This window comes from Variovorax sp. LARHSF232 (assembly GCF_052871435.1).
On the sequence record NZ_JBIXJS010000003.1, the window covers coordinates 450,401 to 504,092 of the forward strand.

The 53,692-nt window shown below is 67.7% G+C and carries 59 protein-coding genes (2 of these 59 cut by a window edge); 31 read left to right on the top strand and 28 right to left on the bottom strand.

All coding sequences use genetic code 11. The annotated features are described in order from the left end of the window. The 5 genes from ACIPRI_RS10925 to ACIPRI_RS10945 form a co-directional block, all read right to left on the bottom strand. A protein-coding gene (locus tag ACIPRI_RS10925) for a hypothetical protein (RefSeq protein ID WP_446621454.1) crosses the window boundary here: on the bottom strand, window positions 1-671 show its 5' portion. It extends 58 nt beyond the left edge of the window; only the first 671 of its 729 coding nucleotides appear in the window; the start codon lies at window positions 669-671; its stop codon lies off the left edge, out of view. Window positions 672-917: 246 nt separating this feature from the next. After that, entirely contained in the window at window positions 918-1,844 is a 927-nt protein-coding gene (locus ACIPRI_RS10930; protein ID WP_446621455.1) for a class I SAM-dependent methyltransferase, read from the bottom strand. Between the two features lie 4 nt (window positions 1,845-1,848). Next, entirely contained in the window at window positions 1,849-2,952 is a 1,104-nt protein-coding gene (locus ACIPRI_RS10935; RefSeq protein WP_446621456.1) for a glycosyltransferase family 4 protein, read from the bottom strand. After that, on the bottom strand, window positions 2,949-3,347 hold the full coding sequence (locus ACIPRI_RS10940) for a 6-pyruvoyl trahydropterin synthase family protein (RefSeq protein WP_446621457.1): 399 nt from the start codon (window positions 3,345-3,347) through the stop codon (window positions 2,949-2,951). Before ACIPRI_RS10940 ends, ACIPRI_RS10935 begins: the two co-directional genes overlap by 4 nt. A gap of 22 nt (window positions 3,348-3,369) precedes the next feature. After that, window positions 3,370-4,383, bottom strand: a complete 1,014-nt coding sequence (locus ACIPRI_RS10945; RefSeq protein WP_446621458.1) for a zinc-dependent alcohol dehydrogenase — start codon at window positions 4,381-4,383, stop codon at window positions 3,370-3,372. A gap of 64 nt (window positions 4,384-4,447) precedes the next feature. Here ACIPRI_RS10945 and ACIPRI_RS10950 point away from each other — a divergent pair, with 64 nt between their 5' ends. The 9 genes from ACIPRI_RS10950 to ACIPRI_RS10990 all read left to right on the top strand — a co-directional run bounded on the left by ACIPRI_RS10950 (window position 4,448) and on the right by ACIPRI_RS10990 (window position 13,440). Next, on the top strand, window positions 4,448-5,203 hold the full coding sequence (locus tag ACIPRI_RS10950) for a CDP-alcohol phosphatidyltransferase family protein (protein ID WP_446621459.1): 756 nt from the start codon (window positions 4,448-4,450) through the stop codon (window positions 5,201-5,203). Next, entirely contained in the window at window positions 5,200-5,799 is a 600-nt protein-coding gene (locus ACIPRI_RS10955; protein WP_446621460.1) for a YceI family protein, read from the top strand. The genes ACIPRI_RS10950 and ACIPRI_RS10955 overlap by 4 nt, the downstream gene beginning before the upstream one ends. Next, window positions 5,796-7,421 (top strand): hypothetical protein, encoded by a 1,626-nt coding sequence (locus tag ACIPRI_RS10960; protein WP_446621461.1) that lies wholly within the window; start codon window positions 5,796-5,798, stop codon window positions 7,419-7,421. Before ACIPRI_RS10955 ends, ACIPRI_RS10960 begins: the two co-directional genes overlap by 4 nt. Before the next feature lie 22 nt (window positions 7,422-7,443). Then, entirely contained in the window at window positions 7,444-8,700 is a 1,257-nt protein-coding gene (locus tag ACIPRI_RS10965; protein WP_446621462.1) for an MFS transporter, read from the top strand. A gap of 173 nt (window positions 8,701-8,873) precedes the next feature. Then, a complete protein-coding gene (locus tag ACIPRI_RS10970; RefSeq protein WP_446621463.1) occupies window positions 8,874-9,614 on the top strand; it encodes an ABC transporter ATP-binding protein in 741 nt (246 codons plus the stop codon). Then, a complete protein-coding gene (locus ACIPRI_RS10975) occupies window positions 9,614-10,327 on the top strand; it encodes an ABC transporter ATP-binding protein (protein WP_446621464.1) in 714 nt (237 codons plus the stop codon). The genes ACIPRI_RS10970 and ACIPRI_RS10975 overlap by 1 nt, the downstream gene beginning before the upstream one ends. A gap of 7 nt (window positions 10,328-10,334) precedes the next feature. Then, window positions 10,335-11,204 (top strand): branched-chain amino acid ABC transporter permease, encoded by an 870-nt coding sequence (locus ACIPRI_RS10980; protein WP_446621465.1) that lies wholly within the window; start codon window positions 10,335-10,337, stop codon window positions 11,202-11,204. Further along, a complete protein-coding gene (locus ACIPRI_RS10985) occupies window positions 11,201-12,190 on the top strand; it encodes a branched-chain amino acid ABC transporter permease (protein WP_446621466.1) in 990 nt (329 codons plus the stop codon). Before ACIPRI_RS10980 ends, ACIPRI_RS10985 begins: the two co-directional genes overlap by 4 nt. A gap of 20 nt (window positions 12,191-12,210) precedes the next feature. Next, a complete protein-coding gene (locus ACIPRI_RS10990) occupies window positions 12,211-13,440 on the top strand; it encodes an ABC transporter substrate-binding protein (protein ID WP_446621467.1) in 1,230 nt (409 codons plus the stop codon). 4 nt (window positions 13,441-13,444) lie between these two features. Here ACIPRI_RS10990 and ACIPRI_RS10995 read toward each other — a convergent pair whose 3' ends face one another. Both ACIPRI_RS10995 and ACIPRI_RS11000 read right to left on the bottom strand, forming a co-directional pair. After that, on the bottom strand, window positions 13,445-14,455 hold the full coding sequence (locus ACIPRI_RS10995; protein ID WP_446621468.1) for a tripartite tricarboxylate transporter substrate binding protein: 1,011 nt from the start codon (window positions 14,453-14,455) through the stop codon (window positions 13,445-13,447). Then, window positions 14,452-15,369 (bottom strand): LysR family transcriptional regulator, encoded by a 918-nt coding sequence (locus ACIPRI_RS11000; RefSeq protein WP_446621469.1) that lies wholly within the window; start codon window positions 15,367-15,369, stop codon window positions 14,452-14,454. Before ACIPRI_RS11000 ends, ACIPRI_RS10995 begins: the two co-directional genes overlap by 4 nt. 186 nt (window positions 15,370-15,555) lie before the next feature. Between ACIPRI_RS11000 and ACIPRI_RS11005 the strand changes: the two genes are divergently transcribed. The 3 genes from ACIPRI_RS11005 to ACIPRI_RS11015 are packed head-to-tail and all read left to right on the top strand — an operon-like array spanning window position 15,556 to window position 20,631. Then, window positions 15,556-18,213 (top strand): tannase/feruloyl esterase family alpha/beta hydrolase, encoded by a 2,658-nt coding sequence (locus ACIPRI_RS11005; protein WP_446621470.1) that lies wholly within the window; start codon window positions 15,556-15,558, stop codon window positions 18,211-18,213. After that, on the top strand, window positions 18,213-19,619 hold the full coding sequence (locus ACIPRI_RS11010) for a hypothetical protein (RefSeq protein ID WP_446621471.1): 1,407 nt from the start codon (window positions 18,213-18,215) through the stop codon (window positions 19,617-19,619). The genes ACIPRI_RS11005 and ACIPRI_RS11010 overlap by 1 nt, the downstream gene beginning before the upstream one ends. A gap of 28 nt (window positions 19,620-19,647) precedes the next feature. Continuing rightward, a complete protein-coding gene (locus tag ACIPRI_RS11015) occupies window positions 19,648-20,631 on the top strand; it encodes a tripartite tricarboxylate transporter substrate-binding protein (RefSeq protein WP_446621472.1) in 984 nt (327 codons plus the stop codon). 19 nt (window positions 20,632-20,650) lie between these two features. On the opposite strand, the gene ACIPRI_RS11020 is transcribed toward ACIPRI_RS11015, so the two are convergent. Next, the gene (locus tag ACIPRI_RS11020; protein ID WP_446621473.1) at window positions 20,651-21,301 is read right to left on the bottom strand and encodes a LysE/ArgO family amino acid transporter; all 651 of its coding nucleotides are present in this window, start codon (window positions 21,299-21,301) and stop codon (window positions 20,651-20,653) included. A 74-nt stretch (window positions 21,302-21,375) separates the two neighbouring features. Here ACIPRI_RS11020 and ACIPRI_RS11025 point away from each other — a divergent pair, with 74 nt between their 5' ends. Next, window positions 21,376-22,272, top strand: a complete 897-nt coding sequence (locus ACIPRI_RS11025) for a LysR family transcriptional regulator ArgP (RefSeq protein WP_446621474.1) — start codon at window positions 21,376-21,378, stop codon at window positions 22,270-22,272. Window positions 22,273-22,289: 17 nt separating this feature from the next. Here the strand turns inward: ACIPRI_RS11025 and ACIPRI_RS11030 are convergent, their stop codons facing one another. The 3 genes from ACIPRI_RS11030 to ACIPRI_RS11040 form a co-directional block, all read right to left on the bottom strand. Then, window positions 22,290-22,736, bottom strand: a complete 447-nt coding sequence (locus ACIPRI_RS11030; protein ID WP_446621475.1) for a hypothetical protein — start codon at window positions 22,734-22,736, stop codon at window positions 22,290-22,292. A 76-nt stretch (window positions 22,737-22,812) separates the two neighbouring features. Beyond that, on the bottom strand, window positions 22,813-23,868 hold the full coding sequence (locus ACIPRI_RS11035) for an aldo/keto reductase (protein WP_446621476.1): 1,056 nt from the start codon (window positions 23,866-23,868) through the stop codon (window positions 22,813-22,815). 42 nt (window positions 23,869-23,910) lie between these two features. Then, entirely contained in the window at window positions 23,911-24,888 is a 978-nt protein-coding gene (locus ACIPRI_RS11040; RefSeq protein ID WP_446621477.1) for an AraC family transcriptional regulator N-terminal domain-containing protein, read from the bottom strand. 197 nt (window positions 24,889-25,085) lie between these two features. Between ACIPRI_RS11040 and ACIPRI_RS11045 the strand changes: the two genes are divergently transcribed. The 3 genes from ACIPRI_RS11045 to ACIPRI_RS11055 all read left to right on the top strand — a co-directional run bounded on the left by ACIPRI_RS11045 (window position 25,086) and on the right by ACIPRI_RS11055 (window position 26,885). Continuing rightward, complete coding sequence (locus ACIPRI_RS11045) at window positions 25,086-25,571, top strand: RidA family protein (protein WP_446621478.1); 486 nt, start codon at window positions 25,086-25,088, stop codon at window positions 25,569-25,571. A gap of 101 nt (window positions 25,572-25,672) precedes the next feature. Further along, the gene (locus ACIPRI_RS11050) at window positions 25,673-26,074 is read left to right on the top strand and encodes a PaaI family thioesterase (protein WP_446621479.1); all 402 of its coding nucleotides are present in this window, start codon (window positions 25,673-25,675) and stop codon (window positions 26,072-26,074) included. Window positions 26,075-26,201: 127 nt separating this feature from the next. Then, window positions 26,202-26,885 (top strand): histidine phosphatase family protein, encoded by a 684-nt coding sequence (locus ACIPRI_RS11055; protein WP_446621480.1) that lies wholly within the window; start codon window positions 26,202-26,204, stop codon window positions 26,883-26,885. On the opposite strand, the gene ACIPRI_RS11060 is transcribed toward ACIPRI_RS11055, so the two are convergent. Together ACIPRI_RS11060 and ACIPRI_RS11065 are read right to left on the bottom strand one after the other, a co-directional pair. Further along, entirely contained in the window at window positions 26,855-28,183 is a 1,329-nt protein-coding gene (locus tag ACIPRI_RS11060; protein ID WP_446621481.1) for a tetratricopeptide repeat protein, read from the bottom strand. The genes ACIPRI_RS11055 and ACIPRI_RS11060 overlap by 31 nt on opposite strands. A 30-nt stretch (window positions 28,184-28,213) precedes the next feature. Further along, window positions 28,214-28,612, bottom strand: a complete 399-nt coding sequence (locus ACIPRI_RS11065) for a tautomerase family protein (RefSeq protein WP_446621482.1) — start codon at window positions 28,610-28,612, stop codon at window positions 28,214-28,216. A gap of 116 nt (window positions 28,613-28,728) precedes the next feature. Here ACIPRI_RS11065 and ACIPRI_RS11070 point away from each other — a divergent pair, with 116 nt between their 5' ends. From ACIPRI_RS11070 to ACIPRI_RS11095, 6 genes are all read left to right on the top strand, one after another. Then, window positions 28,729-29,592 carry a LysR substrate-binding domain-containing protein gene (locus tag ACIPRI_RS11070; protein ID WP_446621483.1) on the top strand — a complete coding sequence of 288 codons (864 nt, stop codon included), beginning with the start codon at window positions 28,729-28,731 and terminating at the stop codon, window positions 29,590-29,592. 30 nt (window positions 29,593-29,622) lie between these two features. Then, a complete protein-coding gene (locus ACIPRI_RS11075) occupies window positions 29,623-30,228 on the top strand; it encodes a TetR/AcrR family transcriptional regulator (RefSeq protein WP_446621484.1) in 606 nt (201 codons plus the stop codon). A 68-nt stretch (window positions 30,229-30,296) separates the two neighbouring features. Further along, the gene (locus ACIPRI_RS11080) at window positions 30,297-31,298 is read left to right on the top strand and encodes an NADP-dependent oxidoreductase (RefSeq protein WP_446621485.1); all 1,002 of its coding nucleotides are present in this window, start codon (window positions 30,297-30,299) and stop codon (window positions 31,296-31,298) included. Window positions 31,299-31,328: 30 nt separating this feature from the next. Further along, window positions 31,329-32,033, top strand: coding sequence for an SDR family oxidoreductase (locus ACIPRI_RS11085; protein ID WP_446621486.1), 705 nt, complete (start codon window positions 31,329-31,331; stop codon window positions 32,031-32,033). A gap of 74 nt (window positions 32,034-32,107) precedes the next feature. Next, the gene (locus tag ACIPRI_RS11090) at window positions 32,108-33,184 is read left to right on the top strand and encodes an alkene reductase (RefSeq protein ID WP_446621487.1); all 1,077 of its coding nucleotides are present in this window, start codon (window positions 32,108-32,110) and stop codon (window positions 33,182-33,184) included. 87 nt (window positions 33,185-33,271) lie between these two features. Next, the gene (locus ACIPRI_RS11095; protein ID WP_446621488.1) at window positions 33,272-34,138 is read left to right on the top strand and encodes an alpha/beta fold hydrolase; all 867 of its coding nucleotides are present in this window, start codon (window positions 33,272-33,274) and stop codon (window positions 34,136-34,138) included. A gap of 28 nt (window positions 34,139-34,166) precedes the next feature. Here the strand turns inward: ACIPRI_RS11095 and ACIPRI_RS11100 are convergent, their stop codons facing one another. The 7 genes from ACIPRI_RS11100 to ACIPRI_RS11130 form a co-directional block, all read right to left on the bottom strand. Further along, on the bottom strand, window positions 34,167-34,874 hold the full coding sequence (locus ACIPRI_RS11100; RefSeq protein WP_446621489.1) for a hypothetical protein: 708 nt from the start codon (window positions 34,872-34,874) through the stop codon (window positions 34,167-34,169). After that, window positions 34,874-35,227, bottom strand: coding sequence for a hypothetical protein (locus ACIPRI_RS11105; protein ID WP_446621490.1), 354 nt, complete (start codon window positions 35,225-35,227; stop codon window positions 34,874-34,876). Before ACIPRI_RS11105 ends, ACIPRI_RS11100 begins: the two co-directional genes overlap by 1 nt. 73 nt (window positions 35,228-35,300) lie before the next feature. Next, entirely contained in the window at window positions 35,301-36,131 is an 831-nt protein-coding gene (locus ACIPRI_RS11110) for an alpha/beta hydrolase (RefSeq protein ID WP_446621491.1), read from the bottom strand. A gap of 38 nt (window positions 36,132-36,169) precedes the next feature. Beyond that, window positions 36,170-37,567 (bottom strand): amidase, encoded by a 1,398-nt coding sequence (locus ACIPRI_RS11115; RefSeq protein ID WP_446621704.1) that lies wholly within the window; start codon window positions 37,565-37,567, stop codon window positions 36,170-36,172. A gap of 14 nt (window positions 37,568-37,581) precedes the next feature. Beyond that, a complete protein-coding gene (locus ACIPRI_RS11120) occupies window positions 37,582-39,069 on the bottom strand; it encodes an ABC transporter substrate-binding protein (protein ID WP_446621492.1) in 1,488 nt (495 codons plus the stop codon). Window positions 39,070-39,117: 48 nt separating this feature from the next. Then, window positions 39,118-39,933 (bottom strand): ATP-binding cassette domain-containing protein, encoded by an 816-nt coding sequence (locus ACIPRI_RS11125; protein ID WP_446621493.1) that lies wholly within the window; start codon window positions 39,931-39,933, stop codon window positions 39,118-39,120. Between the two features lie 37 nt (window positions 39,934-39,970). After that, window positions 39,971-40,429: an Lrp/AsnC family transcriptional regulator gene (locus tag ACIPRI_RS11130; protein ID WP_446621494.1), complete on the bottom strand. Its 459-nt coding sequence runs from the start codon at window positions 40,427-40,429 to the stop codon at window positions 39,971-39,973. Between the two features lie 134 nt (window positions 40,430-40,563). On the opposite strand from ACIPRI_RS11130, the gene metC reads away from it, so the two are divergent. The 6 genes from metC to gcvH all read left to right on the top strand — a co-directional run bounded on the left by metC (window position 40,564) and on the right by gcvH (window position 45,864). Beyond that, the gene (gene metC / locus ACIPRI_RS11135; protein ID WP_446621495.1) at window positions 40,564-41,757 is read left to right on the top strand and encodes a cystathionine beta-lyase; all 1,194 of its coding nucleotides are present in this window, start codon (window positions 40,564-40,566) and stop codon (window positions 41,755-41,757) included. A 64-nt stretch (window positions 41,758-41,821) separates the two neighbouring features. Further along, the gene (locus ACIPRI_RS11140; RefSeq protein ID WP_446621496.1) at window positions 41,822-42,832 is read left to right on the top strand and encodes a Bug family tripartite tricarboxylate transporter substrate binding protein; all 1,011 of its coding nucleotides are present in this window, start codon (window positions 41,822-41,824) and stop codon (window positions 42,830-42,832) included. A gap of 22 nt (window positions 42,833-42,854) precedes the next feature. After that, complete coding sequence (locus tag ACIPRI_RS11145; RefSeq protein ID WP_446621497.1) at window positions 42,855-44,354, top strand: NAD(P)-binding domain-containing protein; 1,500 nt, start codon at window positions 42,855-42,857, stop codon at window positions 44,352-44,354. A gap of 24 nt (window positions 44,355-44,378) precedes the next feature. Beyond that, a complete protein-coding gene (locus ACIPRI_RS11150; protein ID WP_446621498.1) occupies window positions 44,379-44,900 on the top strand; it encodes a CMD domain-containing protein in 522 nt (173 codons plus the stop codon). Continuing rightward, a complete protein-coding gene (locus ACIPRI_RS11155) occupies window positions 44,897-45,502 on the top strand; it encodes a peroxidase-related enzyme (RefSeq protein WP_446621499.1) in 606 nt (201 codons plus the stop codon). Before ACIPRI_RS11150 ends, ACIPRI_RS11155 begins: the two co-directional genes overlap by 4 nt. Then, on the top strand, window positions 45,499-45,864 hold the full coding sequence (gcvH, locus tag ACIPRI_RS11160; protein ID WP_446621500.1) for a glycine cleavage system protein GcvH: 366 nt from the start codon (window positions 45,499-45,501) through the stop codon (window positions 45,862-45,864). The genes ACIPRI_RS11155 and gcvH overlap by 4 nt, the downstream gene beginning before the upstream one ends. An 18-nt stretch (window positions 45,865-45,882) precedes the next feature. On the opposite strand, the gene ACIPRI_RS11165 is transcribed toward gcvH, so the two are convergent. The 4 genes from ACIPRI_RS11165 to ACIPRI_RS11180 all read right to left on the bottom strand — a co-directional run bounded on the left by ACIPRI_RS11165 (window position 45,883) and on the right by ACIPRI_RS11180 (window position 49,813). After that, window positions 45,883-46,857 (bottom strand): Bug family tripartite tricarboxylate transporter substrate binding protein, encoded by a 975-nt coding sequence (locus ACIPRI_RS11165; RefSeq protein WP_446621501.1) that lies wholly within the window; start codon window positions 46,855-46,857, stop codon window positions 45,883-45,885. Window positions 46,858-46,966: 109 nt separating this feature from the next. Then, window positions 46,967-47,968 (bottom strand): ABC transporter ATP-binding protein, encoded by a 1,002-nt coding sequence (locus ACIPRI_RS11170; RefSeq protein ID WP_446621502.1) that lies wholly within the window; start codon window positions 47,966-47,968, stop codon window positions 46,967-46,969. Window positions 47,969-47,984: 16 nt separating this feature from the next. After that, window positions 47,985-48,866: an ABC transporter permease gene (locus ACIPRI_RS11175; protein ID WP_446621503.1), complete on the bottom strand. Its 882-nt coding sequence runs from the start codon at window positions 48,864-48,866 to the stop codon at window positions 47,985-47,987. Then, window positions 48,863-49,813 carry an ABC transporter permease gene (locus ACIPRI_RS11180; protein WP_446621504.1) on the bottom strand — a complete coding sequence of 317 codons (951 nt, stop codon included), beginning with the start codon at window positions 49,811-49,813 and terminating at the stop codon, window positions 48,863-48,865. The genes ACIPRI_RS11175 and ACIPRI_RS11180 overlap by 4 nt, the downstream gene beginning before the upstream one ends. 120 nt (window positions 49,814-49,933) lie before the next feature. Between ACIPRI_RS11180 and ACIPRI_RS11185 the strand changes: the two genes are divergently transcribed. Next, a complete protein-coding gene (locus tag ACIPRI_RS11185; RefSeq protein WP_446621505.1) occupies window positions 49,934-50,233 on the top strand; it encodes a YfhL family 4Fe-4S dicluster ferredoxin in 300 nt (99 codons plus the stop codon). Window positions 50,234-50,242: 9 nt separating this feature from the next. Here the strand turns inward: ACIPRI_RS11185 and ACIPRI_RS11190 are convergent, their stop codons facing one another. Together ACIPRI_RS11190 and pth are read right to left on the bottom strand one after the other, a co-directional pair. Further along, complete coding sequence (locus ACIPRI_RS11190) at window positions 50,243-50,719, bottom strand: hypothetical protein (RefSeq protein ID WP_446621506.1); 477 nt, start codon at window positions 50,717-50,719, stop codon at window positions 50,243-50,245. A gap of 30 nt (window positions 50,720-50,749) precedes the next feature. Continuing rightward, window positions 50,750-51,382, bottom strand: a complete 633-nt coding sequence (gene pth / locus ACIPRI_RS11195; protein ID WP_446621507.1) for an aminoacyl-tRNA hydrolase — start codon at window positions 51,380-51,382, stop codon at window positions 50,750-50,752. A 117-nt stretch (window positions 51,383-51,499) separates the two neighbouring features. On the opposite strand from pth, the gene ACIPRI_RS11200 reads away from it, so the two are divergent. Then, window positions 51,500-52,129, top strand: a complete 630-nt coding sequence (locus ACIPRI_RS11200) for a hypothetical protein (RefSeq protein WP_446621508.1) — start codon at window positions 51,500-51,502, stop codon at window positions 52,127-52,129. 9 nt (window positions 52,130-52,138) lie between these two features. After that, complete coding sequence (locus ACIPRI_RS11205) at window positions 52,139-52,726, top strand: hypothetical protein (RefSeq protein WP_446621509.1); 588 nt, start codon at window positions 52,139-52,141, stop codon at window positions 52,724-52,726. A 68-nt stretch (window positions 52,727-52,794) separates the two neighbouring features. Here the strand turns inward: ACIPRI_RS11205 and ACIPRI_RS11210 are convergent, their stop codons facing one another. Together ACIPRI_RS11210 and ACIPRI_RS11215 are read right to left on the bottom strand one after the other, a co-directional pair. Continuing rightward, complete coding sequence (locus ACIPRI_RS11210) at window positions 52,795-53,445, bottom strand: 50S ribosomal protein L25/general stress protein Ctc (protein ID WP_446621510.1); 651 nt, start codon at window positions 53,443-53,445, stop codon at window positions 52,795-52,797. Window positions 53,446-53,550: 105 nt separating this feature from the next. Beyond that, on the bottom strand, window positions 53,551-53,692 hold the end of the coding sequence (locus ACIPRI_RS11215) for a ribose-phosphate pyrophosphokinase (protein ID WP_446621511.1). The gene runs 830 nt beyond the window's last position; 142 of the gene's 972 nt are visible here — the last part of the coding sequence; the start codon falls outside the window, past its right edge; the stop codon is at window positions 53,551-53,553.

Sequence of the window (53,692 nt, forward strand, 5' to 3'; positions counted from 1 at the left end):
ATATACGGTGCGTTCCTGGCCCAAATGTGAACGCCTGCAAAGATCACTTTGTCGCCTCTCACCGCTCGTACTGCACCGCGGCACCGTGCATCTGGATTGCTCTTGCCAAACTCTGCCGGTAGCAGCGGATCGCTACTGGATGAGCCGTCCCGCTCGAAAGCACATACCGTGACGAATGGATGACCCGTTGTGGGGTCGAGGGTGCCTCGCACCGCCCAGATGTCCAATTCGTTGGGGCTTGTCGCGGCCCGGATGAGATCGAGCGGATACTTTCCGTGTGCCTTGAGTGAGGCTCCTGCTTCCGGCCAACGCAGTTCGTCGTTGCGGGGCTGGACGCCAAGGGGCTGAAAGGTCGGATAGACCTGAACAAACGTGTCGTAAGGCGGGGAAGCGAGGTGGTCAAGCAACCTATCGCTGCCATCCCAGAAATACGTGGCCGAGAAGGATCTCACCTCTGCGCAGTCTTGCGTATAGCGGATCGCAAAGCGACTCGGAAGTCGTAGCCGCATCGTTCCGCCTTCGGCAACCACTGTTCGGTAGCCGTCTACAGTCGGCACTTCAGTGCACGCGGCCTTGACTTTTCTTTCGCCGCAACCTGCGATGAGCAAGCAAAGGGTCAGCGCGACCAAGTGCAGTCCCCAAGCTACGGTTCCGAGACTGCGTTCTTTCATCTCATTGCCTCTGCCCAGGTTTTGCAAATCGTCAACTCTACCCTTGGACCCTGAACAGCCGCTTTGCGAAGCGTCAGAGTTCCGCTTTGGGCGCCGAAGCCGACAGTTGCCTCGAACATCCGCTTTCGCGAAGGCGCTACGTGCGCAACGGGCCCCTAAGCGGGTGTTCGAAAGGGCACCGGCGGCGCCTCGTTCTGCAACGGCGGCAGGCTCCGCCCCCACGCTTGAAGCTCAAGAGAACATCGCCTACTTCTCCGACGCCAACGGCAGCGCCAGCAACTCCGCATGCCCCACGCGCAGCTTGCTGTGCGCGGCCAATGCCAGGCGCCGCAGCCGCCATCCCAGCACCAGGTCGCGCGCCGCCGGGTCCTGCTCCAGCGCGGCATCGGCCAGGCCGTCGATCATCTGCTGCAGGAGACGAGCGCCGGAGTCGGGGGCCAGCTCCCAGTCGCTGCCCGCCTGCACGCAGCGGTAACCCAGCGCAACCAGGCGCTCGACCGCGCGCGGCACCGCGTTGACGCCCAAGGCCGGCCCGCCGAAGCCCTTGTCGCGCAGCTGATGCGCGGTGAACAGCTGCGTGACCTGCGTGTCGCCGGCGACCACCGGCTGCCAGTCGATGCGTCCATCCACCGTCAAGGCGAACAGCAGGGCGGCGCGAACTTCATGGGCTTTGGTGAGCAAGGCTGCCAGCCAGGACGCCGACACCAGGTCCAGCAGCGCCGCTGCGCTGACCAGGTCGCAGCCATCGAAGGGCAGGGTGTCGAGTTCGTGCACCAGGTCGGCCCGTTGCCAGCTCAGTTCGACGCGCCACTGCTGCTGCGGCCCTTCGATGCACAGGAGGCTGTCGGCGGAGGTCGGCGTTGGCATCTTCAGGCGATGCGTCGTGGCCCATTCGGTCATCACGCGTGGCAGCGCCGCCAGCAGCCGCGCGTCGTGGTCGACCAGGTGCCAGCGCTGCGTGCCGCCCAGGCGTGGGGCCAGCGCGCGCAGGTTGGCGCCGGTGCCGCAGCCCAGGTCCAGCACGCGATAGGGCGTCAACGCATCGCCGCCGTCGTTGTTGCTGCTGCTGCCGGGGCGGCCTTCCGTCAGTGGCAGCAGGTCCAGTGCCGAGCCTTCGCGCGCCGCGCGATCGAAGGGTTCGCGCAGGGCCAGCCATTCGGTGCTGAAGCTCATCGTGTCAAGTTCCTTCCTGATTCAGCGCGTTGCCTTGCAGCAGGACCTGCGCGAAGCGCTCGCTGCTGTGCCGCCAATCGGGCAGCCTGGCGCGCGCCGCCCGCGCGCCGCCGCGCAGTAGCGCACGCCATGGCGTGTCGTCCAGCAGGCGCCGCAAGGCGTCGCGCAGGGCCGGCACATCGCCAGGCGGCACCAGCACGCCGGCCTGTGCCGGCACGGTGTCGGCAATGGCACCGGCGCGCGTGCTGATCACCGGCAAGCCATGGGCGATGGCCTCGGCCAGCGCCATGCCGTAGCCCTCATGGAAAGAGGGCAGGACGAAGGCATCGGCGGCGGCATAGAGTCGGCGCAGCGCTGCTTCGTCCTGTTCGCCGTGCAGCAGCACGCGCTCTTGCAGGCCGTGTGCTTCGATGGCCCGCTTCAAGGATTCGGCGCAGGCCGGGTCCATCGTCAGGCTGCCAGCGCAATGCAGCGTCCAGCGTCGGTCCCGCAGCTCGGCCAGGGCCTCGACCAGCAGCGCATGCCCCTTGCGCGGCGTGACGGTGGCCACGCAAAGCAGGTTGAGCGGCTCGCCAGGCTGGCTGCCCGTGGCCACGGGCGCCGGATCGGTGCCCGGTTCGACCACGTCGATGCGCGCGGCCGGCACGCCGAAGTCGGCCGCCAGGTTGCGCGCGGTGAATGGGCTGGTGACGACCACGCGGCGTGCCGCCTGCAGCGCGTGCCGTTCGCTTTGCTGCAAGGCCTCGCGCTGCATTTCTGATGGGCCCGTTTCCAGCGCCAGTGGGTGATGCACCAGGGCGACCCAGCGCAGCCGTTGTGCATGGGCATGCGCCAGTTCGCCGAGCACGCCGAAGGCCAGTCCATCCACCACTGTCAGCGCGCCGTCGGGCAGGGCCTCGATCACCTGGTGGGCCTGTGCCAGTGCCGCCGCATCCGGCTTCGGAAAGCCCTCGCCCAGCGCATGCACATCCACCTGCCAGCCCAGCGCACGCAGGCCGTCGATGATCTTGCGGTCGTAGGTGTAGCCACCGGTGCGGGTGGCCAGATCGCCCGGCACCAGGACGCTGCAATGGCGATGTTGTTGTTGCGCGGCGCCGGACAAGGTCAAAGCTTTCCTTCGTAGGCCGCCCAGGCCACGTGCGATTCGTTGAGCCGTACACGCATCGAACGGAGGCCCTGCGCATGCGGCCCCAACTCGCCGACCGCGGCGCGGGTGGCGATGCGGTCGAAGATCACCTTGGCCAAAAATTCGGTGGTGGTGTTCTGGCCGGCAAAGGCCGGGTCCTCGTCCAGGTTGCGCAGGTTCAGTTCGGCCAGCACGGTATGCAGCACTTCGGTGGCGCGCGCGATGTCGACCACCATGCCGTCGGCATCCAGCGCCTCGCGCCGGAACTCCAGGTCGACCACGTAGGTGGCGCCGTGCATGCGCTGGGCCGGGCCGAAGGCTTCGCCGCGGAAGCTGTGGGCAATCATGAAATGGTCGCGGACGTTGACGCTGTACATGCGGGAGTTGCTCCTTCGGTAGTCAAGAAGAAAGGGGATAGTCGATGCGCTGGCACAGCGTATCCGGTGCGCCCTGGGCCAGGCGGGCCAGCACGGCGGGCAGTTCGTCAAAGGGCGCGCTGCCGGTGACGAGCGCGTCCAGTGCTTGTCCGTCGCGCAGCAGTCCCAGCGCCAGGGCCAGGCGGCGTGCGTGGCTCCAGCGCGCGCGCTGGGCACTGGCGACGTGGCCCACCTGCGAGCTCTTGAGCGTGAGCCGCCGCGCATGAAAGGCCTCGCCCAGCGGCACGTTCACCGGCTGCTGGCCGTACCAGCTGAGTTCCAGCACCGTGGCTTCGAAGGCGGCCAGCCGCAGCGCGCTGGCCAGGCCCTCGGCGTGGCCGCTGGCATGGATCACCAGGTCGGCTTCCGGCGTGGCGGCATCCGGCGTAGCGAAGGCCAGGCCCAGGCGGGCGGCGACGGCGGCGCGCGGCGCATGCGTGTCGATCAGTTCCACCTGGCAGCCGGGCAGGCGCGATGCCAGCCAGGCCACCAGCAGGCCGACCACGCCACCGCCCACCACCGCGATCCGATCGCCCAGTCGAGGCGCCGCGTCCCACAAGGCATTGACGGCGGTTTCCATGTTGGCGGCCAGCACCGCGCGCTCAGGCGGCAGGCCCTCGGGCAGCGGATGCACTGCATCGGCAGGCACGATGTAGCGCGTCTGGTGCGGGTAAAGGCAGAACACCGGCCTGTGCATCAGGTGCGCAGGCCCGTGCTCGACGATACCCACGCTGGCATAGCCGTATTTCACCGGCGCCGGAAACTCGCCGTCCTGGAAGGGCGCGCGCATGCGCTGGTGCTCGCTGGGTGGCACCAGGCCGCGAAACACCAGGAGCTCGGTGCCGCGGCTGATGCCGCTGTGCAGCGCGCGCACCTGCACCTCGGCCGGGCCGGGCGCCGACGGCAAGGGCGCGGGCCGGATCTCGGCCCGGCCGGACGCGGCGATCCAGCAAGCCCGGGCCTGCGCGCGAGAGTCGTCGGAAGGATATGCTGGCATGCGCCTTCTTCTTTCCAATTGGGTGACCTGAAGCGATCTTAGGCCGATGCGTGGACGACCTGCTTTGACGACCGATGGCGATGCCCTGGCGGCGCTGCGGCGCGACGCCGGGCGCGAGGCGCTGGCCTGCCTGCTGCTGCTGGGACTGGCGGCCGCCGGCCTGGTGCTGACGGGGGCGTTGGCGCACTGGTTCGTGCTCAAGGCGCTGGCCGTTTTCCTGCTCGGTTGCGCGGCGATCCTGCATGGCTTGAAGCGGCACGTGCCGCATGCACGTTTTGGCGCCGCGAACCGCGTGACGCTGGCGCGCCTGGCGCTGATCGCGCTGCTGGCCGGTGGCGTCGGCGAGCCGCTGCCCGACCCGGTCGGCATGGCCTGGGGCACCGTGGTGCTGGCGACCGTGGCCGCGCTGCTCGATGCGCTGGACGGCCCCTTGGCGCGTGCCCGGGGCCTGGCCAGCGACTTCGGCGCGCGCTTCGACATGGAAAGCGATGCGCTCCTCGTGCTGGTGCTGAGCCTCTTGGTGTGGCAGTTCGAGAAAGCTGGCGCCTGGGTGATCGGGGCCGGGCTGGCGCGCTATGCCTTCGTGCTGGCCGGCAAGGCCTGGCCCTGGCTCGCGCGCGGGTTGCCGCCAAGCACGCGGCGCAAGGCGGTGTGCGTGGTGCAAATCACTTGCCTGATCGTCTGCCTGGGCCCGATCATCACGCGACCCTGGAGCCAGGCCATCGCGGCGGCGAGCCTGGCGCTGCTCTTCTATTCCTTTGCCGCCGACCTGCTGTGGCTCGCCCGCCGGCGCGGCCTGCCGATGGAGACCATCAAATGAAAGCTCTTGCGCCAGCCCGCCTGCCGGGCGCTCTCGCTTTTTGCCTCACCATGCTCGCTGCATTGCCCGCGCGCGCCGAACCGCAGCCCTACGAGCTGGACCCGGAGCACATCAGCATGGGCTTCCTGGTCGAGCACCTGGGCTATGCCAAGGTGCTGGGCATGTTCCGCGCGGTGCGTGGCAGCTACAGCTTCGACGAAGGCAGCGGCGCCTTGAGCAACGTGCGCATCGAGGTCGATACGCAGAGCGTGTTCACCAGCCACGCCAAGCGCGACCAGCATCTGAAGAGCGCCGACTTTCTGAACGCCGCCGAGTTTCCGCGCATGGTGTTCACCGCCGCCAACGCCAAGCGCACCGGCGATCGCAGCTTCGAGATTCCCGGCCAGTTGGAGCTCTTGGGCCGCAGCCAGCCGCTGACCTTGACCGCCACCTGGAACAAGAGCGGCGTCTCGCCCCTGGACAAGACCTACGTGATGGGCGTGTCGGCGCGCGGCAGCTTCAAGCGCAGCAGCTATGGCATGAAATACGGCGTCGACAACGGCTGGGTCGGCGACGAGGTGCCGCTCATCATCGAGTTCGAGGCCAAGAGGAAATGAATTCGAATGGGGTGCTGCTGCGGCCGGCGCTTGCGCTGCTGCTGCTCAACGCCCTGCTGACGCTGGAGAACCTCTGGCCGACCTTGTGGCCGCGCCTGTCGCCGCGACTGTCCTTCGAGCTGGCGATGGCGTTGCTGGCGCTCACCGCCTTCATCGCCTGGCGCGGCTTACCCGGCGTGCGCTGGCTGCGCGGCCTGGCCGCGCTCACGGCCGTGTGGATCGTGGCGCGCTACCTGCAAGTGACGGTAGCCGCGGTGTTCGGCCGGCCGCTCAATTTGTACTGGGACAGCCGGCATCTCTTCGAGTTGCTGCGCATGGGCGAGTTCGCGGCCTGGCAGATCGCGCTGGTGGCGCTGTTGCTGCTGGCCGTTGCGCTTCTGCTCTATGCCTTGGCCTTGTGCTGCTGGCGCGCCATTGCCAAGGCCCTCTTGCAGATGCCGCGCGCGCGGCCCGCCGTCGGCCTGGCCGGCGTCGCGCTGCTGGCCGCCTTCTCGGTGCATGGCATCGACGGGCGCGACACGCGCTTCTTCTTTTCGCTGCCGGTCGCGCCCGCGTTGGTGCGCCAGGCCGAGCTGCTGGCAACACAGATGTGGCCCGGGGCGGCGGCGACGCAGCTGTCGGCCAGTCCGGATTTCGCAGCCCGCCGGCTGGACGGCCTGGGCGGGGCCGACGTGCTGCTGATCTTTGCCGAGTCCTATGGCGCCAGCACGCTGGACGATCCGCGCCAGGCGGCAGCCCTGGCGCCCGCCCGCGCGCAGCTGGCGCAGGCGCTGGCGGCCGGTGGGCGCCAGGTGGTGTCGGCCCGGGTGCGCTCGCCCACCTTCGGCGGTGCCTCCTGGCTGGCCCATGCGGCGCTGCTGGCCGGGGTCGACACGCAGGATCCTGGCGCCTACGAGCTGCTGCTGGCCACCGGGCGTCCCAGCCTGGTGAGCCATTTCAAGTCGGCCGGCTGGCGCACCGTGAGCTGGATGCCGGGCCTGCAGCGTCCCTGGCCGGAAGGCAATTTCTATGGCTTCGAGCGCTATGCCGACGCGGACAGCACCGGCTATGCGGGCGCCCCGCTGGGCTACTGGCGCATTCCCGACCAGGCCTCGATGGCGCTGCTGCATGCACAGGAACTGGCCGCGCCGCGCGCTGGGCGTGCGCCGCGCTTCATCGTCTTTCCCACCTTGAGCAGCCATGCGCCCTTCCGGCCGGTTGCGCCTTTCGTGGATGACTGGGCCAGGCTGCTGCGTGCCGACGCCTACAGCCCGGCGCAGATCGACCAGGCGCTGGCCAGGCCGGCGGAGTGGTCGCAGCCGGCCGCGGCCTATCTGCATTCGCTGAAATACACCTTCCGATGGCTGGGCAGCTACCTGGCCGGGCCGGCGCCGGCCCAGTTGCTCACCATCGTGATCGGCGACCACCAGCCGTTGGCCGCGGTGAGCGGCGCCGGCGCATCGTGGGACGTGCCGGTGCACGTGATCAGCGCCGACACCAGGCTGCTGCAGCGCTTCGAGGCGCTCGGTTTCGCGCCGGGGCTCATGCCGCCGGCGCAGGCGGCCGGCAGCATGCATGGCCTGACGCCGCTGATGCTGGCGGCTTTCGATGCGCGGGCGGTGGCCACGTCTGCAGGCGAATAGCGTCCTCGGCAAAATGCGCCGCATGCCGACAACAACACCTCACCACCCGCACCAGGCCGATTCCCGCTACGCCGCCTTCCGGCTGCTGCTGACCATGCTGCTCATGACCGTGGGCAGCAGCGGCATGTACGTGGTGGCGGTGATGTTGCCCGCGGTACAGGCGGACTTCGGCATCGAGCGCGCCGATGCCTCGCTGCCCTACACCCTGCTGATGATCGGCTTCGGCATCGGCGGCGTGCTGATGGGTCGGCTCGCCGATCGCTTCGGCGTGATGTGGCCGCTGCTGCTGGGCGCGCTCGGCATCGGCCTGGGCTATGCGGCCAGCGGCCTGGCCGGCAGCATCCTCAGCTTTGCCCTGGTGCAGGGCGTGCTGGTCGGCATGCTGGGCAGCGCTGCCTTCTTCGCGCCGCTGGTGGCCGACACCTCGCTGTGGTTCGTCAAGCGGCGCGGCATTGCGGTGGCGATGTGCGCCAGCGGCAACTACATTGCCGGCGCGGTGTGGCCGCCGATCGTCCAGCACTTCATCGAGACGGCCGGCTGGCGCTCTACCTACATCGGGCTGGGCATCTTCAGCGGCCTGGCGATCGCGTTGCTGGCGCTTGGCATGCGCGCGCGGCCGCCGGCCCTGGTGACCACCGCGGCGGCGGGCATGCCGGCGCTGCCGGGTGCCGATGCGCGGCCTTTTGGCCTGCGCATGGGTGCGGCGCAGGGCCTTCTGTGCGTGGCCGGCGTGGCCTGCTGCGTGGCCATGTCGATGCCGCAGGTGCACATCGTCGCCTACTGCGCCGACCTCGGCCTGGGCGCTGCGCGCGGGGCGCAGATGCTGTCGGTGATGCTGGGGTTCGGCATCCTGAGCCGCCTGATCTCGGGCGTCATCTGCGACCGCATCGGGGGCTTGCGCACCTTGCTGCTGGGCTCGGTGCTGCAGTGCATTGCGCTGTTGCTGTTCCTGCCTTTTGATGGGCTGGTGCCGCTGTTCGTGGTGTCGGCGCTGTTCGGCCTGTTCCAGGGCGGCATCGTGCCGTCCTACGCCATCATCGTGCGCGAGTACTTTCCGCCCAGGGAAGCGAGCACGCGCATCGGCGCCGTGATCACGGCCACGCTGCTGGGCATGGCGCTGGGCGGCTGGATGTCGGGCAAGGTGTTCGACCTGACGGGCAGCTACCACGCCGCCTTCATCAACGGCATTGCCTGGAATCTCCTGAACATGACGATTGCCGCCACCTTGCTGATGCGCGTCGGGCGCCGTCGCGTCGGCGCCGTCGCGTCGGTGACATAGGCAAGGGTATTGCCGAGTTCGGAACGAAGGCGGGCCTCGCTATCGTCCCGCCACAGGACAGCCCTGTCTCTGTGGCGACAGGGCCATCCGCATGTCCACCATGCAAGGAGTCGGCCATCGTCTCGCTCGATGCTGTTGCTGCGGTCCGTGCTGATCTGCTCCGCGTCGAGGGGGTGACGGTGCGCTTTGGCGGCATCACGGCGCTCGACGACGTGTCCTTCGCCGTGCCGCAGGGCCACATCGTCGGCCTGATCGGCCCCAACGGCGCCGGCAAGACCACCTTGTTCAACTGCCTCTCGCGCCTGTACAGCTTCAGCCAGGGGCGCATCGAGTTCGAAGGCCGTTCGCTGCTGGACACGCCGGCCCACCGCATCGCGGCGCTGGGCATCGGGCGCACCTTCCAGAACCTGGCCTTGTTCGGCACGATGAGCGTGCGCCAGAACATCATGGTGGGCGGCCATTGCCGCACCCGGAGCGGCTTTCTGGCCAATGCGCTGCACCTGCCATGGGTGCGCCGCGAGGAAGCGGCGCTGGCCGGCCGCGCCGAAGAACTGCTGCAGCTGCTCGAGCTCACCCGCGTGGCCGAGACCCGCGTGATGGATCTGCCCTTCGGCACCCAGAAGCGGGTGGAACTGGGCCGCGCCCTGGCCAGCCAGCCCAAGCTGCTGCTGCTCGACGAGCCGGCTGGCGGCCTCAACCACGAGGAGGTGGGCGGCCTGATGGCGCTCTTGCGCCAGGTGCGCGAGCGCCTGGCCCTCACCATGCTGCTGGTGGAGCACCACATGAACCTGGTGATGCGGGTGTCGGACAAGGTGGTGGCGCTGGATTTCGGCAAGATCATTGCCGACGGCACGCCTGCGCAGGTGCAGGCCGATCCGGACGTGATCCGCGCCTACCTGGGGGAGCCGGGCTGATGGCGCAGATCCTCACGGCCCGCAAGCTGCACGCGCAGTACGGCGCGGTGAAGGTGCTGCACGGCCTGGACTTCGACGTGGAGGAGGGCGGCATCACCACCATCCTGGGTGCCAACGGCGCCGGCAAGACCACCACCTTGCGCGCCGTCTGCGCCATGGTGAAGACCGAGGGCGAGATCCACTTTGGCGGCCAGCGCATCGACGGCCGCGGCACCGAGAACATCGTGCGCCTGGGCGTGGCGCACGTGCCGGACGGGCGTGGCACCTTCACCCACCTGAGCGTGGACGAGAACCTGCGCCTGGGCGCCTACGTGCGACGAGACAAGGCGCAGGTGGAAGAGGATTTCGAGCGCATCTACACCTACTTTCCGCGCCTGCGCGAGCGCCGCCGCCAGCAGGCCGGCACCTTGTCGGGCGGCGAGCAGCAGATGCTGGCGGTGTCGCGCGCCTTGATGCTGCGGCCGCGGCTGATGCTGCTGGACGAGCCCTCCTTCGGCCTGGCGCCGCGCATCGTGCAGGAGATCTTCGAGATCTTTCGCGAGATCAATCGCCGCGACCGCGTGAGCATGCTGCTGGTGGAGCAGAACGCGGCGCTGGCGCTGAAGCTGGCCGATCACGCCTACCTGCTGGAAACCGGCCGTGTCGTGATATCCGGGCCGGCCGATGTCATCCGCAACGACGAGTCGGTGCGGCGCTCCTACTTGGGCTACTGAGCAAGCCATGAACGTCCTCCTGCACCAAGTGCTCTCGGGCCTGGCGACCGGCGGCATCTACGCCAGCGTGGCGCTGGCGCTGGTGATGATCTACCAGGCCACGCACCTGGTGAACTTCGCCCAGGGCGAGCTGGCGATGTTCTCCACCTACATCGCCTGGAGCCTGATGCAGGCGGGCGTGCCCTACTGGGGCGCCTTCTTCCTCACGGTGGCTGCCTCCTTCGTGCTGGGTGCGCTGATCGAGCGGGTGATCGTGCAGCCGGTGGAGAACGCCTCGGTGCTGTCGGTGGTGATCGTCTTCATCGGCCTCCTGGTGATCCTCAACAGCCTGGCCGGCTGGATCTTCAGCTACACCATCAAACCCTTTCCGAGCCCGTTCCCCGCGGCGCCGCTGTTTGGCAACACCTACGTCACCTCGCACGAACTGGGCTCGATCGGCGTCACCCTGGTGGTGCTGCTGCTGGTGTTCGGCTTCTTCCGCTTCACCCCGCTCGGGCTGGCGATGCGGGCGGCGGCGCAGAACCCGGTGTCGAGCCGGCTGGTGGGCATCCGCGTGGGCTGGATGCTGGCGCTGGGCTGGGGCCTGGCGGCGGCCATCGGCGCCATCGCCGGGATCATGGTCGCGCCCATCGTCTTCCTGGAGCCCAACATGATGGCCGGCATCCTGCTCTATGCCTTTGCCGCGGCCCTGCTGGGCGGCATCGACAGCCCCGGCGGCGCGGTGGTCGGCGGCTTCATCGTCGGCGTGCTGGAGAACCTGGTGGGCGCGGTGCTGGGCACCGATCTCAAGCTCACGGTGGCGCTGGTGCTGATCGTCGGCGTGCTGGTGATCCGGCCCTCGGGCCTGTTCGGCAAGGTCCACGTGACCCGGGTATGAACACCGCCACGCCCGACAACGCCCACGACCGCCTGCGCTGGATGTTGCTGGCGCTGGCGCTGGTGCTGGTGGCCGCCTGCGCGCTGCCTTTCGTGGTGAGCAACTACCGGGTGTTCCAGTTCACCCTGGCGCTGGTCTATGCCATTGCGCTCCTGGGCCTGAACATGCTCACGGGCTACAACGGCCAGATCTCGCTGGGCCATGGCGCCTTCTATGCCATCGGCGCTTATGTTGCGGCCATCCTGATGGACAAGTTCGGCGTGCCCTACTGGGCCACCGTGCCGGCGGCCGGCGCGGTGTGCCTGCTGGCCGGCTTCCTGTTCGGCCTGCCGGCGCTGCGGCTGGAAGGGCTGTACCTGGCGCTGGCCACCTTCGCGCTGGGCGTGGCGATGCCGCAGATCCTGAAATACAAGCACCTGGAGCATTGGACCGGCGGCGCCATGGGCATCGTCATCGTCAAGCCCGAGGCGCCCGAATGGAGCGGCCTCACGCAGGACCAGTGGCTCTACTTCGTGGTGCTGGCCTGCCTGCTGCTGCTTTTTGCCGTGGCCTGGAACCTCTTGCGCGGGCGCATCGGCCGCGCCATGGTGGCGATCCGCGACCAGCCGATTGCGGCCCAGGCGATGGGGGTGAACACGGCGATGGTGAAGTCGTTGACTTTCGGCGTGTCGGCGATGTACACCGGCATCGCGGGTGCCTTGGGGGCCATCGTGATCCAGTTCGTCGCGCCGGACTCGTTCAGCGTCTTCCTGTCCATCAGCCTGGTGGTGGGGGTGGTGGTGGGCGGCCTGGCCTCGATCCAGGGCGCGATCTACGGCGCCTTGTTCATCCAGTTCATTCCCAACGTCGCCGACGAGATATCCAAGGCGGCGCCCTGGGCCATCTACGGCGTCTTCCTGATCGCCTTCATGTATCTCATGCCCGCCGGCGTGGCGGGGCTCTTGCGCGCGCTGGCCGCGCGCCTTTCTTCCCGTGAAGTTCGATGACATCGATGAAGGAGACAACCATGAAGTTCAGACCCGATCGTCGCGTCGCGCTGGTCGCCGGCGCCGTCATGCTCGTCCTGGCCGGTGTGCCGGGCCAGGCCCAGCAAAAAGGGAAATACGGGCCCGGGGCCTCGGACACCGAGATCAAGCTCGGCCAGACCATGCCCTACAGCGGCCCCGCCTCGGCCTACGGAACCATCGGCAAGCTCCACACGGCCTATTTCAAGATGCTCAACGAGCAAGGCGGCATCAACGGCCGCAAGATCAACCTGATCAGCCTGGACGACGGCTACAGCCCGCCCAAGGCCGTGGAGCAGGTGCGCAAGCTGGTCGAGCAGGACGAGGTGCTGGCGCTGTTCCAGACGCTGGGCACGCCCAGCAACTCGGCCATCCACAAGTACGTCAATGCGAAGAAGGTGCCGCACCTGTTCCTGGCCACCGGCGCCACCAAGTGGGCCGACCCGAAGAACTATCCGTGGACCATCGGCTTCAACCTCAGCTACCAGGCCGAGGGCGTGATCTACGCCAAGTACCTGATGAAGGAAAAGCCCAACGCGAAGATCGCGATCCTTTATCAGAACGACGACTACGGGAAGGACCTGCTCAAGGGCGTGAAGGACGGCCTGGGCGCCAAGGGCGCGAAGATGATCGTGGCCGAGGCCAGCTACGAAGTGACCGACCCGACGGTGGATTCGCAGATCGTCACCCTGCAGGGCTCGGGCGCCGACACCTTCATCGACATCACCACACCCAAGTTCGCGGCGCAGGCCATCCGCAAGGCCTACGACTCGGGCTGGAAGCCGCTGCACATCATGAACAACGTCGGCGCCTCGGTGGGTTCGGTGCTGGCGCCGGCGGGGCTGGAAAAGTCCGCCGGTCTTTTGACCATGCAGTACTACAAGGACCCGAACGATCCGCAGTGGAAAGATGATCCGGCCATGCTCGAGTGGCGTGCGTTCATGGGCCGCTACTACAAGGAGGGCGATCCCAAGGACACGTCCAACCTCTATGCCTACATCACGGTGCAGACCATGGTGCACGTGCTCAAGCAGTGCGGCAACGACCTGACGCGCGAGAACGTGATGAAGCAGGCGGCCAACATCAAGAACCTGAAGCTGCCGCTGCTGCTGCCGGGCATGTCGATGAACACATCGGCCAACGACTTCTCCCTGTTCAAGCAGGCGCAACTGGCACGGTTCACTGGGACGCAGTGGACGCTGTTTGGGGAGGTGTTGAGTACGGTGGATTGAGCCTTCAGTCGAAGGCGCGTGGATCCCTGGCCACCAGCGCCTCGTTGCGCTGTCGATCCAGCGCAATCTCGAGGGCGAAGTCGGCCGTGGAGCCGGCTGCCGCGAGGTTGTGCGACTCGGAAAGGCGCGTGCGCAGCGCCGGGCCGCGCAGCAGCCGGTTGACCTCGGCATTGAGGCGCGCCACGATGGCCGGCGGCGTGCCGGCCGGCGCGAAGACGCCGAACAGCGAATCGCGATTGGCTGGCGCAAAGCCCAGCTCGGCCAGGGTCGGCACGCGCGGCAGTGCGGCCAGGCGGCGCGGCGCGCCCACCGCCAGCGCGCGCAGGCGGCCGGCTTCAATGTAGCGCAGCTGCTGCGCTGCCACGTTGGTCGACAACAGCTCGAACTGGCCACCCAAGGCGTCGTTGAGCTGCGGCCCGCCGCCCTGGTAGGGGACGTGGGTGATGTCCACGCCGGCCAGCGCGCGCACCTGGGCTAGCACCAGGTGGCCGGTGGTGGCCACGCCCGAACTCGCCCAGCGCAACTGGCCCGGCTTGGCGCGCGCCTGGGAAAGTACATCGTCGAAGCTGCGGCCCTCGAAGGCGGGCGTGCCCACCACGAGCACCGGTGTGCGCATCACGCTGGCGACCGGGTCGACCGCACGCAGCCGGTCGCGTGCCAGCTTCGAGATCAGCGGATGCAAGGTCAGCGGGCTGATGGCCGAGAAGCACAGCGTGTGGCCGTCGGCCGCCGAGCGTGCCAGCGCGTCAATGCCCACGCTGCCGCCGGCGCCGGGGCGGTGCTCCACCAGCACCGGCACGCCCAGGGCTTGCGCCAGCGGCTCGGCCAGGCTGCGCGCCATCAGGTCCGAGACGCCGCCGGGCGGATAGACCACGATCAGGCGCAGAGGGCGGGATGGCCAGTGCGCCTCTTGCGACTGCGACTGCGTCTGCGCTTGCAGCGCAGGCCGTGCAAGGAGTGCCGCCGCACCCAGACCAACCCGCAGCAGTTGGCGTCTTCGCAAGAAGAAGCTCATGGGCCGGCCCGCTCCTGCAGCAGCGCCGTGAACAGCTGTGCCGGCAGGCTGTCTTCGCCCGCGCGCCAGACCAGGGTGAGCGGCGCGTCCAGCGCATCGCAGCCGGCCAGCGGCGCGTAGTGAATGGCGTGCGGGTGCACGCCGGCCATCGAGGCCGGCACCACCGAGGCGCCGACGCCGGCCGCCACCAGGTTGAGGTTGGTCATCATGCGTTCCACCTCGGCCACCACGCGCGGCACCAGCCCCTGCATATGGCACAGGGCCAGCAGGTCGGCATAGAGGCCGGGCGCGCCGGGACGGCGCACCAGGATCATCGGGTGCTCGCACAGCTTGGCCAGCGTCAGTGGGCGAGGTCCCGCGCGGCGTGAAGAAGAAGTGGAAGAGGGCGCTTGCCCGGCCGGCAAGGCCGCCATCATCGGCTCGCGCAACAGGGTCTGGAAGTTGAGGCCCTCGGGCTGCAGCACCGGCTTGCGCAACAGGGCCGCATGCAGCCGGCCGGCGCCGAGGGCCTCGGTCAGTTCGGCGGCGTTGGCCTCGCGCAATTGCAGCTCCACGCCGGGGTGCGCATCGCGAAAGGCGCGCAGCGCATCGGGCACAAAGCGGTGCGCCGCCGCCGAGCTGGTGAAGCCCACCCGCAGCACGCCGGCCTGGCCCTCGGCCACGCGTTTCATGCGCAGGCGCATGGCCTCCATGTCCTCCAGCAGGCGCTTCGCCTCGATCTGGAACAGGCGGCCCGCCTCGGTCAGCGCGACGCCGCGCGGATGGCGCTTGAAAAGCTGCATGCCCAGGCTGCGCTCCAGCGTCTTGATTTGCTGCGACAACGGCGGCTGCTGGATGCCCAGGCGCTCGGCGGCGCGGGTCATGTGGCCGGTCTCGGCCACGGCGGCGAAGTAGCGCAGGGCTCGGATGTCCATATGTTTTTCGTATGGGAAGTGCTCGATCATTTTATTTGACCCGAAGTCACTTGATTCCTATCTTCGCGGCGAGCCCATCAGAAATAGCAGTCGTCGGCCGCCCACGGCCGCGTTTTCGGAGACAAGCCCTTGCCCATATCGACGCCACGGCGCGGCGCAGCCGCCCTTAGCCTTTTCCTTCTTGCCTTGCTTTCTGCCTGCGGTGGCGGCGGTGGCCGAGACAGCGCCGCCGCGCCGACTGCCGCCACGCCGACAGCGCCCGTCGACCCCGACCCGGAGCCTCCCGCGCCACCCACCGAGCCCGCGGCCCCCCGCCTGGCCTGCGCCGACCTCGCCGGCCAACGCATCGCGGCCTCGAGCATCAGCCTGCCGACCGGCGGCGCCACCATCACCTCGGCCACCACGGTGGCGGCGGGCGAAGCCGGCAATCCGTATGGCGACTACTGCAAGCTGCGCGGCACCATCGCGCCGGTTAATTCGACGTCGCCCGAGATCCAGTTCGCGCTGAACCTGCCGCAGGCCTGGAACCGAAAGACCATCCACTACGGCGGCGGCGGTTTCAATGGCCGGCTGATCGACGGCACCGAGACGATCCGCTTCGGCCCGGCCGACAAGCCGGCACCGCTGGCCCTGGGCTATGCCACCTATGGCGACGATTCGGGCCACCAGTCCTCCAGCATCACCGACGGCCGCTTTGCCGCGGACGACGAGTCGCTGGCCAACTACGGCGGCCAATCGCTGAAGAAGACGCGCGACGTGGCGCAGCAGCTGGTGCAGGCCTTCTATGCGGCCAGGCCCGAGCACGCCTACTTCCTCGGCACCTCCACCGGCGGCCGCGATGCCCTGGCCTACATCCAGCGCTGGCCGGCCGACTACGACGGCGTGATCGCCAACGAGCCGGCGCTCAACTACGCCGGCACGCGCCTGTCGAACGTGGCGGTGGGCCGCGCCCTGTATGCCAACGGCGGCGCCGGCTGGCTCAACGTGGCCAAGACCCTGAAGGTGCAGCAGCGCGCGCTGCAGGCCTGCGACACGCTGGACGGCGCGGCGGACGGCATCGTCAGCAGCGTGGAGAGCTGCCGCCTGCTCAACACCCAGGTGCTGGCTTCGCTGCGCTGCGCGGGCGGCGCCGACACCGGCAACGACTGCCTGTCGGACGCGCAACTGGCCACCGTGCGCGCCATCGAGTCACCGCTGGAATTTGCCAACTACAGCCTGGCCAACGGTGTGCGCCGTGCCGGCGGCTACAACCTGCTGGAAGGCGCGCTGGTGGCCGGCCCCTTCACCTCGCGCGACCTCGGCACGCGCCCGGTGCCGGCCAATCCGGCGACCTCGGCCGATGCCAACATGTACGTCACCGGCGACCAGTGGGTGAAGTTCTTCGTCACCCGCAACGCGGCCTTCGATTCGCTCAGCTTCGATCCGCTGGACCCGGGCATGTACACCGCGCGCGTGGCCGAAGTCTCGGCCATCACCGATGCGCTGGACGCCAACCTCATGCCCTTCCTCTCGCGCGGCGGGCGGCTCATCCTGCTGCACGGCCTGGCCGACGAGGTGATCAGCCCCAACTCCACCATCGACTACTACCAGCGCGTCATCGCCACCGTGGGCCAGCCGGCGGTGGATGCGGGCGTGCGCTTCTACACCGTGCCCGGCATGGGCCATGGCACCGGCGTCTTCATTCCCAACTGGGATTCGCTGGCGGCGCTGGAAGGCTGGGTCGAGAAGGGGCTGGCACCGGCCACCGGCGTGGCGGTGGACGCCGTGGCCGGCACCTACGGCCGTACCCGGCCGCTGTGCCAATACCCGGCCTGGCCCAAGTACCGCGGCAGCGGCAGCATGGATGCGGCCGTCAACTTCAGCTGCGTGATCGAGACCGGCGACCCGCTGGCCTGTCCCAATCTGCCGGCCAGTGCCGCCCGCTACAAGGGCGGCAACACGCTGGGCGAAGAGCTAAGCGTGCAGCTCGACCCGGCCACCTTGGCCTACACCATCACGGTGGAGGCGAGCAGCCAGCGCACGGTCGGCACGCAGCGCAGCGGCACCCTGCTGCCGCTGGGGCGCTGCAGCTTCTCGAGCAACGAGGGCGGGGCGGTCTTCACCTTCGCCGCCGGCGGCGTGCTGCAAGGCGGCGTGACGGCGCCTTCGGGCAGCGCCTTCGCGCCGCTGCTGGCCTTCGAGAAGACCTTCAGCAACGAGGCCACGCCCACCGTGTTCAACCCGGTGGCCATGATCGCCAACGCCGTCGGCGTTCAGCGCAGCAGTGCCGGCGCCAGTGCCGCCCAGGCTGCAGCCGTGCGCCTGCGCAATGCCGGCACCTTCCAGTATTGCCGCGACCCGGTGACGGGCGGCGCGATGGTCTATGACGCGACCTGCACCAACACCGAGAAGGGTTACATCAGCTATGCCGCGGCGCGCAGTGCCTTCGACCTGTTCAGCACCTCGCCCACCGGCGGCGCCACCACCACCGGCGGCACCCTGGCGGGCTCGATGGTGATCGGCCTGGTCAATGGCGCGCCGCTGCCGCTGCACCTGGTGCGCGATGCCGCCACCGGCAACCACGGCATGCGCCTGCTGGCGCCGCAGCAAAGCCTGGCCGCAGGCAGCGCAGACGGCAGCTATGCCATGGCCAGCGTGCTGGGCGACAGCCGAGAGGCCACCGTGGCCGGCGCCGGCTTCAACCTGGGCGGCGCCGCGGCGGCGCTGGCCTACGACACGCCGGTGCCCGGCGCCGTGCAGGCCGACGCCGGCCGGCCGGGGCAGTTCATCTTCAACGGCGGCGTGCTGGGCTTTGTCTCCAGCGATGCCGCGCGGCCGGCCTTCGAATTGGGAGCAAGACATTGATGCTGTTGAACAAAAAGCACCTTCATCGCATCGCCCTGCTGGCAACGCTTTGCCTGGCCGTGCACGGCGCGCACGGCGTTCAGGGGCGCGACGATGCGTCGCCGCGTGCCGGCGCCGTCGACACCCGCCCCAAGCCGGCCACCTGCCCGGCGCCGGTGCCGGCCGATGCCCGCTGCTACAGCGGCGCGGACGGGCAGGGCGCCTTCTACTGGATCGCCATCCCGAAAGACTGGCAGCCGCGCGGCAAGGTGCTGGTGATGCATGCCCACGGCGGCCCCGAGACAGGGCCGCCGCAGGCCGGGCGCAGCGAGCAGGACCTCAAGCGCTGGGCCATCACCGTGAAGGCCGGCCATGCCTGGGCCGGCTCCACCTACAAGCGCGGCGGCTACGGCGTGAGCTTCGCGGCGGAGGACACCGAGCGCCTGCGCCAGCTTTTCGTTCGCCACTTCGGCGCGCCGCGCATCACCTTGCTGCATGGCCAGAGCTATGGCGGCGCGGTGGCTTCCAAGGCGGCCGAGCTGTATGCGCCGTTGCCGGGCCAGCGCGGACCTTATGACGGCGTGCTGCTCACCAACGGCGTGCTGGGCGGCGGCAACAGCGCCTACGAGTTCCGGCTCGACCTGCGGGTGGTCTACCAGGCCGTGTGCCGCAACCATCCGCTGCCCAGCGAAGCCCAGTATCCGCTGTGGATGGGCCTGCCGCGCGACGCGAAGCTCACGCGCAGCGAGCTGGCCGAGCGGGTCAAGGCCTGCACCGGCATCGGCCTCCCGCGGGAGCAGCGCACGGCCGAGCAGAACGCGCGGCTGGCCACCATCCTGGGCGCGGTGAAAATCCAGGAGCGTTCGCTGCAGGGGCACCTCAACTGGGCTACCTGGCTGTTCCAGGACCTGGTGCAAGAGCGGCTCGATGGCCGCAGCCCCTTCGGCAACATCGGCGTGCACTACCCCGGCAGCGTGAACGGTGCGCCACTCGACGCCCAGGTGGCACGCTATGCCGCCGACCCGCAGGCGATCGGCCAGCTGGCGGCCGACAGCCGGCCGACCGGCCGCACCCGGCTGCCCACCCTGAGCCTGCATGCCATCGACGACCCGACCGCCTTTGTCGAGCTGGAGAGCGTGTACCGCGCACAGCGCGAGGCGGCCGGCAGCGCCGACCAACTGGTGCAGGCTTTCAGCGCGGAGCGCGAGCACAGCTACCTGAGCGACACCGAGTACGCGGCGATGTTCGCGGCGCTGATCGACTGGGTCGACAGTGGCCGCAAGCCCAGCACCGCCGATCTGGCGCAGCGCTGCACCAGCCTGCTCACGCACTTCAACGCCGACGGCCAGAACGGCTGCCACCTGCGTCCCGACTGGCAGCCTGCGGCGCTGGAAAGCCGGGTGCCGCCGCGCCTCCAGGCGCACTGATCCTTTTATTCAACGGAGCATCTTTCTCATGAAGCATCTATTCGTCCTTGCCGCGCTGGCACTGGGTGTCAGCGTGGCCGCGCAGGCGCAACAGGACTATCCGGGCGGCAAGCCCGTCACCATCGTCGTGCCCTTCTCGGCTGGCGGCCCCACCGACCGCGTGGCGCGCGACCTGGCCGAGGCGCTGCGCAAGCCGCTCGGCGGCGCCAGCGTGGTGATCGACAACGTGCCAGGCGCCGGCAGTTCCATCGGCGCGGCCAAGGTGGCGCGGGCCAAGCCGGACGGCTACACGCTGCTGCTCAACCACATCGGCATGGCCACCATCCCGACCCTGGTGCGCAACGTGCCCTTCAAGGTGGAGACGGACTTCGAGTACCTGGGCATCGTCAACGACGTGCCCATGACCCTGATCGCGCGGCCCAGCATGGCGGCCAACAGCTATGCCGAGCTGGCCGGCTGGGTGGCGGCCAACAAGGGCAGGATCAACTTGGGCAATGCGGGCGTGGGCTCGGCGTCGCACCTGTGCGGCCTGCTCTATCAAAGCGCGATGAAGACCGACATGACGCCGGTTCCCTACAAGGGCACGGCCCCGGCCGTCACCGACCTGATCGGGGGCCAAATCGACCTCTTGTGCGACCAGACCACCAACACCTCGCCGCAGATCGAGGCGAAGAAGGTCAAGGCCTACGCCGTGACCACGTCCAAGCGCCTGGCGACGCCTCTGCTGAAAGACCTGCCCACCCTGCAGGAGGCGGGCTTGAGGGACTTCCAGGTCACCATCTGGCACGGCCTGTATGCGCCCAAGGGCACGCCGGCGCCGGTGCTCAAGCAGATCAACGATGCGCTCAAGGTGGCACTGAAGGACCCGGACTTCGTCAAGAAACAGGAGGGCCTGGGCGCGGTGGTGGCGAGCGACGGGCGCATCGAGCCCGAAGGCCACAAGAAGTTCGTCGCCGCCGAGATCGCCAAGTGGAGCCCGGTCATCAAGGCGGCAGGCGTGTACGCGGACTGAGATCCGTCTGCGACTGCCGTCAGGAACTCTTGAAGGCGTTGCCCACCAGCAGGGCAGCCAGCACCAGCATGGTCAGGCCGATGAGGGCGTCCAGCACCTGCCAGGCCCTGGGCCGCGCGAACCAGGGGGCCAGCCAGCGAGCGCCATAGCCCAGCAGGCCGAACCAGACGCAGCTGGCCGCGCTGGCGCCCGCGATGAACCAGGCGCGCAGCGACCCCGGTTGCTGGGCGCCAATGCTGCCCACCAGAAGCACGGTGTCCAGATAGACATGCGGGTTGAGCAGGGTGAAGGCCGCGGCCTGCGCCACCGCTGCACCCCGGCCGAGCGCCGCCTTCCCTTCCGCTGGCTGCAGCTGGTGCGCTCGCCGCGCGCGGCGCAACGCCCGTACGCCGTAGATCGCCAGGAACGCGGCGCCCATCAAGGCCAGTGTCCGGGCCAGCCCGGACCGCTCGCCCAGTGCCTGCGCCATGCCCAAGACGCCTGCAGCCATCAAGACGCCGTCTGCCACCGCGCAGAACAACACGATGCTGCCCACATGCTCGCGGCGCAGTCCCTGGCGCAAGACGAAAGCGTTCTGCGCGCCGATCGCAACGATGAGGCCCAAGCTCAGGGCCAGGCCTTGCACGAAGACCGGAAACGCGAGCGAGGAGATAGGCGAGTTCGACAACATGCGTGCAGCTTGCCCGCTGGTTGAAATGAAGACAAACTATCTTTGCTAAATCAACATTAGGAAAGTTAAGCAGAATGCTGGACTATTCGGCGTTGTCTGCGCTGGCTGCAGTCGTGCGGGAAGGAAGCTTTGAGCGTGCGGCCCGCGCCCTGCATGTGACGCCGTCGGCCATCTCGCAACGCGTCCGGCTGCTGGAGGAGCGGCTGGGCTGCGCGCTGGTCGTGCGTGAGCAGCCATGCCGCCCCACGGAAACCGGCCGCCGCCTGTGCCAGCACGTGGACCGCGTTCGCCTGCTGGAGCAAGAGCTTGAAGGCGCGGTGCCGATGCTGTCGCCAGAAGGGGCCGCGCGGGTGCCCCTGCCAGTCGCGGTCAATGCCGACAGTCTGGCGACGTGGTTTGCGCCGGCCATCGCCGCCTTTGCGGCAGAAGCGCCCGTGCTCATGGAGATCGCGGTGGATGACCAGGACCACACAGCGCAATGGTTGCGAAGCGGCGCGGTGTTGGCCGCGGTGACCGGCGCCGCACGCCCCGCCGCCGGATGCAACAGCCTGCCGCTGGGCTCGATGCGCTATCTGGCCGCTGCCAGCCCGGCCTTCATGGCTCGCCATTTCGCAGACGGCGTTGGGGCGGGTAGCCTGGCCCGCGCGCCCAGCCTTGTGTTCAATGCCAAGGACGAATTGCAGGCCCAGTGGGTGCGCCGCCTGAGCCATCGGCACGTGGAGCTGCCTCGGCACACCCTCCCTTCTTCCCAGGCCTTCGTGACCGCGACTTTGGCCGGCATGGGTTGGGGCCTGCACCCGCAGGCTCTCATTGCGCCGCACCTGAAGGACGGCTCGCTCGTCGAGCTGGTGCCGAAGACGCCGCTCGACGTGCCACTGCACTGGCAGCAGGCGCGTGCAGCCTCGGCACTTCTGGATGGATTGACCCGGCGACTCGTGGCAGCCGCCCGGCGGGCCTTGCTGCCGCCCTGACTCGCTGAGTCGTCTCGTCAGCCGCCGATCACCAGCACGAAGCGCCGCCCGTCCAGCCCCACGCACTGGCCCTGGCCGCTGCCAAATGAGGTGGCGAAGTAGCACTCGATGACCTTGCTGCCGTCGGGCGAGCGCAGCAGCGCGCGGCCGCCGCCGCCTCCGGTTCCGGTCGAGACGCCGACCCCGCCGAAGCCGCCGCCCCAACTGCCGCCGCCCACGCCGACACCGATGCCGATCGGCGGCGGGTTGCTGTAGGTGCCGGTGTAGAGCTGGCCGTCGATGCTTGCTTCGGCATAGCCGGTGGTGGAGTTCCAGCTGCCCGGGTGGCTGCGGCCGTTTTCCAGGAGCTGCATCTTGCCGGCGCAACCGGTCAGCAGGGCCGCCACGCAGGCCCAGGCTGCCAGCCGCGCGACAGCGGCAGGACGGCTCGCGGCGCCGCGGATTGCGCAAGCGATGTTTGGCATGGCCGCACTATGGCGCATTTCGCGTGCGCCGGCATCTGCGCGCGCACGCCCTGCGTGCTGACGCCACCGATGCTGCTCAGCGACTGCGCGCCTCTTTCAACTGGGCGCGCCGCATTTCGCCCTGGCGCACGAACATCCAGCCCGGATACTCGGGCGGCAGCGCGCTCACCTTGTCGAGGGCGGCCAGCTCGTGCGCATCGAGTTCGACGGCGGTGGCGGCGATGTTGTCCTCCAGCTGGTCGATGCGCTTGGCGCCAATGATCACGCTGGTCACCGCCTTCTGGTGCAGCAGCCAGGCCAGCGCGATGCGCGCCACCGACACGCCCTTGGCCTCGCCGATGCCGCGCATCACGTCGATCACGTCGTAGGCGCGCTCCTTGTTCACCGGCGGAAAGTCGAAGGCGATGCGGCGGCTGCCGGCCTCGGCCTGGGTTTCAGCGCTGCGACCGTACTTGCCGGACAGGAAGCCGCCGGCCAGCGGGCTCCACACCATCAGGCCCAGGCCTTCGCTTTGCAGCATGGGCACCAGCTCGCGCTCGAGGTCGCGGCCGGCGATGGTGTAGTAGGCCTGCAGCGATTCGATGCGCGCCAGGCCCAGGCGCTCGGAAATGCCCAGCGCCTTCATGATCTGCCAGGCCGCCCAGTTCGACACGCCCACGTAGCGCACATGGCCCTGGCGCACCAGATCGTCGAGCGCGCGCATGGCCTCCTCGATGGGGGTGGCGGGATCGAAGCCGTGGATCTGGTACAGGTCGATGTGGTCGAGCTGCAGCCGCGCCAGGCTGGCCTTCACGCCGTCCAGGATGTGGTAGCGCGACATGCCGCGCGAGTTGGCTGCCTTGGTGCCGGTCTCGCCGTACACCTTGCTGGCGACCACCACGTTCTCACGCGGCACCTTCAGGTTTTTCAGGGCCTGGCCGGTGATGACTTCGGAGCGGCCTTCGGAGTACACATCGGCGGTGTCGATGAAGTTGATGCCGGCGTCGAGCGCGCGGCCGATCAGCGTATCGGCCTCGGCTTGCTGCAGCGTGCCCAGCTTGCGCCACAGCTCGCCCTCGCCGCCGAAGGTCATGGTGCCCAGGCACAGCTCGGAGACGAAGAGGCCGGTGTTGCCGAATTTCTTGAGTCGCATGGGGAGGTTCTCCAAAAATAATGATGCAGGGAGGTGGTTCGCTCAGGCGCCGGCATCGAGCGCGCTCTGGCGCATGCGCCGCATGTCGCGCGCCGGCGGTGCGCCGAACATGCGGGCGTATTCGCGCGAGAACTGCGAAGCGCTTTCGTAGCCCACGTGGTAGCCGGCGCTGGTGGCATCCGCGCCTTCGGCCAGCATCAGGCGCCGCGCTTCCTGCAGCCGCAGGTGCTTCTGGTATTGCAGCGGGCTCATGGCGGTCACCGCCTTGAAATGGCGGTGCAGCGAAGAGCCGCTCATGTGGACGGTGGCGGCCAGCTGCTCGATCTTCAGCGGCTCGCGGTAGTGCGCGCGCAGCCAGCCGATGACTTGCGCGATGCGCGGGCCCTGGCCGTCGGGCATGCCGATCTGCGCCAGCCGCCAGCCCTCCTCGCCGCACAGCAGCCGATACAGGATCTCTCGCCGCACCAGCGGCGCCAGGGCCGCGATGTCGCGCGGCGTGTCGAGCAGGCGCACCAGGCGCAGCACCGCATCGAGCAGCGGCAGGTTGGTGGCTGCGGTGTAGAGCGCGCGGCTGCAGGCGGCGGCTTCCCGGGTGGGAGCGGGCGGCTGCTGGCCGATGTCCAGCATCAGCGCCGCGACCTCGGCCGGCGAGAAGGCCAGCTTGACGCACAGGTAGGGCGCTTCGCGCGACGCATCGATCACCTGGCTGGAAATCGGCACGTCCTGCGAGACGATCAGGTAGTCGTCCGCGTCGTAGATCGTGACCTCGCCGGCCAGCAGCACCCGCTTGCGGCCTTGCACCGGCAGGCACAGCGCCGGCTCGTGCAAGGTGTGCGAAAGCTCGTTGCAGGAAGAAACACGAATCAGGCCGAGGCGCGGGATGGCGGTGGCTTGCACGCCCTCGCCAGTGGTCATGCGGTCGACGCAGGCAGCCAGTTCGGCGCGCCGCAGCAGGATCTGCGTGGCCGCGCCGGCGTCGGGCAGCGTGTGGGGCTCGAGGACGTTGGGCGTGTTGCGCATGGCTGAAGATTACGGTCTGCCGGCCTCGCCGTGGCGCTGCGGGGGCCTACTTTGCACGAACGTGCAAGAAGCTGCCCGGATCGGGCAGGCTGTGGCCGTACCCGCGGGCATCTGGACCTTGCACGCCTGTCTCAATGACAATGGTTGCGGCACGCCGGTGGGGCTTTTAGACCTTCTTTCTTCAAGCAGGAATGACCATGTCCGCTACAGAGCTACGGTTGAACGCACTCGGACTCACGCTGCCGCAGCCGATGAAGGCGCCGCCAGGCGTGGTGCTGCCCTTTCGCTTCGTGCGGTTGCAGGGCAGCCGCGCCTTCGTCTCCGGCCATGCTCCGACCCATGCCGACGGCTCGATCGCGCAGCCGTGCGGCAAGCTCGGCCGCGAGCTCGATGTGGCGCAGGGCTATGCGGCGGCGCGCCTCACCGCCCTGGCCGTGCTGGGCAGCCTGCAGCGTGCCCTGGGCGACCTGGACCGCATCGTGGCCTGGAACCGGGTGTTCGGCATGGTCAATTCGGCGCCGGGCTTCAACCAGCAGCCCAGCGTCATCAACGGTTTTTCCGACCTTATCCTGGAAATCTTCGGCCAGGAGATTGGCGGCCATGCGCGCAGTGCCGTCGGCATGGCGGAGCTGCCTTTCGACATTCCGGTTGAAGTCGAGGCCGAGGTCGAGATCCGCGCCTAGGATGAAACTGCCCCCACGCTCATCGCTTCGCGTATCGCTGCCCCCCGAGGGGGCGAGTCAGCGGCTACGGGCGGCCGGGCGCCACTGATATGGGAGACGAGATGATCGAACGCGATGCATTGCAGAAATTCCTCGAGCCGCTGTTCCCGGGCCTGATGGGCGTGACCCTGACCGAGCTGAGTGCGGAACGGATATTGGCCACCATGCAGGTCCGGCCCGACCTGTGCACCTCAGGCGGCATCCTGCATGGCGGCGCCTACATGGCGTTTGCCGACACCCTGGGGGCGGTCGGCACCGTGCTCAACCTGGCGCCGGGCAAGAAGACCACCACCACCGATTCCAGCACCAAGTTCATCGCCGGCGCCAAGGTCGGCAGCACTGTCACCGGCGAAAGCGTGGCGCTGCACCGCGGCCGCACGACCATGGTGTGGCAGACCTCGGTCCGGAACGCCGAAGGCAAGCTCTGCGCGGTGGTCACGCAGACCCAGCTGGTGCTCGACTGAGCTCGCGCTGCCCCGAGTGGGCGGGACGGCATGGCGGGCGCGCCACACACAACGTCTTTCTTACGTCACCTTGTGTGGGCATGCTCGCGCAACCGAGGTCCTACGTGGACAATGGTTCCGAACAAATATGTCCACTGAACTCATCCTGATCCGCCATGGCGAAACCGACTGGAATCGCGAGCTGCGTTTCCAGGGCCATATCGATGTGCCGCTCAACGACATGGGCCATGAGCAGGCGCGCCGCCTGGGCCTGCGCATGGCCAAGGAGCGGGCGCAGCACCTGGTGTCGAGCGACCTGATGCGCTGCCAGCAGACGGCGGCACCGACCTCGCTGCAGTTGTCGCTGCCGATCAGCACCAGCGCCGCCTTGCGCGAGCAGCATTTCGGCGCGGTTGAGGGCATGCGGGCCGACGAGATCCAGGCGCAGCATCCGCGCGCCTGGGAAGACTGGCTCAAGTTCCAGGAAGACCATGCCATGCCCAATGGCGAATCGGCGCGGCAGTTTCATGCGCGCATCGTGGCGGCGCTGGCGCAGATCGCGCAGGCCCACCTGGGCCAGACAGTATTGGTGTTCACCCACGGCGGCGCGCTCGACATGGTGTGGCGCACCGCGCGTGGCCTGGGCCTCAACGGACCGCGCCAGAGCGAGATTCCCAACGCGGGCTTCAATCGCATCCGCATTGCCGATGCCGCCACGCCGGAAAAGATCGAGATCGTCGACTGGGCCGACACCCGCCACCTGCAGGACCTGCCGGCCCAGCCGGTGTACGACCAGAAGCGCTATCTGGCGGGCAAGCCCAGCGCGGCGTAGACGGCATTGGCCTGGCGCGCCAGGCGCCTGGACTGCGGCTGGCTGTTGAGCTGGCGCTGCAGCAGGCCCTGCGCGCCGGCCAACTGCGACGGCTCGCCGCTTTTCACCAGGGCATCCAGGTAGAGCTGCTCGAACAGGTCGCGCTGCGCGTGGCTGCCGCCGATCTCCACCAGGCGCGGCAGGGCGCTGCCCAGGCCTTCGACGGCTTTGGCGAAATCGCCGCGCGCATGGGCCAGCAGGCCGCGCGCAGCCGGCACGCAGACCCGTTCCCAGGCAGCGCGCACCGAAGGCGGCGCGACCGGGGCGAAGCGCTCGATGTTGCGCTGCAGTTCATCGGCCTCGGGCCGACCGGCGCGCGCCAGCCCGTAGAGGTACTGCAGGTCCAGAAAGGGCAGCACATGGTCTTGCGTGCGGCTGGCCAGCCAGTTCGCCACGTCGGCCCAGCGCGCCTCGCCCACATCGATGCCGGCCAGCGCCATGCGCGCCAGCAGCGAGACGGCGCCGATCTGGTCCTGCGAATAGCTTTTTTCCACGCCCCACACGTGGCGGTCGTAGATGTCGAGTGCATCCGCATCGCGCCCCAGGTCGATCAGGAACAGTGCGACATGCCACCAGTTGTGCGTGAGCATGAAGGAGTTGAGGCCGGTCCAGCTGTCGCTCACGCCTTGCATGAAATCCAGCCCTTCATCCAGGCGCCCTTCGGTCAGCATCACGTGGGCCAGCGCATGGTGCGCCCAAGGTTCCTTGCGGCGCATGGCGATGGCGCGCCGGGCGCAGGCCTCGGCCTCGCGCATCAGGTGGCATTGTTCGTAGCCGAAAGCGGCCATGCCGTGCAGGTAGGGCACGTCGGAAGCGGCCGGCAGCGCCGACAGCGCCAGGCGCAGCATGCCGGGGCAGTCGCCCGTGTTGAAGGCGTGGTACTGGCCCAGCTTGAGCGAGACCAGGTCGCGCGGACAGTCCCTGGCCTGCTCCTGGTGCAGGGCGATGGCGCGGCGGATGTCGCCTTCGGCCCAGGCAGCGACGGCGGCAATGAAGCGCTGCTCGCGCGGCGTAGCGCGCGCCGCGCCGGCTTGCGCCCGGCGCAGGAAGGGCAAGGCGTTGGGCAGTGCGTCGCGCGACTCGGCAAAGAGGTGCAGCGCGGCGCAGCAGGCCTGCACGATCGGGCTCGGGTCTTCGGCCGCGGCCAGCACGTTGACGGCACGCGCTTCGCTGGCGATGAAGCCCTCCACGAAATCGTTGACGGCACCCAGGCTGGCGCCGTCGACCAGGCTGAGCGGATTGCCAAGGCTGTCTTGCATGCAGCCTATTTTGCCGCCGCCTGAATCGGCTTACACGCCGGCCTGCTGGTGGCGGAACTCCTGCGTCTTGCCGCCGTAGCCGTAGGCCGCCGCGCGGGCATCGATCAGGTAGACGTAGGACACCTCGTGCAGGTTAGGCCGCAACTGCGCCATGGCGTCGTAGACCTCGCGCAGGTACTGCGCCTTCTCCGCCTTGGTGTTGGTCTCGTCGGTGATGCTGATGTCCAGGTGAAAGGCCGACTTGCCCAGCTCGGCCAGCGATTGCCCGCCGATGAACCAGGATTGCGCCGGAAAGTACTGCACCGTGATGGCGATCACTGGCAGCTTCTTGCCCAGCACGGTTTGCGTCAGCGCGTTGACCTTGTCCACCACACTGCGGGTGAGCTGGGCATCGGGTTCGCCGGAGAGATGAATGACGATGTGGGGCATGGCTTGTTCCTTCTGTTGTTGTTGCGATGAAGTGATTGTGGGCACCGGCTATCCAACCGAAAAGCGGGAAGATATGATAGATATCATCAGATTTACTGATGGTTATCAGGAAAGCCATGCAAGGCCTCGATCTCGAACAGCTGAGAACCTTTCTGGCCGTGCTCGATGCCGGCAGCCTGACGGCGGCGGCGCCGCGCGTCTTTCTGTCGCAGTCGGCGGTGAGCGAGCAGATGCGCAAGCTCGAGGAGCGCGCCGGTCAGAGCCTGCTGTCGCGCAGCAAGGCAGGCGTTGCGCCCACCGCCGCCGGTGAGCGCCTGCGCACGCATGCGCAGCGCCTCGTTGCACTGGCCGACGAGGCGTTGCGCGACCTGCGCGGCGAATCGTTGCAGGGCGAATTGCGGCTGGCCGTCACCGACTATTTCCGGCCGGGCGAGCTGGCACGCATGCTGGCGCGCCTGTCCCAGGGCCATCCGCGCATGCGCCTGAATGTCAGCATCAAGAAGAGCAGCGAGATCGAGGCGATGCACGCGCGCGGCGAGATCGACATCGGCCTGTCGATGCGCGTTGTTGCCGCGAATACGAGCGCCGCCAAGGATCCCGCATTGCGCCGCGAGTCCTTGGCGTGGTTGGCGGCCGGCGGCTGGCAGCCGCCGGCGCGGGGCGAGCCGCTGCCCCTGCTGGTGCTGACCGACGGCTGTTCGCTGCGCCAGTTCACCGAGCAGCTGCTGCAAAAGCGCCGCGTGGACTACCGCGTGGCCCATGTGGCCTCGGGCGTGGCCGGCCTGCAGTCGGCGCTGGCGGCCGGGCTTGGCGTGGCCTGCCTCAATGAATCGGCCATGGCCGAAGGCGTGGCGCCGCTGGCGCCGCCGCATGGCTTGCCGGCCTTGCCGCGCGTCGTCTTTCATTTCCTGCCTGGGCGGCGGGGCGAGAGCGAGCTGGTGGGGCGGGTGCGCGAACTGCTGGCTTCGCAGTTGGGGTAGGGCGGGCAGCACGCTGCTGGATAACTGTGTATGATGAGCATCATGCCAACCAGGAAGCCCAGCGCCAGAGCAGCCGCGAAGGACGCCACGCACGAGCGCATCGTGGCCGTGGCGGCCCGGGCGATTCGTCGCAGCGGCTACGACGGTACCGGCGTCGCGGACATCATGAAGGAGGCCGGCCTGACGCATGGCGCCTTCTATGCGCACTTCTCTTCGCGCGAGGCCATGCTGGCCGAAGCGGCGGGAAAGGCATGCGCGGAGTCCGCTGCCGCTGCGGCTGGCGTTGCGGCCAGAGTGCCCTCCGACATGGCGCTGGCAACCATGCTGAGTGCCTACCTCTCCAGGGAACATATGGAGCGCGCCGAATTGGGATGCCCCCTGGCCGCACTGGGCTCCGAAACCTCACGCCAGGCTGGCGAAGTGCGTCGGGTGGCGACGCGGCACATCAAGGAAATGATCGACCTTGTCGCCCGCCAGTTGCCGGACTGGGGGCAACCCAGCGCCCACGAACGCGCACTCGTGACCGTCGCCACCATGGTCGGCGCGCTGATGCTGGCTCGCGCAGTCGATGATCCAACTCTGTCGGATGGCTTGCGCGAAGCCGCGCTCAAGCACCTGACCCCCACGAGTCCCTGAGACCGCGGATGGATGCCGCCTATTCATTCGCCTTTACATATGATGACCATCATGCAAAACGGAAGACCATGAAAGCATTTGTCCTGGAGCGCTATGGAAAAAAGCGCGCATTGCGCTCGACAGAAATGCCGACGCCGGAACTGCGCGATGACGAGGTCCTGGTCGAGGTCCATGCCGCCGGCGTGAATCTGCTGGATTCCAAGATCAGGAACGGCGAGTTCAAGCTCATCCTGCCCTATCGCCTGCCCCTCATCCTGGGGCACGACGTGGCAGGCATCGTGGTCAAGGCGGGGCCACGGGTGCAGCACTTCAAGCCGGGTGATGAGGTCTATGCCCGGTCGGATGATTTCCGGATCGGCACCTTCGCCCAATTCGTTCCGGTCAAGGAAGCATCGCTTGCCCTTAAACCGAAGAACCTCACGATGGAGGAAGCCGCTTCGATCCCGCTGGTGGGTTTGACGGCATGGCAGGCACTGATCGACAGAGCCAATCTGAAGAAGGGACACAAGGTCTTCATTCAGGCAGGCTCCGGCGGCGTAGGCACTTTCGCCATCCAGTTGGCCAAGCATCTGGGCGCAGTTGTCGCCACGACCACGAGTTCGGCCAACGTCGAACTCGTGAAGAGTCTGGGTGCAGACGTCGTCGTCGACTACAGGACTCAGAATTTCGAGGATGTCATCCGCGATTACGACGTGGTCCTCAACAGCCAGGATGGCAAGACGCTCGAGAAGTCGCTTCGCTTGCTCAAGCGAGGCGGCAAGCTCATCTCCATCTCCGGGCCGCCTGACCCCGAATTCGGCAAGGAAATCGCGGCACCGGGCTTCGTGAAGCTCGTCATGCGGCTGCTGAGCGCAGGCGTCAGGCGAAAGGCGCGGGGCCGAGGCATCGGCTACTCGTTCCTCTTCATGAAGGCGAACGGGAGCCAGCTGCGCGAGATCACCCGACTCATCGAGACCGGGGCCATCCGGCCCGTGATCGATCGGGTCTTCCCGTTCGAGTCGACCAACGAAGCCCTGGCCTATGTCGAAGCAGGCCGCGCGAAGGGCAAGGTCGTCGTCAAGATCAAGTGAGCCTGTTCCCCTCAACCATGGAGTTTCATTGTGAAAATCGAGAATTCTGTTGTCCTCGTTACCGGTGCCAATCGTGGCATCGGCCTGGCATTCACGCGCGAGTTGCTCGCCCGCGGTGCCCGCAAGGTCTACGCCGGCGCGCGAGACCCCGCAACCGCCATGCAACCCGGTGTCCAGCCCCTGCGACTCGACGTCAACAAGGCAGATGACGTGATGACCGCCGCCCAGCTGGCGTCGGATGTGACGCTCGTGATCAACAACGCCGGCATTGCCCAACCCGGCGGCTTTCTTGCGCCGGACAGCGAAGAGGTCGCGCGACGCATCTTCGAGACCAACTTCTTCGCCATGTTGCGCATGAGCAAGGCCTTTGCGCCGGCTCTCAAGGCCAACGGCGGCGGCGCGTTGCTCAATGTGTTGTCGGTCGCCTCGTGGGTGAACGGCGGCGAACTGGCCGCCTATTCGGCCAGCAAGTCCGCGGCCTGGTCGCTCACCAACGCGCTGCGCAGCGAGCTGGCGGCGCAGAAGACGCAGGTGCTGGCACTGCACATGGCCTACGTCGATACCGACCTCACGCGCGGCTTCGATGTCCCGAAGTCCAGTCCCGAGCAGATCGTCAAGCGCGCGCTCGATGGGCTCGAATCCGGCCTCGATGAGGTGCTGGCCGATGAACTCACCTTGCAAGTCAAGCAAGGGATGACGGCGGCCCGGCCCAGCTACCTGCCGCAGGCCTCCTGAGCCTCGATTCGATCGCGGCCCATCCTCTGCCAGCGACGAAGTCTCGAACGACCTCCACGCACCCAAGGACCATCATGCTTTTCGAACCTCTCACCGCCGCGTCGATTCAACTCGCCAATCGCGCCATCATGGCGCCGATGACGCGCAGCCGTGCCGTCGATGCCAACACCCCGAACGCGTTGATGGCCGAGTACTACGGCCAACGTGCTTCGGCTGGCCTGATCGTCACCGAGGGCACCTCGCCGTCGCCCAATGGCCTGGGCTACCCGCGCATCCCCGGCCTCTTCAATGATGCGCAGGTGCGTGGATGGAAGGCGATCACCGATGCGGTCCACGCCAAGGGCGGCAAGATCTTCGTGCAGCTCATGCACACCGGGCGCGTGACCCACGCGGCCAACCTGCCGGCAGGCGCGGAAGTGCTCGGGCCCATGGCCGAGGTGTGCCCCGGCGAGATGTACACCGACTCGCAGGGCGCGCAAGCGCACAGCACCCCGCGAGCGATGAGCGTGACCGACATCGCCCATGCCGTCGACGAGTATGCGAAGTCTGCGCTGCTCGCCATCGAAGCGGGATTCGACGGTGTCGAGCTGCACGCCGCGAACGGCTATCTGATCGAGCAGTTCCTGAACGCCAATGTGAACCAGCGCACCGACACCTACGGCGGCAGCAATGAAGGCCGCAATCGCTTCGCGCTCGAGGTGTCCCGCGCCACTGCGGCCGCCATCGGGGCTCATCGTGTCGGGATCCGCCTGTCGCCCTACGGCGTGTTCAACAGCACGGGCGCGTTCCCCGATGTCGACGCTCAGTACCTGGCGCTCACTCAAGAACTGTCAAAGCTGGGCTTGCAATACCTCCACTTGCTGGACCATTCGGCACTGGGCGCGCCGCCGGTGCCTGCCGACTTGAAATCTCGACTTCGCGATGCATTCGACGGCTTGTTCATCCTGGCCGGTGGTTTCGACCGCGCCAGTGCCGAAAGTGCGCTCAGGGCAGGCCAGGCAGATCTCATCGCCTTCGCCCGCCCGTTCCTCGCCAATCCCGACCTGGTGGCGCGCATGCAGGCCAATGCGGTGCTGAATGCCGTGGATATGGCGACGTTCTACACCCCTGGTTCAAAAGGCTACATCGACTATCCGGCACTTGCGGCCTGATTTGCCGTGACAGCGCTGGCGGTCGGGCCACGCGGCGAAACGATGCCGGCCGGCCGATCCCCATGAATACCGCAAAGCTAGAGCAACATGAGCGCACCGCAGAAATTGAAAGTCACTTGGAAGGACGTTCCGACGCGAACGATCACCGCAGGTGGCGTGGAGTTCGCCTACCGGGAACTCGGGACGGACAATCCGGGTACGCCGGTGGTTTTCCTCATCCACTTGGCAGCCGTTCTGGACAACTGGGACCCTCGGGTCGTCGACGGCTTCGCAGCAAAGCATCGCGTGATCACCTTCGACAATCGAGGCGTCGGCGCGTCGAGCGGGGAGCCCGCGACATCGATGGAGGAGATGGCCAGGGACGCTATCCAATTCATCAAGGCCATGGGTCTCGATCAGGTCGACCTCTTCGGGTTTTCGATGGGCGGGATGATTGCTCAGGAGATCGTGCTGATGGCGCCGCAACTCGTGCGCAAGATGATCATCACGGGGACGGGTCCTGCTGGCGGCGAGGGCATCAGCAAGGTGGCCCGCGTGACGTACCTCGACATGATCCGAGGCTGGCTCAGCTTCCAGGATCCGAAACAGTTCCTGTTCTTCACCAGGACGCCCGCGGGGATCCGCGCGGGCAAGGAATTTCTTCAGCGCTTGAAAGAACGCTCCGAAGACCGTGACAAGGCAATCACCGTGGCCGCGCTGCAGGCCCAGTTGAAAGCGCTGCGCAAATGGGGCGCGAAGAAGCCCGCGGATCTGTCAATGGTTCACCACCCCGTCCTCGTCGCGAACGGCGACAGTGATCGCATGGTCCCAAGCAAGAACACGGGTGATCTGGCTCGGCGCCTTCCGAACAGCGATCTCATCATTTATCCCGATTCCGGGCACGGCGCCGTGTTCCAGTTCCATGCCGACTTCGTGCCCAAGGCGCTCGCGTTCCTTTCGCGCCAGTCGAAGTGATCGCGTCCTGCGATGGTGCCGCCCCTGGTCAGGCAGAACGGCAGCGAGGCCCAAGGCCCAAAGCCTGCAGGATGAGTCCTTGGCAAGCGGGCCAATCCTGCGTCGAGTTCTCGATTGCCAACTTGTCGAGAGGAAGCAACTCGAACAACTCGTCGGTCAGGCGCCTGTAGTCCCGGTACAAGGCGATCAAGCCTTCAAGACCCGCCAGCTCCCGCCGCACGCTGTAGGGAGCGGCAAGCTTCCAGTCGACCTGGTAGGTCACCCAATCCGCGCCGCGCTCCTCGCAGACGGCTCGGATGGCTTGCTCGACATCGTCCTGACGAAAGTACACGACGAGCGGATTCAGCGGCGCGATGGTCTTTGCGACCGCTCGTGCATGGCCCGAAAGCGTGGCTGCATCGGCTTCCATGAGGAAGAGGTTGGTGAGGTCGCCGTGGAACAGCTGGCCATCCATCACTCGCACGGTGCCGTCCGCTTTCGTCGCCTCGACCAGCGTGGCCCACCTGGCGACACTTCGCGCAGCAAGCTGCGCTGGTGTTGTGTCGAGCCAGGGCTGGAACCAGTGTTCCAGCTCGTCGGTTGCCCGGACCGGGTGCGGATCCGTTCTCTCGTGGACAGCGATCGCCAGGCGGTTTGCATCCTGGAGGCGCTTCGCAATGAAGCGCGTCGTGGTCGACTTGCCCGAGCCCATGATGCCTTCCACGATGACCAGACGATGGCCAGCTGTGGTCGTCATTACGCGCGGCGCACTTCCAGCACGCCGTGCTCCGTGGCCTGCTCGTACACCGAGGGCAAACGCGTGGCCAGGTGCAGCAGGATGCGCGGCGCCTGGGACTTGACGAGCCGCCGCAGCAGGATGCCCAGCGCCACCAGCAAGCCGCCGATCCACGGGTAGCCGACCAGCGCTGCGGCGACGCCCGGGCCGATGATGGCCATTGCCAGCGGCGTGGCGCGGGTGCAGTGGGCCACGAAGGGCACTGCCAGTGCAGGGTTGACGATGACCCGGAAACGTCCCTGTGGCAGTCCGTTGCTGAACTCCGCGAAAGGGATGTGCTCGGCGGTGTCCTGCGGATCGTCCTGTTCGCTCATTGGATAACCTCCGCGCTACGCGCTGCGGTGCGAGCCCTCTTCGGAGCGGTCGGGCGAGGGCTCATGTCCGCCTTCACGCCGCTTTCGGCTCCGGAAGAACCGCCGTCAGCGCAAAGTCGACCAGGCGCAGCCAGGTTTCTTCCAGCCGCATGATGTTGTGGTGGTCGGATCCGGGAATGGTTTTCACGCCGACCGGCGTCGGCCAGGCGTCGATCAGCTTTTGCGAGCGTTCGAGCAGCACCACGTCGTCGGTCTCGGCCAGCAGCACCTGGGTCTTGGCCGCCACTTCCTTGCAATGCGCCAGCGAATTGAACTGATGGCGCAGCAGCAAGGGCGGAACCAGCGGAAACCGCCTCTTGGCCACTTCCACCAGCGAGTCGTAAGGGGTGACCAGTTGCAGGCTGGCGAAGTCCTGTAGCGCCGACAACTGAATGGCCACGCCTGTCCCCAGGCTTCGGCCGATCACGTGCAGGCGCGCTTGCGGGAAGGCCTTGCGCAGATGATTGGCCAGGCGGCATGCGTCTTCCACGGAGGTGACCTCGGAGGGATGGCCTTCGGAATCAGCCACCCCGCGATAGTTGACCGCCGCGAAGCCGAAGCCCTCTGGCAGCCAGTGCAGCGCCTGCGCGGTGGCGCGCACGTCTTCGCCCCGTCCGGCGAAGTAGACGAAGAGGTCTTGCAGCGCCTGCTCGCCCTGGGGGTGATAGACATAGCCGCGCACCATGCCGCCCGGCACGATGTGCGAATAGGTGGAAAAGTCGTCGGAGAGGTGAACGACCGGCAACTTGCGGACGTCGAAAAGAATGTGCTCCTGGCGCGTGGCCAGGAGCGTCCAGTAGGCCGCAAAGCCGCCGACGGCCGCCGCCGAAGCCGACAGCGCCACGCGAAAGATCTTCGATTGCATGCTTCGCCCGATGGGCATGTTCTTCCCTTTGTTCTTTCTCAAGCGTCCGCCGGCTCCGGCCAGGGCCGCTGAGCGCCGCGGATCTGCTCGAACGCGCGCGCCACGCGCAGCACGCCCAGGTCGTCGAATCGATGGCCGGCAATCTGCAGCCCGATGGGCAGGCCCTTGTCGCCGCTGTAGCCGCAGTTGATCGACGCCGCCGGCTGCTCCGACATGTTGAAGGGCACCGTGAAGCCGATGTGCTCCAGCGGCCGCAGCGGGTCGTTGGTGGGCGATGGCAATTCGGCCGCCGCCGGCAGGTTGGGCGCGGTGGGCGAGATCACGTAGTCATAGCGTGCGCAGGCCGCCACCGTCGCCACGCGCGTCGCATGGAACTGGCTGAAGGCACGAAACACGTGCTCGCCGCTGAAGTCATGCGCGCTCTCGGCCCACTGGCGGATGTAGGGCAGCACGCGGGCGCGCTGCTCGGCGCGCAGGGCCTTCATGTCCACCAGCGAGCGCATGCGCCAGAAGTGATCCATGCCGTCCAGCATGGCTTGCGACATGAAGGGCTGCATGGGCTCGACGATGGCGCCGGCTTCCTCGAAGCGGCGCGCGGCCTGCTCGACGGCGGCGCGCACTTCGGGCTCCACCGCCAGGCCGCAGCCGGCGTCCAGCAGCAGGCCGATGCGCAGGCCGCGCAGATGCTCGGGCGCGACGTCGAAACTGGACCACGCGATGTCTTGCGGCGGCAGGTTCATGCTGTCGCGCGCATCGGGCAGCGCCAGCACCTGCATGGCGAGCGCCGCGTCCGACACGCTGCGCGTCATGGGGCCGGCCGCGCGTCCCATGTAGGGTGGGTCGATCGGGATGCGGCCCAGGCTTGGCTTCAGGGTGAAGATGCCGCACCAGCTGGCCGGCAGGCGCAGCGAGCCGCCGATGTCGGTGCCCAGGTGCAGCGGGCCGTAGCCGGCGGCCGCCGCCGCGCCGGCGCCGGCGCTGGAGCCGCCGGGCGTGCGGCTGAGGTCCCAGGGGTTGCGTGCCAGCCGGTGAAAGCTGGACAGGCCCGAGGACAGCATGCCGTAGTCGGGCATGGTGGTCTTGCAGACGAAGACGGCGCCGCTTTCTTTCAGGCGCGCCGCGGGCGGTGCGTCCTGCGCGGCGGGCTTGAGGTCTACCGCCGCGGTGCCGGCGGGCATCGGGTCGCCGCGGGTGGCGACGTTTTCCTTGATGCTCACGGGCACGCCGTCCAGCGGACCCAGTGGCGCACCGCGGCGCCAGCGCGCTTCCGAGGCCCTGGCTTGATCCAGTGCGTACTCGGGGCGCAGCAGCCAGGTGGCTTGCAGCGCGTCGTCCCAGCGCTCGATGCGATCGAGCACCGCCTGCGTCACCTCGACCGGTGACAGCTCGCCCTGGGCGTAGCCGCGGACGAGTTCCGCAACGCCCAGGGAATGCAGTTCGCGATGCCTTGTCACCAGCTCATCGCCGACAGGTCGTTGCAGAAGATCGGCATGGCCGTCCACAAGCCCTTGACGCCCTTCTTGGCAATGACGGGAAACTGCGGCTGAAACAGGAAGCCGTTGGCCGCATCGGTGGCCAGGAGCTTCTGCGCATCGCCCAGGAGCTTGTTGCGCTCGGCTTCGTTGCCGGTGTTCCTGATCTTGTTGAACAGGGCGTCGAACTCCTTGTTCTGGTAGCCCCAGTAGTAGTCGGGCTTGGCGTAGTTGCCCAGGTCGAAGGGCTCGACGTGCGACACGATCGACAGGTCGTAGTTGTGCGCACCGCCGTAGGTGCCGCTGAGCCACTGCGCCCACTCGACGTTCTGCAGCTTCACGACGATGCCGATCTTGGCCAGCTGCGCCGCGATCACCTCGCCGCCCTGGCGCGCGTAGGGCGGCGGCGGCAGCGTCATGGTGAGCTCCAGCGGCGTCTTCACGCCGGCCTCGGCCAGCAGCTTCTTGGCCTTCTCGATATCGTGCGGGTTGATGCCGGTGGTGTCCACGTAGCCGGCGGCGCCGGGCACGTAGTGGCTGCCGATCGGCACGCCGAAGCCGTCGGCGGCGCCGTCGATCACCGCCTTGCGGTCGAGCGCGGCGAGGATGGCGCGGCGCACCCGCACGTCGTCCAGCGGCTTCTTCTTGTTGTTGATGGCCAGGATGGTCTTGGCGCGCGAGCCGCCCAGGATCACCTGGAACTGCGGGTTCGCCTTGAACTGCGGCACCACGCGCGTGGCGATGCGCGGGAAGGCGTCGACGTCGCCCGCCAGCAGCGAGGTGGCTTGCGCCGCCGCATCCGAGATGAAGCGGAAGGTGACGCGCTTGAGCTTGATGGCAGCCGGGTTGCGGTAGCCGTCCCAGGCCGTCAGCACCAATGAAGAGCCCTTGACCCAGCTTTGCAGCTTGTAGGGGCCGGTGCCCACCGGCTGCGTGGCGTTGCCGTCGGCGCTCTTGGGCTCGAAGATCACGGCGGTCGGCTGGCCCAGCAGGAAGGGCAGGTCGGGGTCGATCTCCTTGTTGATCAGCACCACCGTGTAGTCATCGGCCACCTGCGTGCTCAGGTTGGCAAAGGTGCGCTTGTCCTTGTTGGTGCTCTTCTCGGCGGCGGCGCGGTCGAAGGAGAACTTGACGGCCTGCGCGTTGAAAGGCTCGCCGTTCTGGAACTTCACGCCCTTGCGCAGCTTGAAGGTATAGGTGCGCAGGTCGGGCGAGATCTCCCAGCTTTCGGCCAAGAGCGGCGTGACCTTGCCGTCTGCATTGATCTTGGTGAGCGTCTCGAAGACGTTGTAGAGCACCACTTCGCCGATGGCCGCGGCGGCGTTGGCGGTGGGATCCAGGCCCGGCGGTTCCAAGGTCATGCCCAACACCATGGCGCTCTTGTTCGCTTGCGCGAAGGCCGTCGGCAGCGCCAGCGGCAGGCTGCCCAGGGCGGCGGTGGTCAGGAGGGTGCGTCGTTTCAGCATGTCATGGACTCCGGATCGATGAAGGAAAAAGGAAACAGGGACGTTACATCATGCGCGAAGCGCCGGCGGTTCGGCGCGCGGCACGGCCGCCAGCAGGGCTTGCGTGTAGGGGTGCTCCGCGTGGGCAAACAGGTCGGCCGGCGCGCCGCGCTCGACCACCAGGCCGCGGTGCAGCACGCAGACGTCGTCGCACAGGTGATTGACCACCGCCAGGTCGTGGCTGATCAACAAGTAGCTGATGCCGAACTCCTGCTGCAGGTCCTGCATGAGGTTGAGCACCTGGGCCTGCACCGACACGTCGAGCGCGCTCACCGGCTCGTCGGCCACGATCAGCTTGGGTCGCGTGATGAGGGCCCGGGCAATGGCGATGCGCTGGCGTTGCCCGCCGGAAAACTCGTGCGGGTACTTGTGCAGGTCGCTGCTGCGCAGGCCGACGGCGGCCAGCGATTGCTCGGCGCGCTCGCGCTGCTCGGCGCGCGTGCTGCCGTCCAGCGCGGCCAGCGGCTCGGCGACGATGCGCTCTACCGTCTGGCGCGGATCGAGCGAGCCATACGGGTCTTGGAACACCATCTGCACGTCGCGCCGCGCGGCGCGAAGTTCTTCGCGGGGCAGTTGGTGCAAGTCGCGCCCCAGCAGCTTGACCGTGCCCGAGGTGGGATGGTCCAGCGCCATCACCAGGCGCGCGATGGTCGACTTGCCCGAGCCCGATTCGCCGACGATGCCCATGCTGCGCCCCGCTTCCAGGCGAAAGCTCACGCCGTTGAGGGCCTTCACTTGCGGCGGCGGGGCGAACAGGCTTTCGCGCGGCAGGCTGTAGTGGCGCACGAGGTTCTCGACCTCGAGCAGAGGGACGTCGTCGGTCACTGCAAAACTCCTCCTGGGGCGTGGCGGCTCGACACGGTCAAGCGTAGTCGAGCGGCAGCGCCGTGGTGTATTTGATCTGCTCCATGGCAAAGCTGGAGCTTACGTCCGACAGCTCGATCTCCCGGATCAGGCGCTGGTAGACGGCGTCGTAGCCCTTGATGTCGGGGACCACCACGCGCAAGAGGTAGTCGACGTCGCCGCTCATCCGATAGAACTCGACGATCTGCGGAATGGCCGCGACGACCGCGGTGAAGCGGCGAAACCAGCGCTCGTTGTGCTCGCTGGTGCGCACCGAGACGAACACGGTCACGCCCACGTTGAGCTTGCCCGGATCGAGCAGGGCCACGCGCTGCAGGATGAAGCCCTCACGCTCCAGGCGCTGGATGCGGCGCCAGCAGGGGGTGGGCGAGAGGCTGACCTTTTCGCTGATCTCCTGGAGCGAGGCGCTCGCATTGACCTGCAGCACCTCGAGGATGGATTTGTCGATTTTGTCCATTGAAAGCGCGTTTGTTCGACAGATGGCCGTATTTAGGGAATATCTTACTAATATTGAGCCGATGACCGCAATCTTTCGCAAAACAAACGCGCACCTTCCTTCCTAGACTTGGTTTCCATCCACACAGCGCCTCCTTGTCGCGAAAGCTTTTTCTCTTGACCGCCTTCGAATCCGAAACCTGCCTGGTGCGCACCGGGCGCAGTTCCGCCAGCCACCACGGCATGGTGAACACGCCGGTCTTCCGCGGCTCCACCATCCTGTCGAACTCGCTCACCGAGTGGGAGTCGCGCAAGCTGCCGGGCAACCCCTATGCGTCTTACGGCCGCTTCGGAACGCCCACCACGCGCGCACTGGAAAGCGCCATCGCCGAGCTGGAAGGCGGGCACCAGGCCATCGTCTTTCCCTCCGGCCTCGCCGCCTGCACCCACAGCCTGCTGGCTTTCCTGCGCCCGGGCGATCACGCGCTGATCACCGACAGCGTCTACGGCCCGACGCGCGCGTTCGCGCAGACGCTGCTGGTGCGCTTCGGCATCGAGGTCGAGTTCTTCGATCCGCTGGCCGGCGCCGACATCAAGGCGCAGCTGCGGCCGACCACGCGTGTCGTCTTCGTCGAGTCGCCCGGCTCCGCCACCTTCGAGGTGCAGGATGTGCCGGCCATCGCGCGCGAGGCGCACAAGGTGGGCGCCTTCGTGGTGATGGACAACACCTGGGCCAGTCCGCTGTTCTTCAAGGCTTTCGAGCATGGGGTGGATGTGTCGATACAGGCAGCCACCAAGCACATCGTGGGCCACTCGGATGCCCTGCTGGGTGTGGTCACTGCCAACGAGCGTGCCTGGCCGCAACTGCAGCAGGCGGCGCACGACTTCGGGCAGACCGCCGGCCCCGACGATCTGTACCTGGCCCTGCGCGGCCTGCGCAGCCTGTCGGTGCGGCTGCACCGGCATTGGGAAAACGGCGTGCTGCTGGCCGAGCACATGGCGCGCCATCCGATGGTGGCGCAAGTGCTGCATCCAGCACTGCCCGGCGATGCGGGGCACGCACTGTGGCGGCGCGACTTCAAGGGCGCCAGCGGCCTGTTCGCGGTGGTCCTGCAGCCGGTCGGACGCGTGGCGCTGGAGGCCTTCTTCGACAGCCTGGAGCTGTTCGGCATCGGCCTGTCGTGGGGCGGTTTCGAGAGCCTGGCCTTGCCGATGGATCCGCCCGCCCGCGCGGTGCGACCGTGGACGCACGAGGGCCCCTTGCTGCGCATCCACGCCGGGCTGGAGTCGTGCAACGACCTGGTGCGCGACATGCAATCCGCACTGGACCGCTTGCACAAGCACCGTTGAGCCGCGCGGGGCTTGCACGGTCGTTGCATGATTCAGTGATCTTTCAACTTTCCTGGGAAACCCGATGCACGCATTGCGCAACCGTCTTCAACGCACCGTCCTGGGCCTGGCGTCGGCTTGTTCGCTGGCCTGTTCGCTGGCCGCGCAGCCCGCCTTTGCACAGGACTGGCCGAGCAAGCCCGTCACCCTGATCATGGGTTTCCCGGCCGGTTCCGGCGTCGACGTGGTGGCGCGCGCCATCCAGGAGCCGCTGGCCAGGCAACTGGGTCAGCCGGTGGTGATCGACTACAAGTCGGGCGCGGCAGGCAACATCGCCAGCGAGTACGTGGCCAACGCCAGGCCCGACGGCTACACGCTGATGTTCGGCACGGCCGCCACGCATGGCAGCAATGCGGCGCTCTACAAGAAGCTGCCTTTCGACGTGGAAGCCGACTTCGTGCCGGTGTCGCCGGTGCTCGACGTGTCGAACGTGCTCATGGTCAATCCCGCCGTCATGGACGTGAAGACGCTCAAGGAGTTCGTCGACCTCGTCAAGGCCAACCCGGGCAAGTACGACTTCGCCTCCACCGGCAACGGCACCGGCACGCACATGGCCTTTGCCGAATTCAACTCGCGGCTGGGGCTGCAGATGACGCATGTGCCCTACAAGGGCGGTCCGGAGGCCATCCTTTCGGTGGTGCGCGGCGAGACCTGCTGCATCATGAACCAGGTGCAGACGGCACTGCCGCAGGTCAAGGCCGGCAAGGTGCGCCTCTTGGGCGTGACCACCATCAAGCCGGTGGCAGTCATCCCGGACGTGCCGACCATCGCGTCGAGCGGCCTGCCCGGCGCCCGGGGCTTCGACAGCTCCATCTGGTTCGCGGTGTTCGCGCCCAAGGGCGTCGACCCGGCCATCGTCAACAAGCTCAACGCGGCCATCCGCACCGTGATGGAACAGCCCGAGCTGCGCACCAAGTTCGAGAGCCAGGGCAACACCGTGCGCATCGAATCGCCCAGCGAATTCAAGCAGACGGTGCATGCCAACCGCCTGAAGTGGGCCGAAGTCGCCAAGGTTGCCAACATCAGCGTGGATTGATCTCGCGCGTTCTTTCAAAAGCATGAAATCTGATTCTTCATCCATCACCACATCGTTGGCGGCGAGTCCGAGGGCCGCTGGTCTCGCCGCGCTGGAGCACCGCCTGGCCCAGGACCTGGAATGGCTGGGCGGGCCGGCGCGCGACTGGATGCCGCGTCGCCAGCACGAGGGCCAGGACGTGCTGGACGTCGCCATCATCGGCGGCGGGCAGGCAGGGCTGGCGGCGGCCGTGGGGCTGGCGCAGCTGGGCATTCGCGCGCTGATCTTCGACCGCGCCAGTGCCGGTTGCGAAGGCCCCTGGGCCACCACGGCGCGCATGGAAACCTTGCGTTCACCCAAGGAGCTGACGGGTCCGGCAATGGGCCTGCCTGCGCTCACCTTCCGCGCCTGGTTCGAGGCCCAGTTCGGCCTGGCCGCCTGGGAGGCGCTGGACAAGATCCCCCGGCTGCAATGGATGGACTACCTGCGCTGGTACCGGCGCGTGATGGCGGTGGACGTGCGCAACGACACGCAGGTGGTCGGCCTGCATCCACGCCCTGACGGCAGGGTGCGCCTCGACCTCAAGACGCCAGCCGGTGCCAGCAGCGTACTGGCGCGCCGTGTCGTGCTGGCCACCGGCCGCGATGGGCTGGGCGGGCCGGCGATACCGGCCTTCATGCAGAACCTGCCGCGCGCCAAGTGGGCGCACTCTTCGCACGAGCTGGACTATGGGCGCCTGGCCGGCTTGCGCGTTGGCGTGATCGGCGCCGGCTCTTCGGCCATGGACAGCGCCGGCACCGCGCTGGAAGCGGGCGCGCACAGCGTCGAGCTTTTGATCCGTCGCGAAGACCTGCCGCGCGTCAACAAGGGCAAGGGCGCCGGCGTTCCCGGCCTCACGCAAGGCCACTGGGATCTGCCTGACCCACTCAAGTGGCAGCTGCGCCACTACATCAACGTGGCCAACGTGCCGCCGCCGCACGGCAGCACGCTGCGCGTGTCGCGCTTTCCCAATGCCTACTTCAACTTCGGCTGCCCGGTGCGCGGCCTGCGGCTGGCGGACGACGTGATCCACGTCGCGACGCCCAAGGCCGACTTCGAACTGGACTTCCTGATCGTGGCCACCGGCTTTCGCGTGGACTGGGCGAGCCGTGCCGAGTTCAGCGCCATCGCGCCGCACATCCGCACCTGGGGCGACCGCTATGAGCCGCAGCCGGGCAGCGAGGATGGCGAACTGTCCGATTCGCCCGATCTCGGTCCGGTGTTCGAGTTTCAGCAGCGCAGCGAAGGCGCCTGCCCGGGGATCGAGCGCATCCACTGCTTCTGCTACCCGGCCGCCCTCTCGCACGGCACGGTGTCGGGCGACATCCCCGCCATCAGCGACGGCGCGCAGCGCCTGGCCAGCGGCCTGGCCAGCCTGTTCTATCGCGAGGACTTCGAGACGCACTACGCGCGGCTCGAGGCTTTTGCCGAGCCTGAACTGTTCGGCGACGAATGGACGCCTTCTCCCTTGCCGGGCTCGCGCGAGTTTTCACCTGTTTCCTGACGACGACATCATCAGATGCAACCCATGACATCTTCTTCCCCGACTGAAGCCGACGTGATCGACAGCGTCGTTCCGCTCGCGCCCGAGCATCTCCTGTACGCGCTGCGGCGCGAGCGGCCCAAGATCGTCGCCTCCACGCAAGGCAGCTACGACGCCATGTTCTCGCCGGCGGTGCAGGGCATCTCGGTGACCGAGCGCCTGTTCGTTGCACTGCAAGCTTGCCGCGTATCGAAGGCGAGCGAGTTGGCCGCGCACTACCGTGAGCGCCTGTTGGCCGAAGGCGCGGATGCCGCGCTGGTGGATGCGGTGGCCAGGGGCGAAGCCACCTCGCTCGACAACGAGCGCCTGCAGACCATGCTGGGCTTCACCGCCAAGCTGATTGCGCGCCCGATCGAAGGCGACCGCGCGGCTGTCGATTCGCTCGTGCGCGTCGGCCTGACGACGCCGGCCATCGTGGCGCTGGGCCAGCTGATCGCTTTCCTGTCCTACCAGGTCCGCCTTGCTGCCGGCCTGCAGGCCATGGCGGCTGAAGGGAGCGCAGCATGAGCGCTGAACCGATCCGCGCGGGCGGCTTCACCAACGAGGTGCTGGGCTGGAAGGCCTGGCTCGACACGGTCGCGCTGGACAGCGCCACGCCCGAACAGATCGAGGCGCTGGAGGCGATGAGCCCCGAGGCCAAGCAGTCTGCCTATTTCCTCCTGCTGGCGCACCAGCCGGAAATGCTGCTGCAGCGCTCGGTCGCCTTCAACGCGATCATGTTCGCGCCCGGCGGCATGCCGCGCGCCGAACGCGAGCTGGGCGCCACGGTCGAGTCGCGGCTCAACGGCTGCATCTACTGCGCTTCGGTGCATGCGCGGCGCTTCGAGCAGCTGGCCAAGCGCAGCGATGTGATCGAGCAGCTGTTCCGCGATCCTTCAAGCGCCGGCACCACGCCACGCGAGAAGGCGATCGTCGAGTTCTCGGGCGAACTCGCGTTGAACCCCGATGCGCTGTCCGCCGAGCATGTGAAAGCGCTGCGGCAGGTTGGCCTCACCGAGATGGAGATCCTCGACCTGGTGCATTCGGTGGCGCTGTTCGCCTGGGCCAACCGGCTCATGCTCAACCTGGGCGAGCCCATCGTTCCTGACAACGAAGGGGCCGGCGCATGATCCGCTACACGCCAGAACACATGTGGGTGCAGCTCGAAGAGGGCAGCGCTGCGGCCACGGTCGGCATCACGCGGCATGCGCAGGAGACCCTGGGCGACATCGTGATGATCGAGCTGCCCGCCCTCGGCCGGCATGCGCAGAGCGCGGCAGTGGGCGTGGTGGAATCCAGCAAGACGGCGGCGGACCTGCACATGCCCGCCACCGGCGAGATCGTCGAGCGCAACGAGGCGCTGGTCGATCGGCCGGAGCTGCTCAATGCCGATCCGATGGGCGCAGGCTGGGTGTTCAAGCTCGCCTCGATCGAGCCGGGACAGCTCGAGGCGCTGATGGACGAGGGCGCCTACGCCGCCTTCACCGGCTGAAGGCGCCTCGGCGGCGGCTCAATCGATCTTGATGCCGCCCAGCTTGACCACCTTGGCCCAGCGCTCGCTGTCTTCGGCCAGCACCTTTTCCATCTCGGCCGATGCGCCGCAGGCGCTGACGGCGCCCAGCTGCGCGAAGTGCTCCTTCGTCTCGGGCAGCTGACAGACCTCGACCAGCGCGGCCGAGAGCTTCTTCTGCTGCTCGGCGGGCATGCGCGACGGCGCCATCACGCCGACCCAGATCGGCACTTCCAGTCCCGCGAGTTGGGTGGCTTCGCTCACCGTCGGCGGATTGCCCAACGATGGCAGGTGCGCCTTCGAGAAGGTGCCCAGCACGCGCGCCTTGCCGCTTTGCGCCATGGGATCGATCGACGCGGCGCTGGTGATGATCATCGTCACCTGGCCGGCCATCAGGTCGGTCAGGGCGGGCGCCGCGCCGCGGTAGGGCACGTGCAGCAGCGACACGCCGGTGGCCTGGCCGAGCAGGGCGCCGGCCAGGTGCGATACGGTGCCGTTGCCGGTGGATGCATAGCTCAGCTCGCCCGGCTTGGCCTTGGCGGCGCGCAGCAGCTCGGGCAGCGTCTTGTAGGGGCTGTCGGAACGCACGGCCACGGTCATCGGCGTGTCGGCGATCAGGGCCACCGGCACCAGATCGCGCCGCGGGTCGAAGGGCAGCTTGGCTTGCAACTGGGGCGCCACCGTGATGGCGCCGCCCGTGGCCATCAGCACCGTCGCGCCGTCGCCGGCCTTGGCCACGAAGTCCGCGGCGACGATGCCGCCGGCACCGGCCTTGTTGTCGACGATCACCGGCGTGCCCGTCTTGGCGCTCAGCTTGTTGCCCAGGTAGCGCGCAATGACGTCTTGCGCGCCGCCCGCCGCGAAGGGCACCACGATGCGCAGCGGCTTGCTGCTGCTGTCGGTCTGTGCCATGGCGGGGGACTGGCCCAGGCACACGAGCGCGGCCAGCAGCAATGGATTGAAGCGGAGTTTCATGGTGAGCCAGGCAATGGAGTGAGGTTCAGGGAAGCTTAGGTCCCCATGCAAAAAACATGCTTCCAATCTTGCGGCGAGCAGCCGCGCGGATTGGAACAATCTTGCCTTTTCACTTCGCGCTGCGGAACTCGCTGGCTCGGTCGGCGTGCACGGCATCCAGGCGGATGCAGCGCACATCGTGGCCATGCTGCAGACGCGTGGCGGGCGGCCGCGTCGTGTGGCAGTCGTCGACCGTGAAGCCGCAGCGCCCCGCGAAGGGGCAGCCGACGGGCAGGTCCACCAGTTCCGGCACGCTGCCGCGAATGGTGGCCAGTCGCTGGCCGCGCGGTGCGCCCAGCGCGGGGCGGGCGGCAAAGAGGCCCTGGGTGTAGGGATGCTCGCGGTCGGCAAACACGGTGGCCGTGGGGCCGCTCTCGACGATGCTGCCGCCGTACATCACCAGCATCTTCGAGACGCTCTGCGCGATCACGCCCAGGTCGTGCGAGATGAGGATCAGCGCCATGCCGCGCTCGGCCACCAGGCCCTGGATCAGCTCCAGGATCTGCTTCTGGATGGTGACGTCCAGCGCGGTGGTGGGTTCGTCGGCAATCAAGAGGTCGGGCCCGCAGGCCAGCGCCATCGCAATGCCGATGCGCTGGCGCTGGCCGCCGGAAAACTGGTGCGGGTAGGCATCGAGCCGCGAGGCGGCATCCGGAATGCCCACGCGCTCGAGCAGGGCCAGCACTTCCTGGCGCGCCTGGCCGGTGGAAAGGCCGCGGTGCAGGCGCAGCGGCTCGCCGACCTGGCGCGCGACGGTGTGCACCGGGTTCAGCGCAGTCATCGGCTCCTGGAAGATCATGCCGATGCGGTCGCCGCGGATCTTGCACATCTCGCGCTCGGCGAGGCCCACCAGCTCCTGCCCGTCGAAGCGGATGTTGCCGCTCACCTGCGCCGTGGAAGGCAACAGGCCCATCAGCGACTGCACCGTGATCGACTTGCCGCAGCCCGATTCACCCACGATGCCCAGCGTCTCGCCGCGCTCCAGCGAAAAGGAGATGCCGCGCACCGCCTCGGCCGGGCCGCGCTGGGTTTGCAGGCGGATGTGCAGGTCTTCGACGTCGAGCAGGGCCATGAAGAACGGGGATGAATCAGCGGGCGCGGGCCAGCCGCGGATCGAGCAGGTCACGCAGGCCGTCACCCAGCAGGTTGAGGCCCAGCACCGCCATTGCGATCGCCGTGCCGGGGAACACGGCCAGGAGGGGTGCCTGCCACATCATGGTCTGCGCCTCGGCCAGCATGCGGCCCCACGAAGGCTGCGGCGGCTGCGTGCCCAGGCCCAGGTAGGAGAGGGCGGCCTCGGCCAGGATGGCGATGGCGAAGCGGATCGTGATCTGCACGATCAGCACCGCCGAGATGTTGGGCAGCACGTGCTGCATGGTGATGGCGAAGGCGCCCTTGCCGCAGGCGCGCGCCGCCGCCACGTACTCGCGCGACCACACGGCGTTGGCCGAGGCCCGCGTGATGCGCGCGAAGGTCGGGATGTTGTAGATGCCGATGGCGACGATGGCGTTGACGATGCCGGCGCCGAACACCGCGGTCATCATGATGGCCGACAGGATGGCGGGGAAGGCCAGCGTGAAGTCGGTCAGGCGCATGATGCCCTCCTCGACCCAGCCGCGCCGCGCGGCAGCCAGCAGGCCGAGGGCCGTGCCGACCGTCAGGCCGATGCCCACCGCGATGATGCCCACCAGGATCGAGCTGCGCGCGCCCACCAGCAGCAGCGAAGCCACGTCGCGCCCGAACACGTCGGTACCCAGCCAGTGCGCGCCGCCGGGCGGCTGCAGCTTGTTGGCCATGTCCATCTCGTAGGGCGACCACGGCGTCCAGACGAAGGAGAGAGCCGCCGCCAGAAGCAGCAGCGCTGTCAGCACGCCGCCGATCACGAAGCTGCGGTGCTGCGAGGCGCGGCGCCAGAAGCCGGGCAGCTTGAGCGCGGCGCCGCTGGGGACGGGGACGGGAAGGCTGCTCATATGTCGCTTGCTTTCAAGCGCGGGTCGATCAAGGCGTAAAGAACGTCGACCACGAAGTTGACGATCACCACCATCGCCGCCAGCAGCATCACGCAATTGCGCACCACGATCAGATCGCGGTTGGCGATGGACTGGAAGATGAGCTTGCCCAGCCCCGGCAGGTAGAACACGTTTTCCACCACGATGGTGCCTGCCAGCAGTTCGGAGAACTGCAGGCCCATCACGGTGACCACAGGGATCATCGCGTTGCGCAGCACGTGGCCCCACAGCACGGCGCGCTGCGACACACCCTTGGCGCGCGCGGTGCGCACGAAATCCTCGCGCATCACTTCGAGCACGGCCGAGCGCGTGATGCGCGCCAGGATGGCGGCCTGCACCACCGCCAGCGACAGGGCGGGCAGCAGGAGGGCCTTGAGGCCGGGCAGGATGCCTTCGCTCCAGCCGTCGAAGCCGCCGGCCGAGAACCACTGCAGCTGCACCGAGAACACCAGGATCAGCAGGATCGCGAACCAGAAGTTGGGAATGGCGATGCCGATCTGCGTCAGGCCCATGAGCCCGACGTCGCCCAGCTTGTTGTGGCGCGCCGCCGCCGTCACGCCGACGACGAGCGCGAGTGCGGTGGTGAAGGCCATGGCCAGCAGGGCCAGGGGGATGGTGAGCGAAAGACGTTCAAGCACCAGGTCGAGCACCGGCGAGCCGTAGGCGTAGCTGTTGCCCAGGTTGCCGGTGAGCAGGCCGCCGACCCAGTGCCAGTAGCGGGCCCAGGCCGGCTGGTCCAGGCCCAGCTCGATCGTCTTGGCAGCGATCGCCTCGGGCGACGCATCGGCGCCCATCAGCATCTGCGCCGCGTTGCCCGGCAGGATTTCGAGGACCAGGAAAACGATGACCGAGGTGCCCACCAGCGTGGCGATCAAGGTCAGGATGCGCTTGAACAGGAACAGACTCATAGGGCGGGCCGCAGCATAACCCGAGGTTTGCAACTCCCATGCCGGGATTGCACCGGAGGCAGTTGGGGCCTTGCCGGTGCATGTCGGCAGGCCGGCCGTGGCAAGTCGATAATTGCAGGGATGGCCCTCATGATCACCGACGAATGCATCAATTGCGATGTGTGCGAGCCGGAGTGCCCCAACGACGCAATCTACATGGGCGAGGAGATCTACGAGATCGACCCGCACAAGTGCACCGAATGCGTCGGCCACTTCGACGAGCCGCAGTGCGTGCAGGTGTGTCCTGTCGCCTGCATTCCGGTGAACCCCGCGCACACCGAGTCGCGCGAAACGCTGTGGCAGAAGTTCGAGCGCCTGGCTGCGGCCAAGGCGGCACGCGCCGCCGGCGCAACGCCGGCGGCGCCCACGTCCTCTTCCTAGTTCCCTAGTTCAGTTGCCGTCCGCCGCAGCCTTCGGCTTTTTCTTCTTCTTGTTGCTGCTTCTTTTCTCGTTGCCGTCGGGGTTGGCGTAGCTGGCCACGAAAGCGTCGGGCTTTTCCAGGCGCTTCTTCTTGCCGGGCTTGAGCAGCGTGGGCGCCGGGGCTGCGCGGGCCGCTTCCCCGCGTGCCGGCGCACCGATCACGACGGCGCCCCGGCGCGAATGCTCGGCCTCCAGCCTCAGGCGCTCGCGCTGCATCCGGTTGGCGGCTTCCATGTCGCGCCGCGTGCCTTCGTCGGCCTGGCGCCGCCGCTCGGCGCTGGGCGGCGCATCGGCCTCGATGGGCCTGGCGCCCTCGCAGGGCGTGTCAGAGTAGCTGTTGCCGCAGCGCCAGATGGTGGTAGCGGGCGCGGCAAGCGCCTGCGCAACAGCGGCGGCGGCAGCTGCCGCGCAGGCCAGCGCGATCCAATGCGATGACAGCGTGGTCATGCATTCCTCCCCCTCCTTGTTTTGATGCCGCTAGCTTGGAGGTGTTTCGCCGCCTTCGCCAGGGTCTTTTCTCGGGGGCTTGGGCCTGGGCGGCTTGCTGGTGTGAATTAGTAGCGTGGCCTTGTCCATTTCGCCGGCCGCCAGCGCGGGTACGGCCTTGAGCGTGCGCGCGACGGCTTCGTCGATGGCGTCGCGGTGCTCGCGCAGCGGCTTCTTCAGCACCCAGCTCACCACCTCGGACTTGGCGCCCGGATGGCCGATGCCCAGTCGCAGGCGCCAGTAGTCGCCGGTGCCCAGCTGCGCGTGGACATCGCGCAGGCCGTTGTGGCCCGCATGGCTGCCGCCGAACTTGAGCTTGGCCTGGCCGGGCAGCACGTCGAGCTCGTCGTGCACCACCAGGATTTCTTCGGGCGCGATCTTGAAGAAGCGCGCCAACGCCGCCACCGACTTGCCCGACACGTTCATGAAGGTCTGCGGCTCCAAGAGCCACACGGTCTGGCCGCCGATGCTGGTGCGCGCCACATAGCCGTGATAGCTGCGCTCGGGCACCAGCGCCACCTTCAGGTCGCGCGCCAGGGCGTCGATCCACCAGAAGCCCGCGTTGTGCCGCGTCGCTTCGTATTCAGGGCCCGGATTGCCCAGGCCGACGAACAACTTGATCATGTTTTGGATTATCGATGGCTCCCCGGCGCGAGGTTTCAATCAGTTACATTCGGCCTCGCTGGATTGGCAAAAGGGCTGGTCGGCGATTTGCAAGGCATGGAATCAAAGGGAGTAATCATGCAATTCGCATTGCGCGCCGAGTGGCGCCAAGGTTTCGCGCGCGCATTTGCTGCGCTGGTGGGCGGAGTGGCCTTGAGCGTCCTGACCGGATGCGCCACGCACTATGTGGACGGTGCCACCAAGGGCATCCAGGCGTCCGAGTTCAAGCGGCCCGCGGCTCCTGCGCCGGTGCAGTTCCTGTACGAGTTCGAGACCAAGGGCGTGGCCAACGCAAAGGCCACCGACTACACGCGCAAGATGATTCAGGACCAGGTTGCGTCCAGCGGGCTGTTCTCTTCGATCGAAGACAAGCCCGTGGCCGGCGGCGCCCTGCTCAGCGTCAAGCTCAACAACGTGCCGATGCAGGACGATGCCTTCAGCAAGGGCTTTGTCACCGGCCTTACCTTCGGGCTGGCCGGCTCCCAAGTGTCCGATGGCTACATCTGCACGGTGAGCTACATGGCTCCGGGGCAGCAGCAGCCCATCGTCAAGACGGCGCGCCATGTCATTCACACCACCATTGGCGCCGCCAAGTCGCCGGGCGACGCGAAGGAGGTGAAGGACATTGGGGAAGCCGTCACGATGATGACAAACCAGGTGTTGAGTACAGCGCTCAACGACCTGTCGCAAGACCCGTCCTTCAGGTAAGCGCGGACCATGATGCGTCTCGAGTTCATGCGGGCGCTGTCGCTGGCCGCCCTTGCGTTGGGGCTTTCGCTCCTGACGGGCTGCGCGCAGGTCAAGCTGGGTGCGCCCACGCCCAGCGCAGAAGGCATTCAGGCTGCCAAGGCATCGGGCATGCCTGCAACGGCTGTCGGCGATTTCACGCTCTCGGCCGGGCTGCCCAAGAGCCTCGACCATGGGGTCGATATCCGCAGCAACAACTTCTCGTCGCCGTTCGACAACTCCCTGGCCAAGTACCTGCAGGAAACGCTCAGCAGCGAACTGCGGGCCGCGGGCCTGCTCGACCCGGGATCTTCGACGGTGATCAGTGGACAGTTGACCAAGAGCATGGTCGAGGCCGGCATGTCGCAAGGTGCGGCGAGCCTGGGCGCCCGCATCAAGGTGGCGCGCGCGGGCCAGACCCTGTTCGACAAGGAACTCGTCGAGAGCGACGCCTGGCCCTCATCGTTCGTCGGCGCGGTCGCCATTCCGGATGCCGCCAACCGCTATGCGGCGCTGTACCGGCGCCTGGTGGCGCGGCTGCTCAAGGACGAGGAATTCCGCAAGGCGTTCAAGGCCTAGCGCGCAGCCGGCCCCAAAAAGAAAAAGCCCGCCGAGGCGGGCTTTTTCCATTCACGCACAGGGCGCGATTACTTCTTGCCCTTGGCAGCCGGCTTGGCGGCAGCGGCGCCTTCGGCCGGGGCAGCGCCTTCGGCAGCGGGGGCAGCTTCTTCTTCGACGCGCGGGGCCACGGCGGATGCCACCACCGGGTTCACCTTGTTGCCGTGCGGAACGAACTTCACGCCCTTGGGCAGCTTGACGTCCTTGACGGTCACGGTGGCGCCGCTGGTCAGGCCAGTCAGGTCGACCTCGATGAACTCGGGCAGGTCGGCCGGCAGGCAGGTGACTTCCAGTTCGGTCATCACGTGGTTCACCAGGTTGTGGTTCAGCTTCACGGCTTCGGATTCTTCCTCGCCCTTGAAGTGCAGCGGCACCTTGGCGGTCAGGCGGGTGCGCGCGTCAACGCGCTGGAAGTCGATGTGCTGCACCAGTTGCTTGAACGGGTGGTATTGCACGTCGCGCAGCAGGACCTTGCTGACGGCGCCGTTCACTTCCATCTCGAGGATGGAGGAGTGGAAGGCTTCCTTCTTCAGGGCGTGCCACAGCGCGTTGTGATCGAGTTCGATCAGTTGCGGCTGGGTGTCGCCACCGTAGACGATGCCGGGCGTCTTGCCCGAGATGCGCAGACGGCGGCTCGCACCCGTACCCTGCATGGCGCGCTCAAAAGCGACGAATTTCATAGCTGACTCCTTGAGACGCCGACCGCGACCAGTGCGACGTCGATTGAAAAAGGGCCTCCTTGAATTGGAAGCCCGCTCTTGGTTCGGACCCGACCTCTCGGTTACTTAGAACAGGTTGTCCTGATCCGAAAACAAACTCATCACCGAATCGCCCTTGGCAATGCGCTGGACCGTCTCGGCGATCAGCGGCGCCACGGACAGCTGGCGGATCTTGGCGCAGGCGGTGGCGCCGTCGGACAGCGGAATG

Excerpts from the sequence above, each read along its gene's own strand:
- ACIPRI_RS10930 (WP_446621455.1), bottom strand. The coding sequence starts at position 1,844 with ATGAGCTTCAGCACCGAATGGCTGGCCCTGCGCGAACCCTTCGATCGC.
- ACIPRI_RS10940 (WP_446621457.1), bottom strand. The coding sequence starts at position 3,347 with ATGTACAGCGTCAACGTCCGCGACCATTTCATGATTGCCCACAGCTTC.
- ACIPRI_RS10945 (WP_446621458.1), bottom strand. The coding sequence starts at position 4,383 with ATGCCAGCATATCCTTCCGACGACTCTCGCGCGCAGGCCCGGGCTTGC.
- ACIPRI_RS10955 (WP_446621460.1), top strand. The coding sequence starts at position 5,200 with ATGAAAGCTCTTGCGCCAGCCCGCCTGCCGGGCGCTCTCGCTTTTTGC.
- ACIPRI_RS10960 (WP_446621461.1), top strand. The coding sequence starts at position 5,796 with ATGAATTCGAATGGGGTGCTGCTGCGGCCGGCGCTTGCGCTGCTGCTG.
- ACIPRI_RS10965 (WP_446621462.1), top strand. The coding sequence starts at position 7,444 with ATGCCGACAACAACACCTCACCACCCGCACCAGGCCGATTCCCGCTAC.
- ACIPRI_RS10975 (WP_446621464.1), top strand. The coding sequence starts at position 9,614 with ATGGCGCAGATCCTCACGGCCCGCAAGCTGCACGCGCAGTACGGCGCG.
- ACIPRI_RS10980 (WP_446621465.1), top strand. The coding sequence starts at position 10,335 with ATGAACGTCCTCCTGCACCAAGTGCTCTCGGGCCTGGCGACCGGCGGC.
- ACIPRI_RS10985 (WP_446621466.1), top strand. The coding sequence starts at position 11,201 with ATGAACACCGCCACGCCCGACAACGCCCACGACCGCCTGCGCTGGATG.
- ACIPRI_RS10990 (WP_446621467.1), top strand. The coding sequence starts at position 12,211 with ATGAAGTTCAGACCCGATCGTCGCGTCGCGCTGGTCGCCGGCGCCGTC.
- ACIPRI_RS10995 (WP_446621468.1), bottom strand. The coding sequence starts at position 14,455 with ATGAGCTTCTTCTTGCGAAGACGCCAACTGCTGCGGGTTGGTCTGGGT.
- ACIPRI_RS11000 (WP_446621469.1), bottom strand. The coding sequence starts at position 15,369 with ATGGACATCCGAGCCCTGCGCTACTTCGCCGCCGTGGCCGAGACCGGC.
- ACIPRI_RS11010 (WP_446621471.1), top strand. The coding sequence starts at position 18,213 with ATGCTGTTGAACAAAAAGCACCTTCATCGCATCGCCCTGCTGGCAACG.
- ACIPRI_RS11015 (WP_446621472.1), top strand. The coding sequence starts at position 19,648 with ATGAAGCATCTATTCGTCCTTGCCGCGCTGGCACTGGGTGTCAGCGTG.
- ACIPRI_RS11020 (WP_446621473.1), bottom strand. The coding sequence starts at position 21,301 with ATGTTGTCGAACTCGCCTATCTCCTCGCTCGCGTTTCCGGTCTTCGTG.
- ACIPRI_RS11025 (WP_446621474.1), top strand. The coding sequence starts at position 21,376 with ATGCTGGACTATTCGGCGTTGTCTGCGCTGGCTGCAGTCGTGCGGGAA.
- ACIPRI_RS11030 (WP_446621475.1), bottom strand. The coding sequence starts at position 22,736 with ATGCCAAACATCGCTTGCGCAATCCGCGGCGCCGCGAGCCGTCCTGCC.
- ACIPRI_RS11035 (WP_446621476.1), bottom strand. The coding sequence starts at position 23,868 with ATGCGACTCAAGAAATTCGGCAACACCGGCCTCTTCGTCTCCGAGCTG.
- ACIPRI_RS11040 (WP_446621477.1), bottom strand. The coding sequence starts at position 24,888 with ATGCGCAACACGCCCAACGTCCTCGAGCCCCACACGCTGCCCGACGCC.
- ACIPRI_RS11045 (WP_446621478.1), top strand. The coding sequence starts at position 25,086 with ATGTCCGCTACAGAGCTACGGTTGAACGCACTCGGACTCACGCTGCCG.
- ACIPRI_RS11050 (WP_446621479.1), top strand. The coding sequence starts at position 25,673 with ATGATCGAACGCGATGCATTGCAGAAATTCCTCGAGCCGCTGTTCCCG.
- ACIPRI_RS11055 (WP_446621480.1), top strand. The coding sequence starts at position 26,202 with ATGTCCACTGAACTCATCCTGATCCGCCATGGCGAAACCGACTGGAAT.
- ACIPRI_RS11060 (WP_446621481.1), bottom strand. The coding sequence starts at position 28,183 with ATGCAAGACAGCCTTGGCAATCCGCTCAGCCTGGTCGACGGCGCCAGC.
- ACIPRI_RS11065 (WP_446621482.1), bottom strand. The coding sequence starts at position 28,612 with ATGCCCCACATCGTCATTCATCTCTCCGGCGAACCCGATGCCCAGCTC.
- ACIPRI_RS11070 (WP_446621483.1), top strand. The coding sequence starts at position 28,729 with ATGCAAGGCCTCGATCTCGAACAGCTGAGAACCTTTCTGGCCGTGCTC.
- ACIPRI_RS11075 (WP_446621484.1), top strand. The coding sequence starts at position 29,623 with ATGATGAGCATCATGCCAACCAGGAAGCCCAGCGCCAGAGCAGCCGCG.
- ACIPRI_RS11080 (WP_446621485.1), top strand. The coding sequence starts at position 30,297 with ATGAAAGCATTTGTCCTGGAGCGCTATGGAAAAAAGCGCGCATTGCGC.
- ACIPRI_RS11090 (WP_446621487.1), top strand. The coding sequence starts at position 32,108 with ATGCTTTTCGAACCTCTCACCGCCGCGTCGATTCAACTCGCCAATCGC.
- ACIPRI_RS11095 (WP_446621488.1), top strand. The coding sequence starts at position 33,272 with ATGAGCGCACCGCAGAAATTGAAAGTCACTTGGAAGGACGTTCCGACG.
- ACIPRI_RS11100 (WP_446621489.1), bottom strand. The coding sequence starts at position 34,874 with ATGACGACCACAGCTGGCCATCGTCTGGTCATCGTGGAAGGCATCATG.
- ACIPRI_RS11105 (WP_446621490.1), bottom strand. The coding sequence starts at position 35,227 with ATGAGCGAACAGGACGATCCGCAGGACACCGCCGAGCACATCCCTTTC.
- ACIPRI_RS11110 (WP_446621491.1), bottom strand. The coding sequence starts at position 36,131 with ATGCAATCGAAGATCTTTCGCGTGGCGCTGTCGGCTTCGGCGGCGGCC.
- ACIPRI_RS11120 (WP_446621492.1), bottom strand. The coding sequence starts at position 39,069 with ATGCTGAAACGACGCACCCTCCTGACCACCGCCGCCCTGGGCAGCCTG.
- ACIPRI_RS11130 (WP_446621494.1), bottom strand. The coding sequence starts at position 40,429 with ATGGACAAAATCGACAAATCCATCCTCGAGGTGCTGCAGGTCAATGCG.
- ACIPRI_RS11140 (WP_446621496.1), top strand. The coding sequence starts at position 41,822 with ATGCACGCATTGCGCAACCGTCTTCAACGCACCGTCCTGGGCCTGGCG.
- ACIPRI_RS11145 (WP_446621497.1), top strand. The coding sequence starts at position 42,855 with ATGAAATCTGATTCTTCATCCATCACCACATCGTTGGCGGCGAGTCCG.
- ACIPRI_RS11150 (WP_446621498.1), top strand. The coding sequence starts at position 44,379 with ATGACATCTTCTTCCCCGACTGAAGCCGACGTGATCGACAGCGTCGTT.
- ACIPRI_RS11155 (WP_446621499.1), top strand. The coding sequence starts at position 44,897 with ATGAGCGCTGAACCGATCCGCGCGGGCGGCTTCACCAACGAGGTGCTG.
- gcvH (WP_446621500.1), top strand. The coding sequence starts at position 45,499 with ATGATCCGCTACACGCCAGAACACATGTGGGTGCAGCTCGAAGAGGGC.
- ACIPRI_RS11165 (WP_446621501.1), bottom strand. The coding sequence starts at position 46,857 with ATGAAACTCCGCTTCAATCCATTGCTGCTGGCCGCGCTCGTGTGCCTG.
- ACIPRI_RS11170 (WP_446621502.1), bottom strand. The coding sequence starts at position 47,968 with ATGGCCCTGCTCGACGTCGAAGACCTGCACATCCGCCTGCAAACCCAG.
- ACIPRI_RS11175 (WP_446621503.1), bottom strand. The coding sequence starts at position 48,866 with ATGAGCAGCCTTCCCGTCCCCGTCCCCAGCGGCGCCGCGCTCAAGCTG.
- ACIPRI_RS11180 (WP_446621504.1), bottom strand. The coding sequence starts at position 49,813 with ATGAGTCTGTTCCTGTTCAAGCGCATCCTGACCTTGATCGCCACGCTG.
- ACIPRI_RS11185 (WP_446621505.1), top strand. The coding sequence starts at position 49,934 with ATGGCCCTCATGATCACCGACGAATGCATCAATTGCGATGTGTGCGAG.
- ACIPRI_RS11190 (WP_446621506.1), bottom strand. The coding sequence starts at position 50,719 with ATGACCACGCTGTCATCGCATTGGATCGCGCTGGCCTGCGCGGCAGCT.
- pth (WP_446621507.1), bottom strand. The coding sequence starts at position 51,382 with ATGATCAAGTTGTTCGTCGGCCTGGGCAATCCGGGCCCTGAATACGAA.
- ACIPRI_RS11200 (WP_446621508.1), top strand. The coding sequence starts at position 51,500 with ATGCAATTCGCATTGCGCGCCGAGTGGCGCCAAGGTTTCGCGCGCGCA.
- ACIPRI_RS11205 (WP_446621509.1), top strand. The coding sequence starts at position 52,139 with ATGATGCGTCTCGAGTTCATGCGGGCGCTGTCGCTGGCCGCCCTTGCG.
- ACIPRI_RS11210 (WP_446621510.1), bottom strand. The coding sequence starts at position 53,445 with ATGAAATTCGTCGCTTTTGAGCGCGCCATGCAGGGTACGGGTGCGAGC.